Source organism: Streptomyces sp. NPDC127595, assembly GCF_042671685.1.
Lineage (GTDB): Bacteria > Actinomycetota > Actinomycetes > Streptomycetales > Streptomycetaceae > Streptomyces.
The window spans coordinates 227346-282864 of sequence record NZ_JBHXWK010000003.1 but is presented as its reverse complement, the minus strand read 5'-3'; the positions used below and the strand labels follow the sequence as shown (position 1 = coordinate 282864).

The 55519-nt window shown below is 70.3% G+C and carries 53 protein-coding genes (1 of these 53 running past the window's edge); 24 read left to right on the top strand and 29 right to left on the bottom strand.

Annotated features, from left to right (window positions below):
* Positions 1-513, top strand: the 3' portion of a protein-coding gene (locus ACFVKT_RS12290; RefSeq protein WP_385730422.1) for a pirin family protein. It extends 459 nt beyond the left edge of the window; only the last 513 of its 972 coding nucleotides appear in the window; its start codon lies off the left edge, out of view; its stop codon occupies positions 511-513.
* 446 nt (positions 514-959) lie between these two features.
* On the opposite strand, the gene ACFVKT_RS12285 is transcribed toward ACFVKT_RS12290, so the two are convergent.
* The 3 genes from ACFVKT_RS12285 to ACFVKT_RS12275 form a co-directional block, all read right to left on the bottom strand.
* Positions 960-1349 carry a hypothetical protein gene (locus ACFVKT_RS12285; RefSeq protein ID WP_385730420.1) on the bottom strand — a complete coding sequence of 130 codons (390 nt, stop codon included), beginning with the start codon at positions 1347-1349 and terminating at the stop codon, positions 960-962.
* Positions 1346-1660, bottom strand: coding sequence for a ribbon-helix-helix domain-containing protein (locus ACFVKT_RS12280; protein ID WP_385730417.1), 315 nt, complete (start codon positions 1658-1660; stop codon positions 1346-1348). The genes ACFVKT_RS12285 and ACFVKT_RS12280 overlap by 4 nt, the downstream gene beginning before the upstream one ends.
* Positions 1661-1763: 103 nt before the next feature.
* Positions 1764-2747 carry a hypothetical protein gene (locus tag ACFVKT_RS12275; protein ID WP_385730415.1) on the bottom strand — a complete coding sequence of 328 codons (984 nt, stop codon included), beginning with the start codon at positions 2745-2747 and terminating at the stop codon, positions 1764-1766.
* 442 nt (positions 2748-3189) lie between these two features.
* Between ACFVKT_RS12275 and ACFVKT_RS12270 the strand changes: the two genes are divergently transcribed.
* Positions 3190-4176 (top strand): AraC family transcriptional regulator, encoded by a 987-nt coding sequence (locus ACFVKT_RS12270; protein WP_385730413.1) that lies wholly within the window; start codon positions 3190-3192, stop codon positions 4174-4176.
* Positions 4177-4267: 91 nt separating this feature from the next.
* On the opposite strand, the gene ACFVKT_RS12265 is transcribed toward ACFVKT_RS12270, so the two are convergent.
* Entirely contained in the window at positions 4268-5929 is a 1662-nt protein-coding gene (locus tag ACFVKT_RS12265; protein ID WP_385730411.1) for a multicopper oxidase family protein, read from the bottom strand.
* Positions 5930-6292: 363 nt separating this feature from the next.
* On the opposite strand from ACFVKT_RS12265, the gene ACFVKT_RS12260 reads away from it, so the two are divergent.
* Complete coding sequence (locus ACFVKT_RS12260; RefSeq protein ID WP_385730409.1) at positions 6293-7405, top strand: AI-2E family transporter; 1113 nt, start codon at positions 6293-6295, stop codon at positions 7403-7405.
* Here the strand turns inward: ACFVKT_RS12260 and ACFVKT_RS12255 are convergent.
* On the bottom strand, positions 7309-9534 hold the full coding sequence (locus ACFVKT_RS12255) for a SpoIIE family protein phosphatase (RefSeq protein ID WP_385730407.1): 2226 nt from the start codon (positions 9532-9534) through the stop codon (positions 7309-7311). The genes ACFVKT_RS12260 and ACFVKT_RS12255 overlap by 97 nt on opposite strands.
* A 297-nt stretch (positions 9535-9831) precedes the next feature.
* Here ACFVKT_RS12255 and aspS point away from each other — a divergent pair, with 297 nt between their 5' ends.
* From aspS to ACFVKT_RS12240, 3 genes are all read left to right on the top strand, one after another.
* The gene (gene aspS, locus ACFVKT_RS12250; protein ID WP_385730405.1) at positions 9832-11595 is read left to right on the top strand and encodes an aspartate--tRNA ligase; all 1764 of its coding nucleotides are present in this window, start codon (positions 9832-9834) and stop codon (positions 11593-11595) included.
* A gap of 223 nt (positions 11596-11818) precedes the next feature.
* Complete coding sequence (locus tag ACFVKT_RS12245) at positions 11819-12334, top strand: hypothetical protein (RefSeq protein WP_385730403.1); 516 nt, start codon at positions 11819-11821, stop codon at positions 12332-12334.
* Positions 12335-12652: 318 nt separating this feature from the next.
* On the top strand, positions 12653-14125 hold the full coding sequence (locus ACFVKT_RS12240) for a DUF2079 domain-containing protein (protein ID WP_385730401.1): 1473 nt from the start codon (positions 12653-12655) through the stop codon (positions 14123-14125).
* A 105-nt stretch (positions 14126-14230) separates the two neighbouring features.
* Here the strand turns inward: ACFVKT_RS12240 and ACFVKT_RS12235 are convergent, their stop codons facing one another.
* Positions 14231-15028, bottom strand: a complete 798-nt coding sequence (locus tag ACFVKT_RS12235; protein ID WP_385730399.1) for a peptidylprolyl isomerase — start codon at positions 15026-15028, stop codon at positions 14231-14233.
* 39 nt (positions 15029-15067) lie between these two features.
* On the opposite strand from ACFVKT_RS12235, the gene ACFVKT_RS12230 reads away from it, so the two are divergent.
* On the top strand, positions 15068-16210 hold the full coding sequence (locus tag ACFVKT_RS12230; protein ID WP_385730397.1) for a glycosyltransferase: 1143 nt from the start codon (positions 15068-15070) through the stop codon (positions 16208-16210).
* Between the two features lie 919 nt (positions 16211-17129).
* Entirely contained in the window at positions 17130-17456 is a 327-nt protein-coding gene (locus ACFVKT_RS12225; protein ID WP_385730396.1) for a hypothetical protein, read from the top strand.
* 72 nt (positions 17457-17528) lie between these two features.
* Here the strand turns inward: ACFVKT_RS12225 and ACFVKT_RS12220 are convergent, their stop codons facing one another.
* The 4 genes from ACFVKT_RS12220 to ACFVKT_RS12205 form a co-directional block, all read right to left on the bottom strand.
* Positions 17529-20681 (bottom strand): FG-GAP repeat domain-containing protein, encoded by a 3153-nt coding sequence (locus ACFVKT_RS12220; RefSeq protein ID WP_385730393.1) that lies wholly within the window; start codon positions 20679-20681, stop codon positions 17529-17531.
* Positions 20682-20774: 93 nt separating this feature from the next.
* Positions 20775-21251, bottom strand: coding sequence for a hypothetical protein (locus ACFVKT_RS12215; protein WP_385730391.1), 477 nt, complete (start codon positions 21249-21251; stop codon positions 20775-20777).
* 117 nt (positions 21252-21368) lie between these two features.
* On the bottom strand, positions 21369-23093 hold the full coding sequence (gene metG / locus ACFVKT_RS12210; protein WP_385730388.1) for a methionine--tRNA ligase: 1725 nt from the start codon (positions 23091-23093) through the stop codon (positions 21369-21371).
* A gap of 176 nt (positions 23094-23269) precedes the next feature.
* Positions 23270-24991, bottom strand: coding sequence for a VWA domain-containing protein (locus ACFVKT_RS12205; RefSeq protein ID WP_385730386.1), 1722 nt, complete (start codon positions 24989-24991; stop codon positions 23270-23272).
* A 315-nt stretch (positions 24992-25306) separates the two neighbouring features.
* Here ACFVKT_RS12205 and ACFVKT_RS12200 point away from each other — a divergent pair, with 315 nt between their 5' ends.
* Positions 25307-27379: a PhoX family protein gene (locus tag ACFVKT_RS12200; protein ID WP_385730384.1), complete on the top strand. Its 2073-nt coding sequence runs from the start codon at positions 25307-25309 to the stop codon at positions 27377-27379.
* A gap of 63 nt (positions 27380-27442) precedes the next feature.
* Here the strand turns inward: ACFVKT_RS12200 and ACFVKT_RS12195 are convergent, their stop codons facing one another.
* From ACFVKT_RS12195 to ACFVKT_RS12180, 4 genes are all read right to left on the bottom strand, one after another.
* A complete protein-coding gene (locus ACFVKT_RS12195; RefSeq protein WP_385730382.1) occupies positions 27443-29380 on the bottom strand; it encodes an FUSC family protein in 1938 nt (645 codons plus the stop codon).
* A gap of 116 nt (positions 29381-29496) precedes the next feature.
* Positions 29497-30501, bottom strand: a complete 1005-nt coding sequence (locus tag ACFVKT_RS12190) for an endonuclease/exonuclease/phosphatase family protein (protein ID WP_385730379.1) — start codon at positions 30499-30501, stop codon at positions 29497-29499.
* A 109-nt stretch (positions 30502-30610) separates the two neighbouring features.
* Positions 30611-31051: a hypothetical protein gene (locus ACFVKT_RS12185; RefSeq protein WP_385730377.1), complete on the bottom strand. Its 441-nt coding sequence runs from the start codon at positions 31049-31051 to the stop codon at positions 30611-30613.
* A gap of 98 nt (positions 31052-31149) precedes the next feature.
* Positions 31150-32049, bottom strand: a complete 900-nt coding sequence (locus tag ACFVKT_RS12180; RefSeq protein WP_385730375.1) for a hypothetical protein — start codon at positions 32047-32049, stop codon at positions 31150-31152.
* 208 nt (positions 32050-32257) lie between these two features.
* Here ACFVKT_RS12180 and ACFVKT_RS12175 point away from each other — a divergent pair, with 208 nt between their 5' ends.
* Positions 32258-32848, top strand: a complete 591-nt coding sequence (locus ACFVKT_RS12175) for an SH3 domain-containing protein (protein WP_385730373.1) — start codon at positions 32258-32260, stop codon at positions 32846-32848.
* Positions 32849-32914: 66 nt separating this feature from the next.
* Here ACFVKT_RS12175 and ACFVKT_RS12170 read toward each other — a convergent pair whose 3' ends face one another.
* Complete coding sequence (locus tag ACFVKT_RS12170) at positions 32915-33379, bottom strand: hypothetical protein (RefSeq protein ID WP_385730371.1); 465 nt, start codon at positions 33377-33379, stop codon at positions 32915-32917.
* Positions 33380-33482: 103 nt separating this feature from the next.
* On the opposite strand from ACFVKT_RS12170, the gene ACFVKT_RS12165 reads away from it, so the two are divergent.
* From ACFVKT_RS12165 to ACFVKT_RS12155, 3 genes are all read left to right on the top strand, one after another.
* Complete coding sequence (locus tag ACFVKT_RS12165; RefSeq protein ID WP_385730369.1) at positions 33483-34121, top strand: NAD(P)-dependent oxidoreductase; 639 nt, start codon at positions 33483-33485, stop codon at positions 34119-34121.
* A 29-nt stretch (positions 34122-34150) separates the two neighbouring features.
* Positions 34151-35422, top strand: coding sequence for a PP2C family protein-serine/threonine phosphatase (locus ACFVKT_RS12160; RefSeq protein WP_385730367.1), 1272 nt, complete (start codon positions 34151-34153; stop codon positions 35420-35422).
* A gap of 83 nt (positions 35423-35505) precedes the next feature.
* Positions 35506-36735 (top strand): hypothetical protein, encoded by a 1230-nt coding sequence (locus tag ACFVKT_RS12155; protein WP_385730365.1) that lies wholly within the window; start codon positions 35506-35508, stop codon positions 36733-36735.
* Here ACFVKT_RS12155 and ACFVKT_RS12150 read toward each other — a convergent pair.
* Positions 36732-37976: an amidohydrolase gene (locus ACFVKT_RS12150; protein ID WP_385730363.1), complete on the bottom strand. Its 1245-nt coding sequence runs from the start codon at positions 37974-37976 to the stop codon at positions 36732-36734. The two genes, ACFVKT_RS12155 and ACFVKT_RS12150, sit on opposite strands and share 4 nt — an antisense overlap.
* Before the next feature lie 25 nt (positions 37977-38001).
* Positions 38002-38484: an ATP-binding protein gene (locus tag ACFVKT_RS12145; RefSeq protein WP_385730361.1), complete on the bottom strand. Its 483-nt coding sequence runs from the start codon at positions 38482-38484 to the stop codon at positions 38002-38004.
* An 87-nt stretch (positions 38485-38571) separates the two neighbouring features.
* Here ACFVKT_RS12145 and ACFVKT_RS12140 point away from each other — a divergent pair, with 87 nt between their 5' ends.
* Entirely contained in the window at positions 38572-39420 is an 849-nt protein-coding gene (locus ACFVKT_RS12140) for a Scr1 family TA system antitoxin-like transcriptional regulator (protein WP_385731055.1), read from the top strand.
* Positions 39380-39652, top strand: a complete 273-nt coding sequence (locus ACFVKT_RS12135) for a DUF397 domain-containing protein (RefSeq protein ID WP_385730359.1) — start codon at positions 39380-39382, stop codon at positions 39650-39652. The genes ACFVKT_RS12140 and ACFVKT_RS12135 overlap by 41 nt, the downstream gene beginning before the upstream one ends.
* On the opposite strand, the gene ACFVKT_RS12130 is transcribed toward ACFVKT_RS12135, so the two are convergent.
* Positions 39631-40428 (bottom strand): hypothetical protein, encoded by a 798-nt coding sequence (locus ACFVKT_RS12130; protein WP_385730357.1) that lies wholly within the window; start codon positions 40426-40428, stop codon positions 39631-39633. The two genes, ACFVKT_RS12135 and ACFVKT_RS12130, sit on opposite strands and share 22 nt — an antisense overlap.
* A 332-nt stretch (positions 40429-40760) precedes the next feature.
* On the opposite strand from ACFVKT_RS12130, the gene ACFVKT_RS12125 reads away from it, so the two are divergent.
* On the top strand, positions 40761-41378 hold the full coding sequence (locus ACFVKT_RS12125; protein ID WP_385730355.1) for a Uma2 family endonuclease: 618 nt from the start codon (positions 40761-40763) through the stop codon (positions 41376-41378).
* Here ACFVKT_RS12125 and ACFVKT_RS12120 read toward each other — a convergent pair.
* Positions 41375-41512 (bottom strand): hypothetical protein, encoded by a 138-nt coding sequence (locus tag ACFVKT_RS12120; RefSeq protein ID WP_385730353.1) that lies wholly within the window; start codon positions 41510-41512, stop codon positions 41375-41377. The genes ACFVKT_RS12125 and ACFVKT_RS12120 overlap by 4 nt on opposite strands.
* 153 nt (positions 41513-41665) lie before the next feature.
* On the opposite strand from ACFVKT_RS12120, the gene ACFVKT_RS12115 reads away from it, so the two are divergent.
* On the top strand, positions 41666-43009 hold the full coding sequence (locus tag ACFVKT_RS12115) for a helix-turn-helix domain-containing protein (RefSeq protein ID WP_385730352.1): 1344 nt from the start codon (positions 41666-41668) through the stop codon (positions 43007-43009).
* A gap of 116 nt (positions 43010-43125) precedes the next feature.
* Here the strand turns inward: ACFVKT_RS12115 and ACFVKT_RS12110 are convergent, their stop codons facing one another.
* Positions 43126-43785 carry an SDR family NAD(P)-dependent oxidoreductase gene (locus tag ACFVKT_RS12110; RefSeq protein ID WP_385730350.1) on the bottom strand — a complete coding sequence of 220 codons (660 nt, stop codon included), beginning with the start codon at positions 43783-43785 and terminating at the stop codon, positions 43126-43128.
* A gap of 332 nt (positions 43786-44117) precedes the next feature.
* Between ACFVKT_RS12110 and ACFVKT_RS12105 the strand changes: the two genes are divergently transcribed.
* Both ACFVKT_RS12105 and ACFVKT_RS12100 read left to right on the top strand, forming a co-directional pair.
* A complete protein-coding gene (locus ACFVKT_RS12105) occupies positions 44118-45143 on the top strand; it encodes a permease (RefSeq protein ID WP_385730348.1) in 1026 nt (341 codons plus the stop codon).
* Positions 45140-45889, top strand: coding sequence for a TIGR03943 family putative permease subunit (locus ACFVKT_RS12100; RefSeq protein WP_385731053.1), 750 nt, complete (start codon positions 45140-45142; stop codon positions 45887-45889). Before ACFVKT_RS12105 ends, ACFVKT_RS12100 begins: the two co-directional genes overlap by 4 nt.
* Positions 45890-46112: 223 nt before the next feature.
* On the opposite strand, the gene ACFVKT_RS12095 is transcribed toward ACFVKT_RS12100, so the two are convergent.
* From ACFVKT_RS12095 to ACFVKT_RS12075, 5 genes are all read right to left on the bottom strand, one after another.
* Positions 46113-46334: a hypothetical protein gene (locus ACFVKT_RS12095; RefSeq protein ID WP_081218430.1), complete on the bottom strand. Its 222-nt coding sequence runs from the start codon at positions 46332-46334 to the stop codon at positions 46113-46115.
* A 594-nt stretch (positions 46335-46928) separates the two neighbouring features.
* Positions 46929-47675 (bottom strand): hypothetical protein, encoded by a 747-nt coding sequence (locus tag ACFVKT_RS12090; protein ID WP_385730346.1) that lies wholly within the window; start codon positions 47673-47675, stop codon positions 46929-46931.
* On the bottom strand, positions 47672-48223 hold the full coding sequence (locus ACFVKT_RS12085) for a SigE family RNA polymerase sigma factor (protein WP_385730343.1): 552 nt from the start codon (positions 48221-48223) through the stop codon (positions 47672-47674). The genes ACFVKT_RS12090 and ACFVKT_RS12085 overlap by 4 nt, the downstream gene beginning before the upstream one ends.
* Before the next feature lie 93 nt (positions 48224-48316).
* Entirely contained in the window at positions 48317-48892 is a 576-nt protein-coding gene (locus tag ACFVKT_RS12080) for a hypothetical protein (RefSeq protein ID WP_385730341.1), read from the bottom strand.
* Between the two features lie 186 nt (positions 48893-49078).
* Positions 49079-49861, bottom strand: a complete 783-nt coding sequence (locus tag ACFVKT_RS12075; RefSeq protein ID WP_385730339.1) for a L,D-transpeptidase — start codon at positions 49859-49861, stop codon at positions 49079-49081.
* Between ACFVKT_RS12075 and ACFVKT_RS12070 the strand changes: the two genes are divergently transcribed.
* The 3 genes from ACFVKT_RS12070 to ACFVKT_RS12060 all read left to right on the top strand — a co-directional run bounded on the left by ACFVKT_RS12070 (position 49839) and on the right by ACFVKT_RS12060 (position 51437).
* Positions 49839-50054, top strand: coding sequence for a hypothetical protein (locus tag ACFVKT_RS12070; RefSeq protein ID WP_385730336.1), 216 nt, complete (start codon positions 49839-49841; stop codon positions 50052-50054). The two genes, ACFVKT_RS12075 and ACFVKT_RS12070, sit on opposite strands and share 23 nt — an antisense overlap.
* 95 nt (positions 50055-50149) lie before the next feature.
* Positions 50150-50725, top strand: a complete 576-nt coding sequence (locus ACFVKT_RS12065) for a SigE family RNA polymerase sigma factor (RefSeq protein ID WP_385730334.1) — start codon at positions 50150-50152, stop codon at positions 50723-50725.
* Complete coding sequence (locus ACFVKT_RS12060; RefSeq protein ID WP_385730332.1) at positions 50715-51437, top strand: L,D-transpeptidase; 723 nt, start codon at positions 50715-50717, stop codon at positions 51435-51437. The genes ACFVKT_RS12065 and ACFVKT_RS12060 overlap by 11 nt, the downstream gene beginning before the upstream one ends.
* Positions 51438-51498: 61 nt before the next feature.
* Here the strand turns inward: ACFVKT_RS12060 and ACFVKT_RS12055 are convergent, their stop codons facing one another.
* Entirely contained in the window at positions 51499-52338 is an 840-nt protein-coding gene (locus ACFVKT_RS12055) for a hypothetical protein (protein WP_385730330.1), read from the bottom strand.
* A 205-nt stretch (positions 52339-52543) separates the two neighbouring features.
* Positions 52544-52774, bottom strand: coding sequence for a hypothetical protein (locus ACFVKT_RS12050; protein WP_385730328.1), 231 nt, complete (start codon positions 52772-52774; stop codon positions 52544-52546).
* Between the two features lie 369 nt (positions 52775-53143).
* Here ACFVKT_RS12050 and ACFVKT_RS12045 point away from each other — a divergent pair, with 369 nt between their 5' ends.
* Together ACFVKT_RS12045 and ACFVKT_RS12040 are read left to right on the top strand one after the other, a co-directional pair.
* Positions 53144-53347 carry a cold-shock protein gene (locus tag ACFVKT_RS12045; protein ID WP_010986199.1) on the top strand — a complete coding sequence of 68 codons (204 nt, stop codon included), beginning with the start codon at positions 53144-53146 and terminating at the stop codon, positions 53345-53347.
* 186 nt (positions 53348-53533) lie between these two features.
* The gene (locus tag ACFVKT_RS12040; protein WP_385730324.1) at positions 53534-53818 is read left to right on the top strand and encodes an SCO5918 family protein; all 285 of its coding nucleotides are present in this window, start codon (positions 53534-53536) and stop codon (positions 53816-53818) included.
* A gap of 29 nt (positions 53819-53847) precedes the next feature.
* Here the strand turns inward: ACFVKT_RS12040 and ACFVKT_RS12035 are convergent, their stop codons facing one another.
* Positions 53848-54663: a hypothetical protein gene (locus ACFVKT_RS12035; RefSeq protein ID WP_385730322.1), complete on the bottom strand. Its 816-nt coding sequence runs from the start codon at positions 54661-54663 to the stop codon at positions 53848-53850.
* Positions 54664-54985: 322 nt separating this feature from the next.
* Positions 54986-55399 (bottom strand): ATP-binding protein, encoded by a 414-nt coding sequence (locus ACFVKT_RS12030; RefSeq protein WP_385730320.1) that lies wholly within the window; start codon positions 55397-55399, stop codon positions 54986-54988.
* Positions 55400-55519: the final 120 nt, after the last annotated feature.

The following is a 55519-nucleotide window of genomic DNA, read 5'->3' as shown; positions in this document are numbered from 1 at the left end:
ATGATGGCCCCGAGGTACCAGGACATCCGCGGCGGCCAGGTGCAGCTTCTGACCACCCCCGACGGCGGCGCGCTTCTCCGCGTCATCGCCGGTGAGCTCGACGGCCACGAGGGCCCGGGCATCACGCACACGCCGATCACCATGGTCCACGCGACCCTGGCGCCCGGCGCGGAACTGACGCTCCCGTGGCGCGAGGATTTCAACGGTCTCGCGTACGTCCTCGCGGGCCGCGGCAGCGTCGGTACGGACCGCCGCCCGGTCCACACCGGCCAGACCGCCGTCTTCGGCACCGGCACCTCGCTGACCGTCCGCGCGGACGAGCAGCAGGACTCCAACACCCCGGACATGGAGGTCGTGATCCTCGGCGGTCAGCCGATCCGCGAGCCCATGGCCCACTACGGACCCTTCGTGATGAACACCCGCGAGGAGCTCCAGCAGGCCTTCGAGGACTTCCAGAAGGGCCGCCTTGGCACCGTCCCGGCGGTGCACGGAATGAGCGAGAACGGGCTGTAACCCGCTCGGTCCGATACGGTACGACGAGGCCCGAAGCCGCAACTTCGATTTGCGACTTCGGGCCTGTCCCGTGCCCGAGGTTCTTCGCCCTCTCGCGTCCACGACCTGCCCCACGTGCTTGTGCCACAGCGCAGGGTGAAGAACTGGGGCCCTCGGTAGGATGCGTTCTCCCCGTGGTCAGCGGGGAGTTGGTGTGAAGCGCCCCATTTGTGGCGCCGCATGATCGTTTCATCGCTGACTGAACGCCGTCAACGTCAATACACGTCAGGCCGTCCAGGCGCAGGTTTCACGGCACCGACCAGGCCAGCCCCTCACGCCACGCCGTCACCAGCTACTTCGGCGCCGCTGACGATGTTCCCTTGCCCTGCCCCTCCGCGGCGGTCAGCGCCGCTCCGGCAGCCGACGGCACGTTCCGCTAAATGTTCTTCAGGGAGGCACTCGCCGCGTCAGTCCGTTCTCCCATTGACGGGAAGCACAGGCACTCCGAAGCCGCGGTACTCCTGCGGTTCGGTGGTGGCGATCTCCCACCCGGAGACGAGACTTGCCGCGACCGCGTGCAGGACGTGCCAGCCCTGCTCGGGGAAGAGCGCGGCCCCGATGCGACCCATGGTGTCAGCGACGATCCGGTCGATCACGGTGACTTCGACCGCCGGGAGCTGTGCCAGGTGTGCGGAGACGCCCGGCCGGTTCCGGGTGGCCTCGGCGAGGCAGAGTGCGGGGACGGACAGCGTGTAGAGCGGGTCCTCATGAGCTGCTACGACGAACCCCGAGAGTCTTCGATTCCCGCTGCCCAGCGCGAGCAGACCATGGTGGTCCAGGACGATCCCGTCGCTCATGCCGCCGCGTTACCGCCCGTACGGCGTGCGGCCGTGCGGGCCTTGCTTGCGGCCAGCATCCCGCGGGCATCGACGACTTCCTCTTCACTCAGCGTCTGCCCGCCGAGCAAGGTCTCCTCGATGTACGCGCGAGCCCGCTCGGCGTTGCGCCGTCGCTCCACGCGGCTGCGCATGGTCTCGTTGATCGCCGCCGAGAGCGAGGAAGCCTCTCCCGCTTCGACGAGACGCTGCAGCTCTTCGAGCACGTCAGGGTCCAGGGTTACGGAGATGGGCTTCTTGGCGGCCATGATGCGAGGGTATCGCATGGTCATGCGATGAACTCCTGTTGATGGGATGGGCAACCAGTTGGCGAGGCGCGGAGCACTGAGGTCGGAGCGCTGAGGCCGAGGGGCTGAGGCCGGAGGGCTCCACAGGTCACGTGCGACACGGTTCGCGCAGTGCGATGCGCAACTGGTCGACGCGATGGCGTACGACGTCTGCGGGAAGTACGGCATGTGAGGCTGTGGCGGCACTGGCACTGGCACTGGCACTGGCACTGGCACCTGCGCCCGCTTCCCGGCACGCGCGGCACAGGCCTCCGGGCAGGGCCTCCGGGCGGCCGGGTACGCGGCAGTTGGTGCACTCCATGAGGTTGCGAGGCACGCGCACGTCAGGCGTGGGCAGTTCGGGCGGCATCTTGTCGCGCAGCCGTCGCTGGACGAGGGCCCGGGGTGAGTGGACCTGTTCGGGGAGCCCGGCGGCGAGGCTCCGCAGCAGTTGGGCGGTGTCGGACCCGCGGGCCAGCCAGTCGGCGGCGAGACCTTCGAGGGCGGCGCAGTCGGCGGCGGAGAGCGCCAAACGCGGTTCCGTACGGCCGAGTTGGGCGAGAGCCGTATAGGCGGGGGACGGGCCGGCCTGCTTCGGCCGTACGTCGCCGGGGGCGCCCTTCGGTACGGGCTCGCGGGATGCCCCGGGCGCCACGGGATCCGGTTCGGCTCCAGATTCGGCTTCCGGTTCGGCACCTGGTACGTCACCGTCGAGGAGCCGGGCCCACCATTCGTTGTCACGTGCGGTACGGGACCAGTACGTGTGGAACACCCACCGGGTCCCGGTGTCGCTGACCTCGGCCCGGCGGCGTACCCGGCGCAGATGCCCTGCCGCGGAGAGGTTGTTGAGCGCGGTCCGGATGGCCTGCTGGCCGTAGAGGGGAAGGGCCTTCGCGAGGGTTTTGGCGTCCATCGCGGCGCCGTCGGGAAGCCGGTCCAGGAATCCGGCGACATACGCCTCGCGGGCGGGAAGATGCCCGAAGGTGACTGCGCGGACGGGCAGTTGGTCCGGTGCGGAGCGCTTGCCGTAGCCGGGGTTCGCCATGGGGTGTGCGGGCGCGGGCAGGGCAACGCTAAGGTCTTCATAAGCCATGAGATCGCTTTTCCTAGAGTGTCGATCTTGCGGTCAGACCCCGGTTCGGTGCTGCTAACACCTGCCGGGGTCGTTTGTTGCTGCGAACGGTAGACGGTCGCGACGGTGCGTCGCAAGCCGATCACGAAAAGTCATGTCTGCTGGTGTGCGGGGCAGTTGAGGCGCGGGGAGGGTGGGAGGGTGGGTTGAACCCACCACCCGTTCCTTGCAAAAGAAACTCGGGTCCTGGGCCCCGAAGCTCAAGCCCCGGCGACGTATGCGACGAAGGCCTCCCAGGCGTCCGAGGTGATCGTGAACCGAGGGCTCCAGGCGCCGAGCTTCGAGTCCCGGACGTGGCTGGCGCGGGGGCCGCACCACCATTCGAAGGCCTCCGCCGAGTACCCGCCAAGTATCCGCAGCGGACACCCCGATGGGCGCATCCTGGAGTCGACGAGGGGCGGTCATGGAGGCGAAGCAGGAACGGCCGGCTGGGTTCAGCAACTACAGCACGCGCGCGGTGGAGGAAGCCCACGCGGCGATCAACGCGCACTACTACGACTTCCGCCTGGACGTACTGGGAGAGACAGACGACTTCGTCACGGACCTGGCCGTCGTCGATCTGGGCGGATTGACCGTCGGAAAGATCAGCTTCGGTACTCCGATCAGGGCGCGGACGGGCGAGCTGGGCTACTACAACCTGGCGATGCCGCTCACCGGCTCCCACAGTGCGCGCCAAGGCAGGGGACCGACCTCGTATGCCACCGCCAGCCGGGCGGTGGTCTTCGACCCGGCGGGCGACATGCTCATCGACGACTGGTCGCCGGACTGCGCCATCATCACCGTGAAGGTGGACAAGGCCGCGCTGGTACGGCAGTTGGAGACACTGCTGGGCCGGCCGGTGCACCGCCGCCCGGTCATCGCGCCGGTCATCGACACCAGCTCCGGTCGGGGGCTCAGCTGGACGAACCTGGTGAACTGGAGCCTGCTGGACCGGGATCTGCCCAACGGCCTGCTGCAACAGCCGATGTTCGCCGGACGGATCGAACAGGCCCTGCTGGAAGGCCTGTTGCTGGCGAGCGATCACCAGTACCGCGCGGCCTTGGAGGCAACGCCCCCGGGCATGCGGCCCGCCGCGGTCAAGCGGGTGATGGACGCCGTGCGCGAGCGCCCGGCCGAGCCCTACGACGCCAGTCAGCTCGCCGCCATCGCCCAGGTCAGCCTGCGCACCCTCCAGGAGGCCTTTCGCAAGAACCTGGGCATGTCCCCGATGACGTACGTCAACGAGGTGCGGCTGCAACGGGCTCGGGAGCAGCTGAAGATCTCGGCGCCGGGTACGGTCACGGTCTCTGACGTGGCCTACCGGTGGGGGTTCGCGCACCTGGGCCGATTCTCGCACCGCTACCGGGCCCGCTTCGGGGAAACCCCGTCCCAGACACTCCACTCCGCCTGACCACAGGGCCGGCCGGACAGGGGCCCCTCGGAGTCCACCGCCGCCGGGTCGCCGCGAGACGACCCGGCGACCGGCAGGGCCGGCGTCAGCGTCAGGACACGATGCGGTACTTGGCCATCATGCAGTCGTCCTCGTGGTCGATGAGGTGGCAGTGCCAGACGTAGCCCTGGAGACGTTCACCGCTCTGTGAGGTGAACGTCGCGTCGGGGTCGAAGCCCAGTTCGTCGGCGGTCGGGAAGTGGATCAGGACGCGGGTGACGGTGTTGAGCGGGCAGAGCACGGTGTCCTTGAGGCCGGCCTCCCAGGGGGCCGGGGCCTGACTCTGGCCGGTCAGGTAGGCGTCGGCCGGCGGGGCCCAGCGGTTGCCCATGGAGGGGGCCGGGTTGGCCTTGAGATAGGCGTTGATGTCGAAGGACTGGCGGCTGAGGACGCGCATGTTCACCAGGTGGAGGTGGACGGGGTGGTCCTCCACGGTGGAGTTGACGATCTCCCAGACCTCGGTGCTGCCCTGCTTGGGCTGCTCCACCGGATCGTCGCCGTAACAGAGGTTGCTGAGCGCCATGCCCTCGCCCGTCAGCGTCAGGCCCACCACTCGCCGTGTCGGCACTGCCGTGGCCGGCGGCAGCGGCGCGGGCTGGGACGGACCGCCCCGCAGCCTGGTCGGCGCGGCCTTGGTGAAGCCCGTGCTGCTGGAGATCGTGAAGCGCATGACCCGGGGCAGGGTGTAGCCGCCGGTGATGGCGGCGATGGAGGGGTTCACCTGCTCGTCGTTGCGCAGCTCGACCGTGTCGCCGCCGGACAGGCCGGAGAAGTCGATCAGCAGATCCGCGCGTTCACCGGGACTGACCCGGATCGACGTGGTGCTGACACTGCTGTTGAGCAGGCCGCCGTCGTTCCCGATGACCCGGAAGGGCATGTTGTTGGACAGGTAGAGGTGGTACGCGCGCCAGTTGGACGCGTTCAGCAGCCGGAACCGGTAGAGCCCGCGCGCCACTTCCAGCGTCGGCATCACGACACCGTTCACCGTCATCGTGTCGCCGACCATGGGCTCCTGGAGCGTGCCCTCGGGGGTGCTGCGGGCGGTACGGGGATTGAGGGAGCCGTCCGCGTTGAAGCGGTGGTCGGCGACGATCAGGGGTATCTCGTAGTCGCCACTCGGCAGGCCCAGCGGGTTGCTCGAGGTGCCGGTGTCGAACTGGTCCCGGATCAGGTACATCCCGGCGAGCCCCGCGGGGACGTTCAGCCGGGTGAGCGCCATCGCGTGGTCGTGGTACCAAAGGGCGGTGGCCTCCTGCCCGTTGGTGAACTGGTAGGTCATCGACGCGCCGGTGCGGAAGGTGTTCTCGGTGTGCCCGTCGAACTCGGGCCGCACGACCGCGCCGTGCAGATGGACCGAGGTGCGGGGCCGCGTGCGGTCCTCCTCCGACGCTCCGTCCAGGGTGGTGTCGACCGAGTTGGCGAACAGGTGGCCGTTCAGGTTGTTGGTGAACGTCAGCTTGAGGGTCTCGCCCGACCGGGCCTCGATCGTCGGCCCCAGATACGGCTGCCCGCCGAAGGACCAGGTGGGCGCTGTGCCCAGGTCCCGGTGGAAGCGGTGGCTGGACCGGGCCATCGACAGGGTGCGGTCACCGCTCAGCGACGGGGGTATCCACAGGTCGTCCACGTAGGGCGTCAGATCCGGTGAGGGGTAGGTGACTTGGTCGCCCTGAGAGCTCAGCTCCCCGTCGGGGGCCATCGCCATGGCCCGGGTCACCGCCCCGACCGTTCCCAGGGCACCCAACACCATCCCTGCGCTCAGCAGTCGGCGACGTGAAATTCTGTGCTGCGACATGGAGTCCGTTTCCAAGTTCGTTGGTGGGGGGATCGGACGAACGGAGGAAGGCGTCGCAGGGGCTGCACTGAGCCACACCTGAGCCAAAGATCACTCCGGTCGTCCGCGGCCACATAGTTGCACACCGGTGTGCAAAGAATCTACCGCGGTTGGGTCACATGTTTCGTCGATGACGACGGGTCAGAAATCATCCCTAACGGGGCAGTTGGGGGTACGAAACCGCCGCGTCACCCGGCTGGACCGTTCCGGCAGGACGGCTCGCCTCTGCCGTGGTCGGGTGGGCGCGTGCAACTACTTCCCGAAGGTGCCCGGCGGGTGGCGGCCTGGTGTGCGGTGATCCTGCTGGCCGCCGGAGTCGGCTGGGTCGGGGTCGAGTTGTGCTCCCAGGTGCGGACGGCGGTCGTGCCGGTGCTCCTCGCGCTGCTGGGGACGGCGCTGCTCGGGCCGCTGTACCAGCGGCTGGTGAAGGCCCGGGTGAACCGGTCGGTGGCCGCCGCGCTCACCTGTGTCGCGGTGGTGGCGGTGGTCGGCGGGGCCGTCTACATCGTCGTCGCCGCGCTCATCGACTCCGGCGACGAGATCGTGTCCTCGCTCAAGGAGGCCGCCAAGTCGGTCTCCGCACACTTCGGCGCGGCGGGCACGTCGCTCGACGACCTCGCGACCAACGCCAAGGACCTGCTGTCCAAGTTCGGCGGTACGGCGGCCTCCGGGGTCATCAGCGGGATCAGCGTCGTCGGCGAGGTGATCGCCATGGCGGTGCTCGCCCTGCTGCTCGTCTTCTTCTTCCTCCGGGACTCCCACCGGGCTGTCGGAGCCCTGCGTTCACTCGCGCCGCACGGCACCGCCGATACCTTCGAAGCCATGGCCCGCCGTGCCTTCGAGGCCGTCGAGGGCTTTATGCGCGGGACGACGATCATCGCGTTCATCGACGCCGTGTGCATCACGGTCGGGCTGCTGGTCCTCGACGTTCCGGGCGCGGTGGGACTGGGCGCGCTGGTCTTCGTGGGCGCGTACATCCCCTATCTCGGTGCGTTCCTCTCCGGCGCGGTGGCCGTGCTGGTCGCGCTCGCGGACCGGGGGGTCGTCATCGCGCTGTGGGCGCTCGGGGTGGTGCTCGCCGTGCAGGTCCTGGAAGGGCATGTGCTGCAGCCGATGATCCAGAGCCGGACCGTGCAGATGCATCCGGCGGTGGTGATGCTGGCGATCACCGCGGGGGCGTCCGTCGCGGGCATCCTGGGCATGCTGCTCGCCGTACCGCTGACGGCGGACGCGTTCGGAGTGCTGTCGGAGCTGCGGACGCGCTACTCCTCGGAGCCGTCGGGGCCGTTGGGTCCGTCGGGGCCGTTGGGTCCGTCGGAGGCCTCGGGGCCGTCGGAGGACTCGGGCGCGGGCTCGTAGAACTCGAACCAGATGCTCTTCCCCTCTCCCCGCGGGTCCACGCCCCACAGGTCCGCGAGGAGTTCCACGAGGACCAGCCCGCGCCCGGAGGACGCCAGTTCGCCGGGGTGGCGCTTGTGCGGCAGGTCGTCGCTGGCGTCGGTGACCTCCACCCGCATCCGGCGTTTGCCGCCCTCGCCCATCACCTCGGCGAGGAGGAGGGCGTCGGAGTCGGTGTGCACGAGGACGTTCGTCATCATCTCGGAGACGAGGAGGACGGCGGAGTCGAGCTGGTCCTCGGACGTCCAGTCGTGGAGGAGTTCCCGCAACTGCTGGCGGGCGACCGCGACGCCCTCGGGCTCGGCCTGCGCCACCGTCAGCACGGTACGGCGCGTGAAGGGCCGTACGGCCGTGACCGTGTCACCACAGCCGCAGCCTGGTCCCATCCGGCACAGCAGCAGGACCGCTATGTCGTCCTCGCGTCTGTCCACCAGCGGACCGGGGGTGTGGTGCGAGGAGGGCCCGTGGACGGCCTGGACCAGGGCGTCGGCGAGGGACTCCATGTCGCCGTCGTGGGCTTCGAGGATCCGGCGGATGCGCCGCCAGCCGGTGTCAAGGTCGTGGCCGCCGGTCTCGATCAGCCCGTCGGTGCAGATCAGCATGGTCTCGCCGGGCTCCAGGACGAGCCGGGTCGTCGGATAGTCGGCGTCCGGGTCGATGCCGAGCGGCAGCCCGCCCGCCGTGGGGCGCGTCAGCACCGTCCCGTCCGCCATGCGTATCGCCGGGTCGGGGTGCCCGGCACGGGCGATGTCCAGCGTCCCGGTCTCCGGGTCGACCTCGACGTACAGGCAGGTCGCGAAGCGCATGTCACCGGCGTCGCCCTCGCTGTCGCTGTCGCCGCTGGACCCGTACGTCACCGAGTCCGTGACCCCGTACAGGAAGCGTGAGGCGCGCGAGAGCACCGCGTCCGGGCGGTGGCCCTCGGAGGCGTAGGCACGCAGCGCGATCCGGAGCTGGCCCATCAGGCCGGCCGCGCGGACGTCATGGCCCTGCACGTCGCCGATGACGAGGGCGAACCGGCCGGTCGGGAGCGGGATCATGTCGTACCAGTCGCCGCCGACCTGGAGCCCGCCGCCGGTGGGGACGTAGCGTGCGGCGACGGTCATGCCCGGCATCTGGGGGCCCAGCGTGGGCATCATCGAGCGCTGGAGGCCGTCGGTCAGCTCCCGTTCGGTCTCGGCGGCGCCGGCGCGGGAGAGGGCCTGGGCGAGCATGCGGGCCACGGTCGTCAGGACCGCGCGTTCGTCGGGAGTGAAGGTGACGGGGTAGGTGAAGGCCGCCATCCACGCGCCCATCGTGCGACCCGCGACGGTCAGCGGCAGGAACGCCCAGGACTGCCGGCCGAAGCGCTGGGCCAGCGGCCAGGAGACGGGATAGCGCTCCTTGTAGTTCTCCGGGGAGGAGAGGTAGACGGCGCGGCCGGTCCTGACGACCTCCGCGGCCGGATAGTCCGTGGTCAGGGACATGTGGGCGAAGGGGCCCTCGTCGCCCGGCTGCTGTCCGTGGTGCCCGATGACGGTGAGACGGTCGCCTTCCGCGCCGAAGACGGCGAGTCCGTCCGGGGAGAACCCGGGCATCGACAGGCCCGCCGCGACCCGCAGTACCTCCGCCGTGGACCGGGCCTCCGCCAGCGCGCGCCCGGCGTCCAGCAGGAACGCCTCGCGCGAGCGCCGCCAGTCACCCGTGACCGACGGGCGCGCGGTGGTGGCCTGCGAGGGGTCGGTGACCTCCTGGACGATGCCGATCAGATCGAACTCCCCGGTCTTGGGGTCGACGACCGGCCTGGTGCGGCTGCGTACGGTACGGATCACCCGGCCCTGCGGGTCCATGACCCGCAGCCGGACCTCGGCGAGGGTGTCCTCGACCATGGCGAGCCGGACGACTCCGTCGACTTCGTTCCAGTCGACCGGGTGGAAACGAGAGCGCACCCCCGCTTCCGTGAGCGTCATCGGCTCCGCGGGCAGCCCCATGAGCCGGGCGGCCTCGGCGTCGAACGTGACCTGCCCGGTGGCCGTGTCCCAGTGCCACAGACCGGTCGCGAGGGCGGCCAGGACGTCCCCCACGGCGGGCAGGGGCTCACCAGTTCGCATTGACCCACTGTAGGGAGAGGTGATCCGTAACTGCCACCTAGACCGTGCCGGGGCCCCGGTGAGCTGGGGTGGGGTTATGGGGAGGAGTGATCTTGGCCCGGCCGGTACCCTTGGGGAAGTTTCACGTGAAACAGGGCCTGGTTCGCTCCTGATTCGCTCCTGATTCGCTCCTGATGTGTTCCTGATTCGTTCCGATGAACAGGGCTTGATGGGCTTGACGGGCTTGATGGGCTTGATCCGTTCCGATCCGTTCACGTGAAGACAGACCCCGATTCGCGAAGACTGGATGAAACGACGATGCATCGGTACAGGTCCCACACCTGCGGCGAGCTCCGCGCCTCTGACGTCGACAGCGACGTCCGGCTGAGTGGCTGGCTGCACAATCGGCGCGACCTGGGCGGCATCCTCTTCATCGATCTGCGCGATCACTACGGCATCACGCAGCTCGTCGCCCGCCCTGGCACGCCCGCCTACGAGGCCCTCGACAAGATCTCCAAGGAGTCGACGGTCCGCGTCGACGGCAGGGTCGTCTCCCGCGGCGCGGAGAACGTGAACCCGGAGCTGCCGACCGGCGAGATCGAGGTCGAGGTGAGCGAGGTCGAGCTGCTCGGCGCGGCCGCCCCGCTCCCCTTCACGATCAACGCAGAGGACGGGGTCAACGAGGAGCGGCGCCTGGAGTACCGCTTCCTGGACCTGCGCCGCGAGCGCATGCACCGCAACATCCTGCTGCGTACGGCCGTGATCTCGGCGATCCGGCACAAGATGACGGCGCTGGGCTTCAACGAGATGGCGACCCCGATCCTGTCCGCGACCTCCCCCGAGGGCGCCCGCGACTTCGTGGTCCCCTCCCGCCTGAACCCGGGCAGGTTCTACGCCCTGCCGCAGGCACCGCAGCAGTTCAAGCAGCTGCTGATGATCTCCGGCTTCGACCGCTACTTCCAGATCGCGCCCTGTTTCCGCGACGAGGACGCGCGCGCGGACCGTTCGCCGGGCGAGTTCTACCAGCTCGACGTGGAGATGTCCTTCGTCGAACAGGAGGACGTCTTCCAGCCGATCGAGAAGCTCATGACGGAGCTCTTCGAGGAGTTCGGCGGCGGCCGCCATGTCACCTCCCCCTTCCCGCGCATCCCGTTCCGCGAGTCGATGCTGAAGTACGGCTCCGACAAGCCGGACCTGCGGGCCAAGCTGGAGCTCGTCGACATCACCGACGTCTTCGAGGGCTCGGAGTTCAAGGCGTTCGCGGGCAAGCACGTGCGCGCCCTGCCGGTGCCGGACGTCGCCGGGCAGTCGCGGAAGTTCTTCGACGGCCTCGGTGACTACGCGGTCGAGCAGGGGGCGAAGGGCCTGGCGTGGGTGCGGGTGACCGAGGACGGCTCGCTGACCGGCCCGATCGCCAAGTTCCTGACCGAGGAGAACGTCGCGGAGCTGACGAAGCGCCTGTCGCTCGCCGCCGGCCACGCGGTGTTCTTCGGCGCGGGTGAGTTCGACGAGGTCTCGAAGATCATGGGCGCGGTGCGGGTGGAAGCCGCGAAGCGCGCCGGTCACTTCGAGGAGGGCGTCTTCCGCTTCTGCTGGATCGTCGACTTCCCGATGTACGAGAAGGACGAGGAGACCGGCAAGCTCGACTTCTCGCACAACCCGTTCTCGATGCCGCAGGGCGGCCTGGAGGCCCTGGAGACCCAGGACCCGCTGGACATCCTGGGCTGGCAGTACGACATCGTCTGCAACGGCGTCGAGCTGTCCTCCGGCGCGATCCGGAACCACGAGCCCGACATCATGCTCAAGGCTTTCGAGATCGCGGGCTACGACCGTGAGACCGTCGAGGAGCAGTTCGCCGGCATGCTCCGCGCGTTCCGCTTCGGCGCCCCGCCGCACGGCGGCATCGCGCCCGGCGTCGACCGCATCGTCATGCTCCTCGCCGACGAGCCGAACATCCGCGAGACCATCGCGTTCCCGCTCAACGGCAACGCGCAGGACCTGATGATGGGCGCGCCGACGGAGCTGGAGGAGTCCCGCCTCCGCGAGCTGCACATCTCCGTACGGAAGCCGCAGCCGAAGTAGATCTTCGTCCGCAGTCGAAGTAGACCTCGTCCGCAGTCGAAGTAGATCTTCGTCTGTGGTCGAAGTGGATCTTCGTCCGTGGTCGAAGTAGACCTTCGCCCAGGCCCCCACGGGTTCGAATGGCTCGGAATCGACACCGGTTCCGAGCCATTCTCATGTGGTCCTCCGGGACTCCCGCCAATCACAGCGTTTTGACACGTTCTCAGTCATAACCTCCGCGGTCATGACTGAGAACCCCCAACACGCAGCAGCAGAACGGGAATTGACGCGCCGTCGGGTCATCGTCGCCGGCGGTTCGACGGTCGCGGCAGCGGGTCTGGCGGCCGGCCTGGGCGCGACCGCCTTCGCGGGCGACGGGCCCCTGGCGACGGAATCCGCAAGCCCGTCCGGCACACCGGAGGCCTGCTACGTCCTGACCACGGAGACCACCGAGGACATTTACTCGGGCTACGAGGACATGGGCAACGGCGGTGGCGGCAGCGCCCCGGCTACCGGTGCCCCGCCCACCGGCGTCCCGACCGGCCCGCCGACGACGAGCGGTCCCGGCGGTCCCGGCGGTCCCGGCGGTCCCGGCAGTCCCGGCGGTCCCGGCGGTCCCGGCAGTCCCGGCGGTCCCGGAGATCCCGGAGATCCGGGCGGTCCGGGCCACCAGAAACCGACCGTGACCAACAACGACCTCACGCACACCCCCCGGAGGACCCCCGCCATAGCTGGGGCCAGTCTGGACGGTAGGCGGTGATCGGCAGATCTGTCCCAGACCTGGCCGCCGTGACCAGGCCTTATCGACGTCGCGCCTGGGACAGATCTGCCACTCCCCAATGCGAACCGGGGCTGGAGGGGTCATGACGGCGACCATGCGGGCGGTGACTCGTGCCAATGCCTCCACTGGGGTTAGCCGAACTCGTGACCTGTGCCGGCTGAGCACCGGCCGGGCCGATGTTCGGCTATTCGGAGGAATCTGCGTACACGGGAGATGATTCAGAGTCGGGTTGCAGGAGAAACGCTGGCATCTTGAGGGGCCTTCGGACGCTGTAGTCGCTTCTGGAAAGGCCCGGTCATGCAGGCATCCCCCGCCGACAGCGCCACGCTCCCGCCCCAGCAGTCGCAGCTCGGCGAGCAGACGCGAGCAGGGGATTCCCCCAGGAGCCACGCCGGGATTCCGTGGTGGGCATGGGCCCTCGCGGGAGCGCTGTTCTTCGCGTACATGACGTTGTCCCTCCGTATCCACCAGCGGATGCTCTCCAACGCCTTCGACCTGGGAATCTTCGAACAGGTCATCCGGTCCTACGCGGAAGGGCACCTTCCTGTTTCTGAAGTGAAGGGGCCGGACTACCCCGTCCTGGGCGACCATTTCCACCCCGTTCTGGCCCTTGTCGCTCCGTTCTACCGGTTCTGGCCTTCGCCGCAGGTCCTGCTCGTGGTGCAGGCGGCGCTGATCGCCGTGAGCGTTCTGCCGCTGACTCTCTGGGCCCGTCGAGCACTGGGTTCCGGCGCCGCGGCGGTCATCGGCACCTGCTACGGCCTGTCCTGGGGCATCGCGAATGCCGCCGGCTTCGACTTCCATGAAGTGGCCTTCGCCGTTCCGCTGCTCGCCTGCTCACTGGCTGCTCTGGGGAGCGGCCGGCTGCGGACCGCGGCGCTCTGGGCCGTGCCCTTGGTGCTGGTGAAGGAGGACCTCGGCCTCACCGTGGCCGTGATCGGCTTCCTCATCGCCCGGCGGGGGGATCGCAGGCTGGGGATCGCCACCGCGGCGGCCGGTCTGGGCGGCACCGCTCTGGCGATGCTGGTGATCCTGCCGGCCTTCAACCCGCAGGGGTCCTACGCGTATCTGCACTGGCTGACGACAGGTTCGGAGGGTGGTGAAAGCGGGCTGCCGGATCTGCTCCACAAGGTCACGATCGGTCTCATCACCCCCGAGGCCAAGGTCACGACGCTGCTCTTCCTGCTGGCGCCCACGCTGTTCCTGGCCCTGCGGTCCCCACTGCTGTGGGTCGCGCTGCCGACTCTGGTCTGGCGCTTCGCCTCCGGGCTCTGGACCCACTGGGGCACCAGCTACCACTATTCGATCGTCCTGATGCCGATCGTCTTCGCCGCTTTCATCGATGCCCTGGTCCGGAGGGAGTCGAGCGCGGTGAGCCTGCGACGCTACCTCGTCGGCTCGGCCGCGATCACGGCCCTGATCCTTCCGCAGTACCCGCTGTGGCAGCTGGTGAAGCCGGAGACCTGGCGGACCGATCCGCGCATCGCCGTCGCCCACAAGATCATGGACCGCATCCCCGACGGCGCGACGGTCCAGGCGTCCAACCAACTCGTGCCCCAGCTCACCGACCGCACGAGCGTCAGCCTCTACGGCTGGGCCGACAGCCGCCCCGACCCGGAGTGGATCATGGTGGACACCGAGGTGCCGCTGAGTCGGCGATGGCCGCTGAATCCCGGCGAGGAGAAGATCTCCCTGGACCGTGCCCTCACGGAGGGGTACCGCACCGCGGCGGAACAGGACGGCTTCGTACTGCTCACCCGCTCGGGCTGACGCCCCCCGGGGCCCATGCGAGCCTCCCGCGGGGCCCATGCGACCCCGGCACCCATGCGACCCCGGGATCCATGCGCCCCCCCGGGGCCCATGCGAGCCCCACGCCTACCGCACGACCACCGACTCGATGACGACGGGCTTCTGCGGCCTGCCGTCGGTGGATCCGTCCGACGTCCCGGCCTCGCCGATCTTCCGCAATACGTCCATTCCGCCGACGACCTTCGCGAACGGAGTCCACTGGGACGACATGCCGAAGTCCGGATCGGCGTAACTGATGAAGAACTGGCTGCCATTCCTCCCCGGTACCACCTTGGCCATCGCGACGGTGCCCGCCGGATAGTCGGCCCCGTTCAGATTCTCGTCCGCGAAGAAGTACCCGGGGTCGGATTTGCCGTCGCCTTTGGCGTCCCCGCATTCCAGAACGTAGATCCCCTGGGTGGTGACGCGGTGACATTCGCTGCCGTCGAAGTACCCCTTGCGGGCCAGGAAGGAGAACGAGTTGGTCGTGCAGGGCGCATCGCCCGTCAGGACCTTCAGTGTGACGTCTCCTCGGTTGGTGACCAAGGTGGCTGTCATCGGACTGGCGGCCTTTTCGGCGTCGAAGACCGGGACGTCGGAGGGCTTTGCGCGCTTGGTGAGCGTGTAGGAACACGATGCCTGCGGCTTCGAATCGGAACCCCCCGTGGCCAGGGAGACCGACATCCAGGTCAGCGCCGAGCCGACCCCTGTGACCGCGAGAGCCACCGTCGCGGCCCGGACCGCACGGTTCTTGGGCCGTGCATTGGCCCGCAGTTTTCCTGACCATTTTCTGATGGGCATCAATTCCCCGATCGTGGTGGGTTGCGTTGGCCGGCACGACGCCGAGAGCGTATCCAGGTGTATTTGGATCAGTGCCGGCGACACACACCATTCCCCTTTCGGCCCGGCGCGCCTCAGCCATTCATGCCGGGGAGCTGGAATTGGATGAGGATTGTGAATCCAACGGTATGCCTGAACATGATCGTCAAAGACGAAGCGCCGGTGATTCGCCGCTGTCTCGAATCCGTTCGCCCTCTGATCGATACCTGGGTCATCGTGGACACCGGCTCCAGTGACGGCACCCAGGACGTCATCCGTGAGGTGCTCGGGGATCTGCCCGGCGCCCTGCACGAGCGGCCCTGGAAAGGCTTCGACGGGAGCCGTAGCGAGGCGATCGATCTCGCCCGCGACCGTGCGGACTACCTGCTGTTCATCGACGCCGACGACCTGATGGAGGTGGAGGAGGGGTTCCGTATGCCGGAGCTGACCCACGACGCCTACCGCGTCGCCCTCCACGACGGGCCGATCATCCACTGGCGCCCCGCCCTGGTCTCGACCCGGCTGCCCTGGCGCTATGTCGGTGTCCTGCACGAATACCTCGACTGCGGGAAGGACTACAGCCGCGGGACGTTCAAGGGCGCCAACATCCTCTCCGTGGGAGGCGGGGCACGCCTGAAGGAAGGCGTGCGGACGAAGTACCTGCGCGATGTGGAGATCCTCGAGGCGGGCCTGCTCAAGGAACCCGACAACGCCCGCTACGTCTTCTATCTCGCCCAGAGCTGGCGCGACGCCGGCGAGTCGGAGAAGGCACTCGCCGCCTACGACCGCCGGGCGGCCATGGGCGGGTGGGACGAGGAGGTCTTCTGCGCCCACCTCTACGCCGCGCGGCTCGCTGCACAGCTCGAAAGGCCGGCCGCAGAGGTGATGGACCGCTATCTCCGCGCCCACGAAAGCCGGCCCTCGCGCGCCGAAGCCCTCGGTGATCTGGCGCGCTTCTGCCGCGAGAACGGCCCGCGCTGGCCGCTGGCCCACCTCTTCGCGAAGGCCGCGGCGCGGATCCCGTATCCGAGCGACATCCTGTTCGTCGAGTTCGACTGGTACGACTGGCGCGCACTCGACGAGCTCGCGGTGGCGGCGTACTGGACCGGGAACTACGAGGAGTCCATGGCCTGCTGCGAGCGACTCCTCGACGGCGGGAAGCTGCCCGACGGACAGCGCGAGCGGGTGATCCGCAACCTCGACTTCGCCCGAAGCAAACCCGGCGAATGCGAACTGGTGAACGCCTGACATCGCCTGACCCCGACGGGATCAGGCACAGGCAGACGGACGGCCGCACGGCAACACCACTCACGGCGATTCGGCCCGGGTGACCCTAGGCGCAGGAGCCATGGGCCGTGTGAAGACTCGGCCGGTGCGCTGCCCCCAATTCGCTGTCGCGTACGCACCCATCTGTGGATTCCCGGTACGCCGATATGTTGATACCCCCGCGTACTTCTTAAGGCGTTGCTCCTGCGATCCGATGTTGCCGAGGGAGGCTCGAACGTGCTTCCGGTATGGAATCTCGAACGTGCTTCCGGTACATCACTCGATCCACATCGTGAGGGAGTAGTGCATGAGACCTGAACACCGGAACCGATCCCCATTCGGTCCGCTTCCCCTACGGAACGCCTGGCTGACCGGCGGCACCATCGCCTCGCTCGCACTCGTGCTCTCGAGCATCGCGAGCCCCGCGGGTGCCGTGGCGCGCAACGCCGATCCGGCCACCGAGACCGCCGTGACGAGCCCCTCGACCGGGGACCCCTGCAAGAAGCCGAGGCCGAAGCCACGGCCGAAGGGGATGACCGCCGGGCCCGTGGCCGACTCAGCCCACGACAAGTGCAAGGTCGGACCGACAGGGCCTACGGGGCCCACGGGTCCGACCGGCGCGACGGGTGCGACTGGGGCCACCGGTGCGACTGGCGCCACCGGTGCCACCGGTGCCACAGGCCCGACTGGGCCTGCCACAGGTGCCACAGGTGCCACGGGTCCCACCGGTGCCACGGGTCCGACCGGGCCCTCGAACGGTCCCACGGGTGCCACAGGTCCGACCGGTCCCACGGGTGCGACCGGTGCGACCGGCGCCACCGGCGCAACGGGCCCCTGCACCGACATTGACACCTACGAGCCCTCGGACTCCGAGGAGTTCAGCGCCCTTCTCCTCGACGGCGTGGCGTACGCCGGGCGCAGGGACAACCAGCCGGATCTGGGCGACTACGCGTGGACGGACCTCAGCGACAACGGAAACTACCCCGACAACGTCTGTGGCATCTCCATCTCGGCCCAGGGCAACGACTCCTCGATCAAGGTCGTGACCACGGAGGGCGACATCTGGGAGACGCTGGGCGACACGAACGGCAACAACTTCAGCTGGACCGATGAATGGGACCCGGTGGACGCACCGACGGCCGTGAACCGCGCCATCATCAAATCCAAGGGCGACCTGAGCACGATCGGTTCCCTGAACGGACTTCCGGCGAACAGGAAGGGTTCCTGACACCCTCCTGACCCCCGCATACCCACGGCGCCCCGGGGTCGCAAGTCCCCGGGGCGCCGACTGGTCATGCGGTCAGGACAGTGACTTGTAGCCGCCCCAGCCGGTGCCGATCTTCGTACGGGCCCCGAACGACCCCGCGCCGTTCCCGTAGTTGCGCCAGAGGTTCCCGGCGGTGTCACGCGAGACCAGGTCGGCCTTGCCGTCGCGGTTGAGGTCGCCGACTCCGACGACGACGTTGTAGGAGCCGCCCCAGTCGGCGAACAGCTTCACGCGGGCCGCGAAGGTGCCGTTGCCCTTGCCGTAGTACCGGTAGAGGGTGTTGGCCTTGTCCTGCGCGATCAGGTCGCCGATGCCGTCGCCGTTGAGGTCACCGACGCCGACGATCTTCTTGTACGTCTTCCAGTTGTCGTAGAGCTTCACGCGGGCGGACAGCTTGCCGGTGCTCGTGCCCTTGTAGAGGTACACGGCGCCGGTGGAGGTGTTGCGGGTGATCAGGTCCGGGCGACCGTCACCGCTGACGTCTCCGGGCGAGGTGAGGATGTCGTACTGGTTCCAGCCGCTGGTGGAGAGCGTCGTGTACGACGTCGACGGCTTGAGTGCGCTGCCGCAGCCGGGCTTGTAGAGGCGCAGGGCCCCGCTGCTCAGCCGCACCAGGACGTCGTTGCAGCGGTCGCCGCTCAGATCGCCGTACGGGATGGCCTTGATGGTGGTGGCCCAGCCCGTGCCGGTCGTCTTTTCGGAGAACTTGCCGCCCCCGGTGCCGAGTTGGTAGGTCAGGGCGCCCGAGGAGCTGAGGGTGAGGAGGTCGCCGTCACCGTCCGGGTAGCCCTCGATGCTGTCGAAGTCGTGGCGTACCGCCGCGCCGCCCTCAACGTAGGTCATGCCGGTGGCCACCGTGGCCGCCGTGGTGCTGCCCAGGCCGGTCGCCCTGAGGGTCCACTTGAACTCGCCGTTGGGGAAGTAGGTCCCGTCCGTTGTCTTCCCGTTCCAGGCGGCCTCCAGCCAGGCTGTGACGGCGCCGCCGGTGACCGTGCGGGTGGCTTTGCCGGTCTCGCCGCTCTGGACCGAGGTGAAGGTCAGGGACCACGAGGTGACGGGGCGGGAGAGCAGCCAACTTCCGTTCCAGGTCCGGGAATCGGTGTCCGGGGCCTTCGGCGAGAGGTAGTAGTCGCCCAGGCCTTCGAACACGGCCGGAGCGGACGGGGTCACCCCTGTCGTCGCGACGTGCGTCCGCTCGTACGTGTCGAACCACGCGACCAGGCCCGTGTACTCGTCCACCGTCCAGCGGAAGCGGCGGTCGACGGCCAGGCCGGAGTCCGGGAGCCCGGCGGCGATCAAGCGGGTGGCGCCGGTGGCCGCGTCGGTCAGGACGAGCTCGTCCGTGGTGTGGTCGTGGCGCACGGCGAATCCGTCGCCGAGCAGGACGTCACCGGGGGTGGTGGCGACCGACGTACCGGCCTTGGTGTCGTACACGCCCGCCGAGGTCGTCCCGCAGGCCCAGTAGACCCAGCGGCCCGCCGCCTGGAGCTCGGTCGGGACGCAGCCGGCGCCCGGGATCGTGACCGTGGAGAGGGTCTTCTCCGAGGTCAGGCTGTACGAGGTGATCTTGCCGGCGGTGGTGGTGGCGCTCCAGAGGGTGGAGCCGTTGAGGGCGGCGGCGCGCACCGTACGCTTCAGCAGCTGCCCCTCGTTGAAGTTGCCGATGTACTGCGTGGGCGCGGTGCCGCCGGAGTTGTAGACCGCGTAGTCGTCGGAGACGTCGACGATCGCGCCGCCCTGATGCGCGAACTCCAGCTCGACGACCCCGTTGCCGTCACCGATCTTGACCAGGGTGTCCCCGGCCGAGGTGCCGCTGACGTCGGTCGCCCTGAGATAGACGTCCTCGGGGTAGTAGCCCCGGTTGCCCCACACCACCGAGCAGCTGGTGCCGGCGTAGGGGCACTCGGCGGCGACCGAGGAGCCCGCCGTGGCGGCGGAGGCGGTCAGCGTGGTGGCGGCGTCCGTGGTCAGGGTCCGGAGCGATGTGGTGTCACTGGTGGTGGAGGAGGGGTTGTTCTCGGCCACGCGCAGGCTGCCACGGCTGAGTGCGAGGCCCGTTTTGGCGTTCTCCGTCGCCGGGATCTCGCGCACCTTCGTCAGCTCCAGGGAGCCGTCCGAGGCCTGGCTCGCGCGCTGTACCCACCAGTCGGTGGCGCTGGTGCCGCCCGTGACGAGGGCGTCGTCGCCGGTGGTGTGGATCGCGTACCTGTCCGCGTTGGCCAGCAGGGTCCGCGTGGAGCCGTCGGCGAGCGAGTGGGCGGTGATCGCGGTGCCGGTGCGCGTGTGCGTGGGCAGTAGCAGCCAGTCGCCGATCAGGACCGGCTCGCCGTCGAGAGTGCCGAGGGCCGGTTGGCCGATGATCGTGACCGGCGGGAGGTCGACGACCTGTTCCGCCCCGGCCGGGTCGGTACGGGACTTGAGGTGGAGGTCGCCGGTGACGGGTTCGTACCAGCCGAACCGGTCCTCGCTCTGTACGTAGAACGCGTTGGCATCGACGTCGGTGAAGGCCTGGGTGGCGACGGCCGTGCCGATGTCGATGTAGGACAGGGAATCGCTGTCCGGCGCCCGCAGCACACCGGCGGAGTCCGCGGCCACGATTTCCCAGGCCCCGATGCCGTACACGCCACCGAGGCCGGTGATGGTGCGCGAGCGCCGTACGCCGTCCACGGTGTCGATCAGGGTTCTCTCGGTGACGACCGTGTCACCGGCCAGCGCCCGGTATTCGTAGGAGGAGGTGAAGGTCGACGTCTTGTGCGTCGCCGGGTCCCAGAGGGTGACGGACTTGGTGCTCGCGGCCGTCGGCAGGGCGACCAGGTCGCCGTCCGAGCCGTACCAGGCCGTCGGGCACCCCGAGCCGAGAGACGCGCAGGGTGCCGAGGGCGTGTAGACGCCGCTCGCGTTCTCCACGGTGAGGGTGGCACCGGTGGCGTTGTCCGTCCACAGCAGTCCGGCGACCCCGGTCTGCCGGTGCAGGAAACCGGTCTCGCCCGCGCTGAGCGGCCGGTCGGCGCGTGGCGTGGTGGAGCTCGGGTCGACGAGCGTGATCTCCGTGGTGCCGGCGGCTTCCGTGGTGGCCGCGTCGGCGGAACCGCCGGCCTCGGAGTAGATGGTGACGGTCGCGACGACGACCGCGAGTGCGGAGACGGCGGCGGTCAGACCGCCCCGTCTCAGGGCGTGTCTGCCCACTTGGATGTCCCTCCCCGCGAGGGGCCCCTCCCTCGCACAAGTGAGCGGATGCTACCAGTGGGTTCGGGGGGCGGGCTGCCGCACGCGGAGCGCTCAGGTGTCGTACGAGCCGTCCCAGGGCTCGCTGAAGCCGAGGCGGTCCGGGTAGAGCTCGGCCCAGGTCTCGTCCTCGTCCTCCTTGATCACCAGGCCGAACAGGACGCCGTCGACGGTGACTTGGAAGGGGCGGATCGCGATGTCCATGTAGGAGCGCCGGGGGAGGCTTCGCAGGAGTTTCCCCAGGTGGGCCTCGGCGCGGGCGAGGACCGAGCCCTCGGCGTGCGGGGAGTGGTGCTGCTCGGCCCAGGTGCCCGCGCACCAGATCTCCGAGTCGCGGTACCGGCCCTCGGAGTCGAAGGTGTGAAGCACCGTGTAGAGGCGCTTGTGCTCTTCCCAGCCGTCGTCGGGACGGAACCCTTCGGGGAAGGCGTACGCGACCGACGCCAGGAACTGGCCGTCCGCGTACCGGCCGATGGCCTCGGTGCGGTGGTGCGGTTGGTAGGCGATCGGGATGACCGCGGGGACTGCCATGGCGAAACCATACGGGTGGTCGCGAACATGCCAGCGCCGGGGGCGGTTTCAGGCCTGGCGGATTTTGTGAAGAGGCCCGGCACCACCGGGTGCCGGGCCCGCCTCACCAGGTCGTGACTACTCCGGTGCGCCGCCGAAGCGCTCCTTGTACGACTCCAGGTCCTCGTCCGTGATCTTGGCGAAGAGCACCGGGGGAACGGTGAATGCCGTACCGGCGGGGACCGAGGTCAGCGCCTTTGCCTCCTCCGCCGTGACCCAGGTCGCGGTGTCGTCCGCGAGCGCGAAGGCCGCGCGCATGGCCCCGGCCGACGCCGGGATGAAGGGCTCCGAGACCACCGAGTAGAGGTGGATCAGGTTCATCGCCGTACGCAGGGTCAGGGCCGCGCCGTCCGGGTCGGTCTTGATCTCCAGCCAGGGGGCCTTCTCCTCCAGGTAGGAGTTGCCCGCCGACCACAGGGCACGCAGCGCGGCGGCCGCCTTGCGGAACTGCAGCGCCTCCATCTGGGTCTCGTACTCCGCGAGCAGGCCCGCGATCTCCTCGCCGAGCCGCGCCTCCGCGTCGCCGGCCGCCGAGCCCGCCGGGACCTCGTCGCCGAAGCGCTTGCGTGAGAAGGACAGGACACGGTTGACGAAGTTGCCCAGCGTGTCCGCGAGGTCCTTGTTGACCGTCGCCGTGAAGTGCTCCCAGGTGAAGGACGAGTCGTCCGACTCGGGGGCGTTGGCGATCAGGAAGTAGCGCCAGTAGTCGGCGGGGAGGATGTCCAGGGCGGCGTCGGTGAAGACACCGCGCTTCTGGGACGTGGAGAACTTTCCGCCGTAGTACGTCAGCCAGTTGAAGGACTTCAGGAAGTCGACCTTCTTCCACGGCTCGCGGACGCCCAGTTCGGTCGCCGGGAACATCACCGAGTGGAAGGGCACGTTGTCCTTGGCCATGAACTCCGTGTAGCGGACGGGGTTCTCGCCGGAGTCGGCGTCGTACCACCAGGACTTCCAGTCCCGGTTCTCCGGGTCGAGATCCGACCACTCCTTCGTCGCGCCGATGTACTCGATCGGGGCGTCGAACCAGACGTAGAAGACCTTGCCCTCGGCGGCCAGCTCCGGCCAGGTGTCGGCCGGGACCGGGACGCCCCAGTCCAGGTCACGGGTGATCGCGCGGTCGTGCAGGCCCTCGGTCAGCCACTTGCGGGCGATCGAGGAGGCGAGCTGCGGCCATTCGTCGCTGACCTCGTCGATCCACGCCTCGACCTCGTGCTGCAGCTTCGACTGGAGGAGGAAGAGGTGCTTGGTCTCCCGGACCTCCAGATCGGTGGAGCCGGAGATCGCGCTGCGCGGGTTGATCAGGTCGGTCGGGTCCAGGACGCGGGTGCAGTTCTCGCACTGGTCGCCCCGCGCCTTGTCGTAGCCGCAGTGCGGGCAGGTGCCCTCGACATAACGGTCCGGGAGGAAACGGCCGTCCGTCGGCGAGTACACCTGACGGATCTCGCGCTCCTCGATGAAGCCGTTCTCGTTCAGGCGGCGGGCGAAGTGCTGGGTGATCTCGCGGTTCTGCGGGCTGGAGCTGCGGCCGAAGTAGTCGAAGGCCAGCGCGAAGCCGTCGTACACCGCCTTTTGCGCGTCGTGCGCCTGCGCGCAGAACTCGTCGACCGGGATGCCCTGCTCCTTCGCGGCCAGCTCGGCCGGGGTGCCGTGCTCGTCCGTCGCGCAGATGTACAGGACGTCGTGGCCGCGCTGGCGGAGGTACCGGGAGTACACATCCGCCGGGAGCATGGACCCCACCATGTTGCCCAGGTGCTTGATTCCGTTGATATACGGAAGGGCGCTGGTGATGAGGTGTCGAGCCATCGCGGGCTGCTCCCAGGTCGGTACGTGGGGTGACGATCGTCGACTCACATCGTGTCGTCCGTCGTCTGCCGTTCGTCGTCTTACGAACCTTGAAATCTTAGCCGACATGGGTAGGCCGCCCGCTTCCCGTTTTACGGGGTGGGAAGCGGGCGGCCGTTGTTCGGTGATTGTGGGAGTTACGGGCGCCAGTTCGCCAGTACGCCCTCGTAGATCTCGGCGTCCGTCAGTTCGCGCGGGGTCGGGCCCGCGTGGAAGAAGGCCGTGTTGCCGGTGTTCAGTTTGCGGAGGTAGTCGAAGGCCTTGTTGTCCTGCTCTCCGAAGGCGACGAAGGAGAAGAAGACGCTGGGGTGGTTCTTCGCCGCGTCCGTGAGGGACTGGGTGGCGGGGGTCTTGGCGTCCGGGGCGCCGTCCGTCTGGAAGACGACGAGCGCGGGGGTCGTGGTGTCCGACTTCTGGTAGTGCGTGAGGACTTCTTCCACGGCCGCGTGGTAGCTCGTACGTCCCATGCGGCCGAGGCCGGCGTGGAGTTCGTCGACCTTGTTCTCGTGGTCGGTGAGAGTGAGCTCGCCGGTGCCGTCCAGCTCCGTGGAGAAGAAGACGACGTGGACCGTGGCCTCGGGGTCGAGGTGGGCGGCGAGGGCGAGGGTCTGCTCGCCGAGGGCCTGGGCGGAGCCGTCCTTGTAGTACGGGCGCATGCTCGCGGAGCGGTCCAGCACGAGGTAGACCTTCGCGCGGGTGGTGGTGAGGTTCTGCGTCTTGAGGGCGGTGGCCGCCTCGGTGTAGGCGGTGAGGAGGCTTGCGGGTACGGCTGCCTGGGCGGCGGCCGGGGTGAGGGCCTCAGCCTCGGGCTCCGGGGTCTCTCCGGCCTCGGGCCGGTGGGTGGGCACCCGGCCTTCGGCCGGGTCGGTTTTCCCGCCCGCACCACCCGTGACCGTCTCGTCGTCGGGTGCGGGTGGCCCCTGTGGGGGCTCGTCGCCGTCGGCGGCTTCCGGCTCGTCCGCCTTCGCGGCGACCGGAGTGGGGTCCTCGGCGGCGTTGTCCTCCTCGGCCACGACGACGGCCGGCTCGGCCGCCGCTGCCGCGGGCTGCTCCTCGATCTCGGGCTCGGCCTCAGGCTCGATCGCGGCCTCGGGCTCGATCGCGGCCTCGGGCTCGATCGCGGCCTCGGGCTCGATCGCGGCCTCGGGCTCCGGGGTCTCCTCGGCCTTCGGCTCGGAGACCTCCGGGACCTCGGCGACGGCGGGCTCGGGCTCAACGACCGGCTCGGGCTCGGGCTCGATCACCGGCTCACGCGTCTCCACCGCAGCCGCAACCTCGACGTCGGCCTCAGCCGCAACCTCGGCCTCCGGCTCAGCCGCAACCTCGACGTCAGCCTCAGGCGCAACCTCGGCCTCCGGCTCAGCCGCGACCTCGACGTCGGCCTCAGCCGCAACCTCGGCCTCCGGCTCAGCCGCGACCTCGACGTCGGCCTCAGGCGCAACCTCAGCCTCAGCCGCAACCTCGGCCTCCGGCTCAGCCGCAACCTCCGCCGCAGGCACCGGCGCCGGTTCCGCCTCGGCCGCAGGCACCGGAGTCGGTTCCGCCTCCGCCTCCGCCTCCGACTCCGGCTCCGGCGCCCGCTCCGCCGTCCTCGCCGCAGGAACCGTCACATTGTCGAACGCCGCCGACACCAGCTCGTCCACGACGGACGGTCGGGGCTCGGGGGCCGGAGTGGGGAGCTCCGTGGCCGATTCCGGCCGGAGTTCGGAGGATGGTGCTGGAATCTTCGGCTCGGCCTCCGGTGCGGAAACCTGTGCCGGAACCGTCGGAGTCGAAGCCTCCCGCGAGGTCTCCCCGTCGGTGTCACGACCCTTGCGTGAGCGGCCGAACGCATTCCGCAAGACGGTGAGAATGCCCATGTGCGCAACCCTTCGCGTGAGTTGGTGCCCGTCAATCCCTGGCCAGGACGGACACGTAAGGTTAGCGGTCACAGCTGGTGATCTTGGGCAGGGGCGGAGTACGAGGGCGGCATCCGTCAAGACCGCGTCCCCGGCGCGACCCGTGACCCGCCCCGGCAGCCCCCTCGGCCGGCCCCTCGCGGACGCTACCCGCGTAACCTCAACACCCCTCCGGATCCCACGGGTTCACCCCCCGTTCATCCCGGTGGCCTGTTTCCGCACATACGCACCACCTAGCGTCACGCTGAAACCAAGGGACAGCATGGGGAGAGCAAAGTGCGCAGACTTCTGCCATTGATCGGAACGCCCGACTCGCATCCCGGCGGCAGGTCGGCGATGACCTGTCTCTACCGCTGTGGCAACGCCTGTTTCCATGACATACCGAACCCGACCGAGAACGAGTACGTCGGTGACGTCATCGCCACCGCACTGAGCCGCCGTTCGATGATGCGGGCCGCGGCCGTCGTGACCGTCGCCACGGCGACGGGTGCCGCCGTCGTCGGCACCGGCGCCCCGCAGGCGAAGGCGGCCACCACGGAAACCGCCGCGACGACCTCCAGGAGCGGCAAGGCGGCCCGCGGCCTCCGCTTCACCCCCGTCGCGCCCAACCTCACCGACGCCGTGGTGATCCCCGACGGGTACGCCCAGAACGTCGTGATCCGCTGGGGCGAGCCCATCCTCCGCGGCGCCCCCGCCTTCGACCCGGACCGGCAGACCGCCGCGGCTCAGGCGGGCCAGTTCGGCTACAACAACGACTTCCTGGCGCTGCTGCCGCTCCCCGGTGAGCGAGGCCGCCAGATCCTCGTGGCGAACCACGAGTACACGGACGAGGTCCTGATGTTCAAGGCGTACGACGCCGCGAACCCGACCCGTGAGCAGGCCGAGATCGCCTGGGCGGCGCACGGCCTGTCCGTCGTGGTCGTGGAGGAGGACAAGCGGAGCGGCAAGCTGACCGCGGTCCCCCGTCACCACCTCAACCGCCGTGTCACCGTGACCACCGAGTTCAAGGTGACGGGTCCTGCCGCCGGTTCGGACTTCCTCAAGACCGCCGCCGACCCGACCGGCACGAAGGTCCTCGGCACGCTCAACAACTGCGCGGGCGGCGAGACCCCTTGGGGCACGACGCTGCACGGCGAGGAGAACTTCAACCAGTACTTCGCCAACAGCAGCCGTCCCACGGACGCCCGCTACGGCATCGGCACCGGCGCCACCGAGCGCAAGTGGGAGCGTTTCGACAAGCGCTTCGACGTCGCCCAGGAGCCGAACGAGGTCCACCGCCACGGCTGGGTGGTCGAGCTGGACCCGTACGACCCGACCTCCACGCCCCGCAAGCGCACCGCCCTCGGCCGCTTCAAGCACGAGGGCGCGACCGCCCGCCTCACGGACGACGGCCGCCCGGTCCTGTACTCCGGTGACGACGAGCGCTTCGACTACTTCTACAAGTTCGTCGGCAGCAAGAAGATGCGGAAGGGCAGCTCGCGCTCGGCCCGCGAGCACAACCTCACCCTGCTCGACGAGGGCACGCTGTACGTCGCCAAGCTCACCGGCGACTCCCCGGCGGCCGAGATCGACGGCACCGGAAAGCTGCCCGCCGACGGCGAGTTCGACGGCGGCGGCGTGTGGATCCCGCTCGCGACCGCCACCGCGAAGGGCGCCGTCTCGCACGTCGAGGGCATGACCGCCGAGGAGGTGTTCGTCTTCACGCGCCTGGCCGGTGACAAGGTCGGCGCGACCAAGATGGACCGCCCCGAGGACATCGAGCCCTCGCCCACCAGCGGCAAGGTGTACGTCGCGCTGACGAACAACACCAACCGCGGTGTCGGCAGCAACGCCAAGGCCGACGAGGCCAACCCGCGCAACGCCAACAAGCACGGGCACATCCTCGAACTCACCGAGTACCGCAACCGCCCTGAGAGCACGGCCTTCGGCTGGTCGCTGTTCCTAGTGGCGGGCGACCCGACCGACCCGGCCACCTACTTCGCGGGCTTCCCCAAGGAGCAGGTCAGCCCGATCTCCTGCCCGGACAACGTGGCCTTCGACCCGCACGGCAACCTGTGGATCTCCACCGACGGCAACCAACTCGGCTCGCACGACGGCCTGTTCGGTGTCGCGACCAAGGGTGACCGGCGCGGTGAGCTGAAGCAGTTCCTGACCGTCCCGCACGGCGCGGAGACCTGCGGCCCGCTCGTCCAGGACCGGCGGGTGCTCGTCTCCGTCCAGCACCCGGGCGAGATCACCGGCGCGACCGTCGAGAAGCCGGCGAGCGTCTGGCCCGACGGCCCCGGCAAGATCGTCCGCCCGGCCGTCGTCTCGGTGTGGCGCAAGGACGGCTGCGACATCGGCGTCTGACGCCGGCACCACCGCGGTTACGAGGATGGGATCGCCCCCATCCTCGTAACCGCCCGCCGACCGTCAGCGCGGTGAAGTGATCGCCCGTGCCGCCGCGACCTCCTGCCGCAGTGGTTCCAGGACGCTGCCCGACGGGCCTGTGAGGTCGGTGCGGACCTCGAAGAGCACGTCGGTATTGCGCAGGCCCTCGGACAACTCCCGCAGTTGCAGGGTGACTTGGCCGACCTCACCGGAGGAGGGCCGGGCGGCGCCGTGCCGGATCCGTACCCCGGCCGCCGTCGTCGCGTCGACGATCCGTTCCACGGCGACGACGAGCGGCAGCCAGCCGGCGGCGCGCCGGCCGCTGGGCGGCGGTTCGGTGAGGGCGCGCTGGAACTCCGTACGGATGACGGAGAGATCGCGGTAGAGGCCGCGGCGCATCCGGGCGCGGGTGGCGGAGTCGGCGTCGTCGCCGAACGCGTACTCCACATACCCGGCGGTGTCCGCGACAGCGTCCGCGAGCCGGTCGCCGACCCGGGCGTGCCAGCTCTCCGGCCACAGCAGATACCCGACGACGAGGGCGATCGCGCACCCGATGAGGGAGTCGACCAGGCGGGGCACGATCAGGGCGGTGCCCTGGTGGTTGAGGACGTCGGAGAGCAGCAGGATCACCGGGGTGACGGCGGCGGTCTGGTAGCCGTAGCCGCGCCGGCTGAACGCCGGGATGAGCGGCGCGAGAACGAACATCACGGGCACGTCCCACCAGCCGACCGGTACGACGGTGAGGACCCCGGCCGTGACGACGAGCCCGACGACCGTGCCCAGCGCGCGCAGCAGCGCCCGGGAGAAGACGGAGCCGAAGTCGGGCTTCATCACGAAGGTGATGGTGAGGGTGACCCAGTACGAGCGCGTCACCGGGACGGTCGAGACGAGGACCTGGGCGAGGCCGATGCACAGGGCCAGGCGCAGGCCGTAGCGCCAGGAGGCGCCGGACATCAAGACGTTGCGGGCGACGCGGACGGCGCGCACGGGCAGGGCGGCGGGCCTGCCGAGCGGGTCGTCGACGTTGCGTGCGTCGGGCGTCCGATGGGTCACCACCGCGGCCGCGTGCCGCAGGGCGTGGTCGACGGCGCGCGCGGTCTCGTTCTCGGGCACGGGGAGCTTGAGCGCTGTCGGGCCGCTGTAGCCGGTCGCCACAGCCTCGGCGAGGTGGCGCAGGGCGGCGGGCACTTCGGCCGGCAGCGGCTTCCCGTACTGGTGGGCCGCCGGAGCCGCCTCCACGACGGGGGTCACGGCGTTCAGCTGGGCCAGCAGACGCACCAGTTCGGGGCTGCGGCCGTGGTGGAAGGCGCGCCGGGCGAGGATGAGGTCGTAGGACTGGTTGAAGGACTGGGTGACGGCGAAGCGCACGTCGTCGTACTTCGCGGTCCCGCTCGCGGCGAGCAGATCCGCCACCGTCCGGTAGCTCGCGGCCACCGCGGCCCGTTCGGGCACCCCCGACCGCAGCGGCCAGGCGAGCAGCGCCAGGGTGAGCACGAGGAGCCCGCCGCTGCCCATCAGCAGCGGCGCCAGCCACCACTGGCCGGGCAGCGGAAGTCCCGCGCCGATCGCGCAGTTGAGGAGCAGCAGGAGGCCGGACACGGAGGCCACGGCGCCGATCGACGAGATCATCCCGGACAGGAGCGCGACGGCGGTGACCACGCCGACGGTGAGCCAGCCCTGTCCGAACACGAGGGAGCCGATGGTGACGCCGATCGCGCCGAAGAGCTGGGGGACGGCGATGTTGAGCATCCGCATGCGGTAGGCGTCGGCGGTGTCGCCGATGACTCCGAACAGGGCGCCCATGGAGGCGAGGGCCCCGTACGCCGGCTGCCCGGCCGCGAGGCCGATGGCGAGCGGCAGGGTCATCGCGATCGCGGCGCGCACGACGGCGGCCCAGGGGATGGGGGCCGGCTCCGGTTTGAGGTTCCTGACCAGCCAGTCGGGAGGCGCGAGACGGCTGATGGGGAGCTGGCGGAACATGCCCTCAGTATGGCCGCCCGCCCTGTCCCAGCCCTGTTGGCAGGGGGCGTGGCCGACGGCGAGTGGGCCGCTTCGGCGGGGTGGGCGTCGGTGTGAGTGTGGCGTTCGGGTTCGGCTCAGTCGTGTTGGTGGAGGGTGAGGTCGACGATGAGGGCGTGGTGGTCGGAGTCGGTGAGGGGGTGGAAGGTGGCTTTGCGGGCTGAGAAGTCTCCGGAGACCAGGACGTGGTCGATCTGGGCGCCGAGGGTGGGGGCGGTCCGGGCGGGCCAGCTCGGGGTGCGGGCCGCTCCGGCGAGGCGGGCGCCGTCGCGCAGGCCGGTGTCGAGGATGCGGCGGAACGCGGCGTGGTCCTGGGAGGCGTTGAAGTCCCCGGCCAGGATCGTGGGCTCCTCGCTCGCCGCCGCGTAGTCCCGCAGCGCGCCGAGCTCGCGCCGCCAGACGTCGACCTGGCCGGGCAGTGGGGGCATCGGGTGCGCGAGCTGCAGCCGTACGTCGTGGCCGTCCACGTCCGCCACCGCGCCGGGCATGCCCATGGTCGTCCCGCGGATGCCGGCGGCGGCCCTGAGCGGGAACCGGCTGAGGATCACGGACCCCGCGGATTCGGCGCCCTCGACGGCCCGCCGGTAGGGGAACGCCCCGCCGCTCCCGCCGAAGGCGTCCTGCAACGCCCGGGAGCAGGTGTACTCGCACTCCGCCACGAACACGACGGCGGGCTTCTCCCGCTCGACCGTGCTGATCAGCGCGTCGGTCGCCCACCCGAACTGCACGTTGGCGGTCATCACCCGGAGTTCCGCCAGTGGCCTCCCCGTGGGTGCGCCGATCTTCCCGTACGGCTCGATGTACCAGGCGAGACCGCCCAGCACGGCCACGCCCCACACCATCCCGGTCCGCCAGCGGGCGAGCAGCGCGAGCGCGAGTCCTAGCCCGGTGGGCGCGAGCAGCCACGGCAGAAACGCCAGCAACTGCGGTACGGGCGTGATCCCGTCACTGTCCCCGGCCCGAAACCCGAGGACCACACTCACCCCGGCCAGCAGCAGACCCGCGAGCCAGGCCCTCACGGGCCGCCGCCGCCCAACGGCCTCCTCCGGCCCGGTCCACCGGTCCGCCGCCGCAGTATCCAAGTCCGGGCCCCGGCCTTTCGCTCGTCCGCGGGGAGTCGAATTCTCTCCTGAGAACCCTAAGGACGAGGTGAGGCGGTGGCGGGTTGCCCTGGCGGCCGGTGCCGGGGGACTACGTCGTGGTCGAGGGCCGTCCCGCCGTCGCGAGCGCCCAGATCACGAAGACCGCGATGGCGATGGAGATGATCGACCAGAAGGGGGCGTAGGGAAGGAACATGAAGTACTCGACCATGGAGAGGGCGGCGAGGCCGATGCCGGCGCCGCGGGCCCAGTCCCTGCCCTGGAGGATGCCCCAGCCGGTGATGGCCACCAGGACGCCGATGACGAGGTGGATCCAGCCCCAGGTGGTGAGGTTGAACTCGTACACGTAGCTGCCCAGGCGCGTGTAGACGTCGTCGGCGGCGATGCCCGCGATCCCGTTGAGCACGCTCAGGATGCCGCTGACCATCATCAGGACACCGGCGAAGACGGTGCCGCCGGTGGCCCAGGCCGAGCCTCGGGCCGAGGCTGTGGGGTGCTTGGGATCGAAGGGCGGCGCGGCTTGCTGGGTCATGGGGGTCTCCTCTGGGCTGGCCTGGAGGTCAATGGCAGGTTCGCCCCGGGTGCGGGGGTACGCATCAGGGGTGGGCCGAACGAGTGAGGTCGGGGGTGTCAGGCCCGGACCTGTGTCGTAGCCTCCTCGGCCGGCGCCGGAGCCTGCGCCGCCCTCCGCCGGTGCCGGGCGTACGCGCCGGTGAGCAGGGCGGCGGTGGCCACGGTCACGCCGAGGGCGAGCAGCAGCCAGCAGGCGAGGCGGAGCGTGGACGTGAGCGCGTCGTACACCGCGCCCGCCGCTGTGTACGAGACGCCGGGCGGCAGGTCGGAGAGGGTGAGCCGGCGGCCGACGGCGATCGCGAGGCCGAGCAGCGCGGCGCCCAGCGCGGTGCCGAGCCCCGTGGCGAGCACCGCGCGGCGGCGGCACACCGCGACGAGGATCCCCGCGAGGGTGAGGACGACGGAGGCGGCCGGCAGCCAGAAGGCGGCGACTTCGAGCACGTGGAAACCCTTCCGGAGCTCGACCAGCTCCTCGGCCCCGAGCACCGTGACCTCGGTGTGCTCGACGGGGATACGGTCCGCGAACGGCATGTGGTCGTCGGTGAGTTGGCGCTTCACCCGCTCGGTGACGGTCGCGAGGTCGACGGTCACAGGACCCTCGCTGTCGTCGCGCAGCGCCCGCATCATCGCGTCGTGCGCGGCCTTGTTCGCCGCCTCCCACGCCGTGCGGTACGCCTCCGTCTGCGTGAACGAGCGCACCGCGTCCCGCACGAAGGAGTTCACCGGCCCCTGCATCCGCGGCCGTACATGGACCTCTCGCATGATCCCGTCGGTGACCCCGGCCGCGATCGCGTCCCGTACGTCCGCGTCGGCGGCCAGCGGCGCCATCGTCGCCTCGTAGCGGGCCGTGTCGCCGATCCCGTACAGCGCCCAGGCCGAGAGCGCGCCCAGCGGCGTGAGCAGACAGGCGAGGACGATCAGCGCGGCCGACAGGGCGCTGCGGGCACGGTGGGACACCCCTCCAGGCAAGGCCCCCACGACATCCCGCGCGAGCGTTCTGGCTGCAAATGGGCGCATATGACAAGCCGTACGGGGGCCAGGAACACCCGCGTACGGAGTTCACCGCGCACCCGCCCGCAGCCCAGTAACCGCACGGCCCGTGCGCTCTCCGGTGGAGCCCTCACCCGAACGGGTGTTACCTGGTTCTGGGGAAAAGGAGGCCGATATGCGCACCAACCCGGCCCTGCGGACCCTTGCTGTGGGCCTGTTCACCGGCGGTGTTCTCACCGTCGCCGTGGCGGGCACCTCGGCGGCGGCCACGCCGGCGACCACCAACTCCGGTGGCGGCGGCTCGGGCAGTCCCATATGGGGCACCGTCGTCTCCCGCGGTCCCATGAACGTACGACAGGACCCCACCACGCACTCGCCGGTGGTCGACAGACTCTCGCCGGGCAGTCAGGACCGCGTCCTGTGCGCCGTGCAGGGGCAGAGCGTCTTCGGCAACACGGACTGGTTCTGGCTCGTCGGGGCACAGGGCTGGGCCAGCGCCACCAACGTGGACATCGGCAGGCAAGGGGTGCCCAGCTGTCAGGACCCGTGCCCCGGCTGGAAGGACGGGGCCTGGGACGACGACAACTGGAAGAACGGCGACAACAGCTGGAACAACGACAGGAACAACGGCGACAGCGACCGGTGGAACAACGGTGACTCCGCCTCCAGTTCGTCCGGTTCCTGGAGTTTCAGCGCCTCCGGTTCATGGAGCTGGAGCATCTCCGGCTCCTCCGCGAGCTCCTGGGACTGGGGTCCCAGGGGGTAGGTGAGTGAGGGAGACACACGAGGCCCCGGCGCGGTAGCCGGGGCCTCGTGTGCCGTGTACCGGGGGTCATTTCACCCGGTGCCCCTCCGCGTCCTCGTGGGTGTAGTAGTGGTAGAAGAGCGCCGCGAAGACGCTGACCGCGACCGCCAGCGACATCATCACGGACCGCAGGACGGTCGCGCCGGTCTGGCTGTAGATGAAGCCGAACGCGATGCCCGCGAACGCCATCCACATCAGCGCGTGCAGTTCACGGCGCATCAGCGGCGCCATCATGCGGACACCGGTCCAGGCCGCGGCGAACGCGATCGCGCACACGAAGCCGAACAGCACGTTCCAGCCCGTGATCGCGCCGGTGTCGCGGTTGATGGCCGCCGCCCAGAAGCCGTAGACGAGACCGCCGACGACGGGCGTCGCCCATTTCAGGACCGTCGCGGCCCGCTCGCCGATGAGGTCGTCGATGATGCCGGGCTGATCAGGTCCGGTCGTACGCGGTGTCCCTGACGCCGGTGATGCGGGTGCTGCCTGAGCCATGGGAGCACTCCTCTCTCCTCGCCCCTGCCTCCAGGGCACACCTCGCTCCGGTGGCTGGCAAGTCGGGATGCGGGGCTCAGCGCACCGTGTTTCGCTGAGCTTCATGAAGCTCATACTCTTCGGCGCCACCGGGATGGTCGGCAGCCGTATCGCCACGGAGGCTTCGGCACGCGGACACCAGGTCACGGCCGTGAGCAGGTCCGGGCAGTCCCCGGTCCCCGGCGTGACCACGGCGGCGGCGGACATCTCGGACCGGGCGAAGGTCGCCGAGCTGGCGGCGGGCGCGGACGCGGTGGCCTCGGCGTGCGCGCCGCCCCGCGACGGTACGGATCCCCGGGCGCCCTTTCTCGCGTTGAACCAGTCGCTGGTGGAGGGTGTACGGGCGGCCGGCGTACGGCGGCTCATGGTCGTCGGGGGAGCGGGCAGCCTGGAGGTCGCGCCCGGTCAGGCACTGGCGGACCAGCCCGGCTTCCCCGAGGCATACCTCCCCGAGGCCCTCGCCCAGAGCGACGTCCTCACCTACCTCCGCACCCTCGACGACGGCCTCGACTGGACCTACGTGTCCCCCGCCCCCCAGATCGCCCCCGGCGAACGCACGGGCCGGTTCCGCGTCGGCGGCGACCAGCTGCTCGCCGACGACCTCCACGCGGCCCGGATCAGCGCCGAGGACTACGCGGTAGCCTTCGTCGACGAGCTGGAGAAGGACGCCCATCCGCGGGCCCGGATGTCGGTCGCGTACTGACGGGCACGAGAAAGAGGCGGTACGGCGAGGTGGGCAGCCGGCGGTCCGACATCGAGCAACTGCCCCCCGCGGGACGGCCGGACGCGGTCCAGCGGCAGAAGATCCTGCGGCTGCGCGGCCGAAGCGTCGGCTGGGTACCGCCGCTGCTCCTCCTCATCGGCATCACACTGGCCGACGCGAACACCTCCGGCGAGTTCCGGATCATCTCCTGGATCGTGCTCGTGCCGGGTATCGCGGCGGCGATCTGCGGGGTGTGGGGCACGGGCGCGTACGCGGTGCTCTCGCTGATCACCTACTTCACCGTCGACACGTCCTGGCCGCACCAGTACCAGACCGGCCTGCCCGACTTCATCCTCGTCGCCGTGGGCGGCATCCTCGCGACGCTGGCCTGCGCGGTCCGGGTCCGCGGCGAGCGGCGCATGCTGCACATGCAGGACGTCGCCGAGACCACCCGGCGCACCCTGCTGCGCCCGCTGGCACCGGGCTGGGGCGGCCTGGAACACGCGGCCGTGTACCTCGCAGCCGACAGCGAGGCCCGCGTCGGCGGCGACTTCTACGACATCCAGCCCGGCCTGTACGGCACCCGCGTGCTCCTCGGCGACGTCCAGGGCAAGGGACTCAAGGCGGTGGAGACGGCGGCCGCCCTCCTGGGCACCTTCCGCGAGTCCGCGTACCACGAGCGCCTCCTGCGCACCGTCTCCGAACGCCTGGAGATCCGCATGCTCCGGCACGCCCACTACTGCGCCGCGCTCGGCTACGACGAGGACGACCGCTTCGCGACGGCGATCCTGGTCGGCTTTCCCCAAGCCGCCTGGGAGGGCCCGACCCGGCGGGACAGCGCGCATCCGCCCGAGGCCCCGGTCTCCCCCGACCTCCCGGCTCGGCCCGCCTCCGTCGACACCGTCGAGGTCATCAACTTCGGCCATGAACCGCCGCTCGTCATCACCCCCGACGGGGTACGTTCGCTGCCGCCCGGGGACGGACTCCCGCTCGGGCTCAGCGAGTTGGCACATCACTCGGCGCCACTGATCGTCGTCCCGCTCACCTCCGGCGAGACCCTGCTCCTCGTCACGGACGGGGTGACCGAGGCCCGCGACTCCTCCGGGGCCTTCTTCCCGCTCCGCGACAGCGTGGCCCACGCCGTGGCCGAGGATCCGCGCATCGCCGATCCGCAGCGCCTCGCGGAGTTCGTCCGCGACGCCACCCTGCGGCACTGCGGCGGACGGCTGGCCGACGACACGACGATCTTCGCCGTACGACGTCGACAGCCACCTGTGAGTGAGGTACAAGCCGCGTCATAGCAGGGCGTTTGCACTCCTGTCTCCCCCCTTTGCAGGCGCAGCGGTTACGGTGCTGGCGTACGTGATCGATGGGGAGGGAACCTGTGCCCGGAACCGTGCTGCTCCTTGCGGCCTCGCCGGTGGGCAAGGGGTGTCTCGTGGACGCGGCGTCCGTGCTCCCCGTGCTCGCGGCGGTGTCCCCCGCCGTGCTGTCCGGCGCGGACACCGCGAACGTCGTGGAACTCGCCGACCCGCTGGAGCCGCAGGCCGTCCTCACCCGGCTGCGTGCCGCGGCGGCGGCCCCCGGCCCACTGACGATGTTCGTCACGGGCCAGCTCCAACTGGACCGCCGCCAGCGCCTCCCCCATCTCGCCCTGGCCCGCACCACCCCGGCGACGGTCCGCTACACCGCCTTCCCCTGGCACTGGATCGCCGAGGAACTCAGGCTGCGCCCGCCGGGCATGACCAGCATCGTGGCCGACCTGCACGCCGACCCGGAAACGTGGCAGCACCTCACCGCGCACCCGCTCACCGCGGGCCGCACCGCCGCGCTGTACGGCCGCGTCGCCCCGCCTCCCCCGCGCCGCACGGTGGCGACCCCGACGTACATGAAGGCCGTGGCAACCCTCCTCCGCAGCGGCCACCGCCCACCACTTCCGCAACTCCACCAGCACGCGTTGACGCGCATAGCGGGGGAGGGCGGGTACGGGGACATGGTCCTGTTCACCGACCGTCCGCCCGGGGGAGATCTTTCAGCCCGTCCGGCGTTTGAGGACGAGGCCGTCAAGGCCGACGCGGGGGTCTGGGGGCGGCAGCCCCCCGGTACGGGACGGGTAGGGGCGGAGGGGGCGAAAATCCCGGCTCCGGCACCAGCAGCCCCGACCCCCCATGCCCCCATCGCCCCGACCACCCATGCCCTCATCACAGCCGCAGTGCAGTCCGAGCGCCACGGCGACGCCGACGCACTCGCCGCGCAGCAGGAGCAGGAAGCCCTGCGGATGCACGGCCCCGCCTCCGAGCAGGTACTGCACTGGATGGAAGTCCGCGCGGACCTGGCGATGTTCGCAGGGGACCCGGTCCGCAGCTGCCGGACCTGGCTCGCCGTCGCGAACACCCGCCTCGGCGCAGGCCACCCCCCGGACGCCCCCGCCGTCGAGACGGCCACCGACCGGGCCCACCACCAGTGGAGCAGCATCGCCGACGCGGCGCCGGCCCGCGAACTCGGCGCCGCCCTGGCCCACTTGCGCCGCCGGGTCCCCGGCCGCCGCGAGGGCGCACTGAGCCACGTACAGAAACACCTGGAGGAGCTACAGGCGACGGAACTCGCCGGCTAGCCGGCGGGGGCGAGGTACGCGAGCGCCCCGGACACCAGCGTCCGGACGCCCGGTGCGACCACGGACAGGTCGGGCGCGAAGAGCGGGCTGTGGTTGCTGGGGACGGCGTCGAACCTCGTCATCAGGTCCTCGCCCGGCGCCTCGTCCCACACCGCGGCCGGGGTGCTCGTCACGAACCAGTAGGAGTACGGCAGTTTGCCCTCCGCGAGCTGCGAGAAGTCCTCGCTGCCCATCGCCGGGCCGGAGTCGAAGACGGTGGCCGCGCCGAACACCTCGCGGTGGACGGCGGCGACGCGGTGGTCGGTCTCCGGGTCGTTCACCGTCGCCGGGAAGCTGCTGCCCAGCGTCACCTCGGGCTCGCGCGGACAGCCCGCGGCGAGGCACTCGCCTTTGGCGATCCGGTGGATGGCGGCGATCATCCGGTCCCGGACCGCGTCCGACTGCGTACGGAGGTTCAGCGAGATGCGGGCGGTCGCCGGGATGATGTTCGAGGCCGTGCCCGCCTCGATACGGCCGACGGTCAGCACGGCCGACTCGCGCGGGGCGACCTCGCGGCTGACGACGGTCTGCAGCCGGGTCACGATGTACGCGGCGGTCACCACCGGGTCCACGGTCGTCTCGGGCCGCGAGCCGTGCCCGCCCCGCCCGTGGACCACGATGTCGATGTCGGTCATCGCCGACATGATCAGCCCCGGCACATGCGCGTACAGGCCCGCGGGCCCGGGAGTCACATGCTGGCCGAGCAGGACGTCGGGGCGCGGAAGGCGCTCGTAGAGCCCGTCCGCGAGCATCGCCGCGGCGCCCTTGGCGGACTCCTCGGCGGGCTGCCCGACCAGGAGCAGCGTCCCGGACCAGGCGTCACGTCCGGCGGCCAGCGCCGCCGCCGCACCGGCCAGCCAGGTCACATGCATGTCGTGCCCGCAGGCGTGCATCACACCGGGCGTCCCCGAGGCGTACGCCAGCCCGGTCTCCTCGGTCACCGGCAGCGCGTCCATGTCGGCGCGCAGCAGTACGGTCGGGCCCTCGCCGTTGCGCAGCAGCCCGGCGACTCCGGTGCCGCCGATGCCCTCGTACGTCTCGTACCCCGCCCCGGTCAGGCGCTCGGCCAGCTTCGCCGCCGTACGGTGCTCCTGGAAGGCCAGTTCCGGGTGGCGGTGCAGGTCCCGGTAGAAGTCCTCCAGGGCGGGGACCGGGAGGTCGGCGGTGATGTCCAACGCGGCGCGTGCGGCGGCAGAGGTCATGAACGCAGCGTAGACCGGCTCCCTCTCAGTCCGGTGGCGGCGTTCGACTCGCAGGAGCCGAGGACTCGCAGACTTCACCCAGAGCGGGATCCCGCTTCACCCGGCATTCGAACCACACCGTCTTCCCCGCCCGTCCCGGCAGCGGGTTCCACCCCCACCGGTCGGTGACCCCCTCCACGATCATCAGCCCCCGCCCGCCCTCCCCGATCTCATCCACAGCTGTGGACAACGGTGGCCGCGGACACGTGTCGGTCACCTCCACCCGTACGCCGTCCGCCCGCCACAGCATCAGCAGCGCCGCCCGCCGGTCCGGCACATGCCGTACGACGTTCGCGACCAGCTCGGTCAGCGCCAGCCCGGCGGCGTCGTTCAGCTCCGGCATCTCCCAGGCGATCAGGTACGCCCGCAGGATGCGCCGCAGGTGCCGCGCCGAGTGCTCACCGACGGTGAAGTTGACGCCGTACCTCGCGGCAATCGCCGCCTGTGGGGGGTCAGTTGCGTGATTCATGTCACCAGCGTGGAGTGGAGTGATTACGCTCGGCTACAGCATGAATTGAACGCCGCCCGGCGTTCGGACCTGGGGGTGACCGCCGCCGTGCCCAACATCCGCGAACTCGATCCCAGCGCTTCCCCGTTGGACTACTTCGGCTCCGAACTGCGCCGCCAGAGAGAGGCGGCGGGCATGAAACAGGGCGAGCTGGGCTCCTCGATCTTCTGCACGGGGTCCCTGATCGGGCAGATCGAGACCGCCCACATGGTCCCCACCAGGGATTTCGCCGAGCGCGTCGACGCGGCGCTGATGACGGACGGGGCGTTTTCGCGACTGATCGGGCTGGTGCTCAGGAGCCAACTTCCGACGTGGTTTCAGGCGTATGCGGAGATGGAGGCCAAGGCGGCGTACATCTCCTCGTTCCAAGCCCAGTTGGTGGACGGGCTCCTTCAGACAGAGGGGTACGCCCGAGCGGTGTTGGGCACCCGGAGCGAAGGGGACCTCGACGCGAAGGTGTCTGCCAGGCTGGAGCGGCAGAGGATCCTGGCGAGGCACGAACCACCGGTGGTGTGGGTGGTGTTGGACGAAGCGGTCCTGCACCGGCAGATCGGCAGCCGCGAGGTCATGCGGAACCAACTCACCCGCCTGTTGGAGCTTCCTCGCGACGGTTGGTCGCAGGTCCAGGTGCTGCCCTTTGAGCACGGCCAACACCCAGGGCTGATGGGCTCGTTCAATCTCCTGCGCTTCGAAGACGACCCGGACATCGTCTACACCGAGGACTTCGTGCAGGGGCACATGACCGCCAATCCGGCCACGCTCAAGGAGGGCTTCCTCCGTTACGATCACCTCAAAGCCGCCGCCCTCTCGGTCGAGGCCTCGGCGGAGCTGATCGCGCGCGTGATGGAGGAGCGTTATGGGCACCAGCCAGGACCTGACGGCCGCGCGGTGGCGTAAGTCGTCGTACAGCGGCGACACCGGCGGCCAGTGCATCGAGTGCGCCCCTCTCGCCACCGCCGAGTGGCGCAAGTCGAGCTACAGCGGAAGTAGCGGCGGCGAATGCCTCGAAGTCGCCGATCTCACCCCCCACATCGCCCTCCGCGACTCCAAGAACCCCGCCGCCGGGGTCTTCACGGTGAGCCCCGCCGCGTTCTCCGCGTTCGTCGGCTACGCGGCACTCTCCAGCTGACAGCCGTCCGCGTACCGGATGAGGACGCCGGTGGGATCGATCTCGCCGGCGGCGGGCTCGACGTAGCGCAGGAGGACCGGCCGCTCGGTGAGGACGGCCGCGCCCTCCAGGGGCCACCACCGGCCGACCCGGTACAGGACGTCCTGCTCGGCGTCGAGGGCCGGTGACGCGGACAGCCCCGCGGCGGACAGCATGGAACGCCAGTGGAGCAGGTCCTCGGCGTGCGACCAGGAGTCCCGCGCGCCGCCGAACTGTTCCCAGAGGTGGACCTCCTCGCGGCTCGGCGGGGGCGGCGGGGTGATGACGTCACCCCTGTCCACCTCGGGCCGCACGATGTGGGCCGGGACCGGACCGCGGAGGTTCGCCAACAGGTCCCGGTAGGCCAGTAGTCCGAAGCGCCTGAGGACGTCGTTCGGCTTCGGCTGCCATCTGAGGATGTTGTCCATCGCCTCGTTCAGTTCGTAGGCGCCGGACTCTCCTCGCTCCCAGGCCACGCCGAGCATGTCCCTCAGGGGCGAGCCGAGGGCCTCGACGAGCGCTTTCTGCGCGTCGACGAGGGCGTCGCCGAACGGCCCGGCCAGCATGTGCCGTGTGTGCCCGCCCGTCCCCGGGGGGAGTTGCTCGCGGAGCCGACGCTCGGCCAACTCGGCGAACTCGGGAGGCAGTTGTATCGGCGGCCCCGCGTCGGTGTCGCTGAACAAGGTCCCGTCCAGCCGGTGTTCAAGACCATGGCGCAGAACCCAGGAGGCCAGCGCGCCGCCCAACGGGGAGTCCATCCAGACGACGGTCTCCGGGGCGCTCAGCCCATGGGCCCGATACCGTGCCGCGACGGCGGCCTCGGCGCCCGCCCGGTTACACGGCTCGGTGGACACCCCCGCCCGAAACCAATTCTCACACTCCCCGGCAACACGCTCCTTGACGGCAGCGGTCATCAGTTCCTCATGCCCCATGTGCCCTCCCCGGTTGGTTCCCGTGTTCATTCCACGGCGGTGGTCTGCGACACCTCCGGTGGCGGAGTGGGCGCGCCACTACCATGGGTTTCGTCAGCAGATCGCGGGCACCCCGCACCGGACCGGACGCCAGCGGTTGCCTCGAAGGAGATCGCGTCATGACCCAGCAGACCATCTATCGGCACCTTCGCGAACTGCGTGACCACTTCACCCCGCCGCCCGGGTTCACGTACCCGGAGATCAGTGAGGGGACGTTCGTCATAATGATGAGCCCCCGCCCTCGCCACCAGGTCACGGCCAAGGACGTCGCTCGTCAGCTCGACCCCCAACTTCCCGAGGGCGTCCTCACCTACGAAGCCACCGACACCGACGATGCCAGCCTCGGCAAGCTTCGTATCCCCGACCTCATCGTCACCGCGCGCGAGGCGATGCTGACCGACGGCCCGGTGGACGCCCGTGAGATCCACCTCGCCATCGAGATCGTCTCCCCGTCGAACCCGGGCAATGACTACGACGCCAAGAGTCGTGACTACCCCGCCATGGGCATCGCCCACTACCTCATCCTCGACCCCCGGGACGGGACCTGGACCTACCAGTGGGACATCGACACGAGCGGGGGACGCCCCATGTACGGCAACCGCCTTCACAAGCAGCCGTACGGGACCCCGCTCGCCATCACCACCGACCTGGGCACCTGGAAGCTCGACACCAGCGGACTGCCCCTCTACAGCCGTAAGGACATGATGCTGGCTCCTGAGGAGGAGAACCCGAGCTAGCGCGTCACGGCCGCGACCGGTACGGGCTCGGCCGCCCGGGCGGGTCCCGCGTTCGCGGCCAGGAGCAGGGTGGCTACGGCGATGACAGCCGCGCCGAAGCCTCTTGAGTAGCGGGTGGTAATACGTCGGAGCATGGCGACCTCGCAACGACAGCGGCGTATTAAGCGGGCTTAATCTGGCGCTTAACGTAGGGGCTGAGAGTGTCAAAGAGCAAGGGAAGCAAGGGGAGTTGGAATAATAGTCAAGAGTTGACCGAATGTAACTCGGCTTACTGGCATGCTTAAGTCATGGCGGAGCGCGACGACCCGGAGATCATCGGGCGCAGGGTCCAACAGTTGCGTATGAAACGCGGGTTGACGCAGAAGCAACTGGCGGAGCCGGTGTACACGCCCGCTTATATCTCCACTCTGGAGGCCGGGCGGGTGCGGGCCTCCGAGCCGGCGCTCAGGCACATCGCCGAGCGCCTCGGGGTGGCGTACGAGGAACTGGCCACAGGACGCCCCGCCCATCTCGCCACCGGCCTGCGGCTACGGCTCACCGACGCGCAGCGCACCCTCGCCACCGGCGAGGCCGAGGTCGCGGCGGAGCAGTACGACGGGCTCCTCGCGGAGGCGAACGCGCACGGGCTGGTCGCCGAGCAGGCCGCCGCGCTGCTCGGGCTCGGCGAATGCGCCCTGGAGACCGGGGATCTGGAAACGGCCCGGAAGCGGTTCGAGGAGTCCGAGGGGCGGTTGGGTGACGCTCCGCTGCCGAACCGCGTACCGGCCATCCGTGGCCGTGCCGTGTCGCACTACCTCGCGGGTGAACTCCGCTACTCCTGCTACCTGTTCGAGTCCACCCTCGACGAACTGAACCGCACCGGGATGCACGACCCGGACGCCCTCCTGCTCCTCTACACCGGCATCATCGCGCCCTATATGGACATGGGCGCGCACGCCCGCGCCGCCCAGGCCGCGGAGCTCGCCCTCGCGCTGGCGCCACAGGTGGGTGATCCGGCGCTGGTGGCCCGTATGCACAGGTCGGTCGCCCGGACGATGATCGCCGAGGGCCGGATGGCGGAGGCGGACGCGTCCCTCGCCAAGGCCGCCGAGCTCTACCGGCACCTCCAGATCCGTACGGAGCTCGCCAACTGTCACTGGATGCGCGGGTACCTGTATGTCCAGAACGGTGAACTGAAGCGTGCCGAGGGTGAGTTGAGGGAGGCCCGCGCCATGCTCTCCGCCAAGCGCGCCGCCCTCTACACCAGCCAGGTGGCGGTGGAGCTCGCGGACGTACTGCACCGGCGCGGCAAGTCCGAGGAGGCCGCCGCGCTGCTTCACGAGGTGCTCGGTGATCTCAGTCCCGAGCGGGGCGCCGTCCACTCCGCCGGTGCGCACCGGCTGCTCGGGATCATCGCGGAGGACGCCCGGGACACGGAGTCCGCGGAGGAGCACTACGTCCGCGCCCTGAGCCTCCTGGAACGCGCCGGCGCCGCGGGCGACCTCGCCGACCTCTGCCGCCTCCTCGGCGACCTCCTCCGCCGCACCGGCCGGGTCGAGGCAGCCCTCGACGCCTACCGCACAGGCCTCGGCCACCGAACGGCCCCGGGCACCACCACCCTGGGCCCGGCCCCGGCCCAGCCTCCGCTGTAGGCGGTTTTCGCCCCCTCCGCCACTGCCCGTCCCTTGTTCCTGGGGCTGCCGCCCCCAGCCCCCCCGCAGTCGCGCTGAACGCGCACGTCCTAAAACGCCGGACGGGCTGATGCAGATCAGACGTAGAGGAGTTCGGCCTGCCACTGGTTCTGCGGCTGCTGATGCAGGTTCAGGTAGGCGGCGGCCAGCGTCTCGGGAGCGAATCGCGGATCGTCGCCACCGATGAAGCCACCGACCGTCACGGTGGTCACGTGCACGTCGGAGCCCTGCTGCTGCTTGTGGAGAGCCTGGACGTACGCCCGCAGCGACGCCTTGCCCACCGACAGAGACGCGTACTCGGGTGCGGGGTCCAGAGCCAGACCGCCACCGGTGAACAGCAGGCTTCCCCGGCCGTCACGCAGGAGCGGGAGGACCGTCCGGGCCGCGACGACGGCTCCGGTGACGTTGACCGCGAGGGTGTGCGCGAACTCCCGTCCATCCAGCGCGGTGGGTGTGTCAGCGCTCATCAGGGCCGCGTTGTACACGAGCACTTCCGGCGACCCGAGCTCGTCCGAGGCGCGCGTGAGCGCGGCCTCCAAGCCTTCGGGATCGGCCACATCCACCGGGTAGCCGCGCGCCGTGCGGCCCTCGGCGGTCAGCTCGGACGCGTACTTGTCCAGGCGCGCCGCGTCGCGCCCGAACAGCGCCACAGGGTGACCGTCCCCGGCGAAGGCCTCCGCAAGGGCCAGACCGAGGCCGGGGCCTACTCCGATGATCAGCGCGGATCCCTTAGTCATGATTGCTACTCCTTGTGCGAAGTGTTGCCCCGACGACGCGTTGTCCCGACGAAGCAGCCAACAGCCCGGAGGATGACCTTGTTCCGCGTCCATCGCGTCCATCGCTCCAGCCCGTCCGGCGTTCGAGGACGAGGCCGTCCAGGCCGAAGCGGGGGCGTGGGGGCGGCAGCCCCCAGGAACAAGGGACGGGCAGGGGCGGAGGGGGCGAGACAAACCCGCCCCAGCCCCCGCACAGCCCCCTCTTCGCCGACTACGGGCCCCCGCACAGCACTCCCCGTTAGCCTGCGGGGCGTACGAAAGGGCACATCCGAGGGCAGGCGGGAACGAGGCGCGTGGAGAACCAGCACTACCCGGCGCGTCGGCGCGGTGTGGCCGACGGCGTGCGGATAGCCGCCCGGACCCTTGTCCACCTGGTCCTCGGCGGCCTCGCGCTGATAGTGATCGGCACCGTCGCCTCGGTCCTCGGCCCGATGCTCGCCCTGGACATCGCCACCCCCGCGATGTCGGCATGGTGGACGGTCTTCACGGCCGTCGCCGTACAGGGCGTCCCCTTCCTCCTGCTCGGCACCCTCGTGTCGGCGGCGATCGGCGCCTTCGTCCCCGAGCGGGTCTTCAGCAAGCTGCTCCCCAGCAATCCGGCCCTGGCGGTGCCCGTGGCCGGCGCGGCCGGCGTCGTACTCCCGGGCTGCGAGTGCGCCTCGGTCCCCGTCGCGGGGAGCCTGATGCGCCGCGGGGTCACCCCGGCCGCCGCCCTCGCGTTCCTGCTCTCCGCCCCCGCGATCAACCCGGTGGTCATGGTCGCCACCTCGATCGCTTTCCCGGCCAATCCGATGATGGTCCTCGCCCGGCTGCTGGCCTCCCTCGCGACGGCCGTCGTGATGGGCTGGCTGTGGGTCCGCTTCGGAAGGGAGGAGTGGATCAGGCTGCCGAAGATGGCGCGTACGAGAACCACCGGCTCCCGCTGGGACGGCTTCCGCGCCGGGCTCCAGCACGACTTCCTGCACGCGGGCGGGTTCCTCGTGCTGGGCGCGGCGGCGGCCGCGACCTTCAACATCGTGGTCCCGAGGTCCGTCCTCGACCTCTTCACCGGCTCCCCGTGGCTGTCGGTACTTCTTCTCGCCGTACTGGCCGTCGTGCTCTGCGTGTGCAGCGAGGCCGACGCCTTCGTGGCCGCCTCCCTGACGGGCTTCTCGCCCACCGCACGGCTGGCCTTCATGGTCGTCGGCCCGATGGTGGACCTGAAACTGATCGCCCTCCAGGCGGGCACCTTCGGAAAGTCCTTCGCCGTGCGCTTCTCCTCCGTGACATGGGTGGTGGCTCTGGTGAGCAGTGTCCTGGTCGGGTGGTGGCTGCTGTGAGGCGCTACGGGCCCGCGCTGTTGCTGCTGCTCAGCGGCGCTGCGGTACTGAAGATCACCCTCTTCAGCGACCTGTACCTGCGATATGTGCAGGCGGGCCTGAAGGTGTACCTCATCGCGTCCGGGGTGGTGCTGCTGGCGCTGGGCGCGCTGAGCGCCGTACGCGCGACGCAGACGCAGACGCATGACCACGACGATGAGGACGAGGAACCCGAAGGGGACTACGACGACGGTCACCGTCACGACCACCACCGCACCCCCCGCATCGCCTGGCTGCTGGCCATCCCCGCCGCCGCCCTCCTCCTCTTCCCGCCCCCCGCCCTCGGCTCGTACAGCGCGGACCGCGAGGCCGAGCAGCGCGCGGCCCAGGGGATCGGGACGTTCCCCGCACTCCCCACCGGGGATCCCGTGGACCTGACCCTGGGCGAGTACACCTCCCGGGCGATCTACGACAGCGGCAAGTCACTGACGGGCCGCACGGTCCGGATGACCGGCTTCGTCACCCGGGGCGACAACGGGACCTGGTACCTGGCCCGGCTCCTCATCACGTGCTGCGCGGCCGACGCGAGCACGTACAAAATCCAGATCACCGGCGCCGACGCCCCCGTGAACGACACCTGGGTCACCGTCACCGGCACCTGGCACCCCAAGGGCAAGCTCGGCTCGGACGAGGCGTGGCCGCCCGTACTGGACTCGACGTCGGTGCAGAAGGTGAAGGAACCGGCGAACCCGTACGAGCGCCGTTAGAGCGTCATGACCGGGAACGCTCTGTCCGGCTCCGCGGTGTACGGGAGGGCCAAGCGGCTTCATCCGCAGTGTCGATGAATCCGTCGACCGTTTTCACACGAACGTAGTCGTCCACCTCCACCGCCGCTCACCGCGGGCTCCGCACGCTGCGGAGGCGGCTGTGGCGGGGTGAGGTGGACGGGGGTGGAGGTGGACGGGTGACGGACCAGTCACAATGTGCGGGTCAGAGCCGGTCCATCCGGGTGTAGGGGCTGAGGACGCGGACCTGGCGGGCGCCGAAGTCGACGAGCATCGCGATGCCCTCTTCGACACCGACGATCGTGCCCAGGCCGTACTGGTCGTGGGAGACGCGGTCTCCGAGGCTGAACTCCTTGGCCACGGGGACGACCGGGGCGGCGAAGGGGCTGGTGGGCAGGTGGCGCCGGGGCGCGGATGGCTTCGTCATCGTAGAACCAGTATGGGCCCTATTTCGGCCCGCGGTAGAGCTTGAAGGTCTCGATCCCGGCTCTGGGCGGAGTCGATCTCGGCTCTGGATCGCTTCCCGCGCTCAACCGTTCGGGTAGGGCCCCCGTGGTCCCGCAGGTCGGCGCGACTGTTCACGGGGGCGCTCCGGCACAGGTGAGGCCGAGGTCGCGGTGCGCCCGATCGGGCCGGTCCGGTGGAGACGGGGCCGAGGTCACGGGGCAGCGCGTGTGCGGCCTTGTGCGCGGTACGTCACTCCGGTTTCCGCCACGGCTGGTCGGTCGGCCCCGGGACCGGTACGGCCGCCTCCCAGGCCCCCGGTGCCAGCCGGTTCCGTACGTCCGCGTTGACGCGGAGGGCCAGGTCGGAGCTGCCGGAGGGGAGCTGGGCCGGGCCGGCCGGATGTTCGCCCTCGGCGGGGTGCTGCGCGAAGAGAGCGACGGTGACGGCGAGCCGGTCGTCGTACGTCGTCTGCCAGAGGGTGCGGGTTCCGGCGCCGCCGGTGTGCGCGGCAACCGAGCCGATGGGTCCCGCGGTCCCGCTGTACAGGCGGCGCGGGAGCTGTGCAGGGTGATCCTCATGCGGAGAACTCCTGGCTCGCGATAACTGCGCCTGCCGAGTCGTACACCGTGACTCTCTCGGTGACACCGGTCAGCGAGTCGGAGGGCGGCTGCGACTCCGGCATCTTCACCTCCGCGTACCAGACGCCCCAGCCGGGCTCGCCCGCCAGCGTGAGCGCCGTGCCGTCGATGACGCCCGCGACGGTCCTCACCTCGACGCGGGCCGGTTCGCCCGGTCCGTAGAAGATGCCGGAGAGGAAGGAGACGCCCTCGTGCGCCGACTCCTGGACGCTGACTCCGGGACTGCTCAGGTCGAGGTTGCCGTCGCTCACACTGCGGAACTGGGTGGGCTGGTCCGGCTCCGACCAGTGCTTGCCGTCCTCCGTGAGCCAGATCTCGGTGCCGGGCGAGACCTCGACCCGCTCGCCGGGGGTCACGATCCGCACCTTTTCGGCGTGCGCCATGGAAAGGGAAGGCGAGGGCGTCGGACCGGCGCTCGCGGCCGGCGGCGTGACCCGCTCGCTCTCACCCTGCCCTGAGGACAGGTCCGCGCGGAGCACCACCACGGCCAGCGGCAGCAGCAGCACCCCGCAGGCGGCACCCAGCACCGCGGCCGTACGGCGCCGCCTGCGCCGCCGGCCCGCGCGCTCGATGGCGGCGAGCGGCACGGCGGAGGGCGTGACGTCGAGCGCGGCCTCGGCGAAGGCCTCGCGCAGCCCCTCGGGCTCCGGGGCAGGACTCTGCGGACGGGAGGGGCGGTTCATGGGCGGGCTCCGGAAACGGGGTGTCGGCCGGCGAACAGGGGGTGGACGCGCAGGGACTCCAGGCCGCGCCGGGCATGGGTCTTGACCGTGCCGACCGAGCAGCCGAGCAGCTGGGCGATCTCGCCCTCGCCCAGGTCCTCCCAGTAGCGCAGCACCAGCACGGCCCGCTGCCGCGCCGAAAGGGAGTCCAACGCCTGACCGAGGGCAGCCCGCTCCTCGACGGCCTCCGCGTGCCCCGGCTCGCGCTGGTGCATCCGCTCGGGCAGGAACGGCGTCAGCAGATGGACGACCCGTCTTCTGCGCACCCGGCTGAGGTTGTTGTTGACCAGCGAGCGGCGTACGTAGAAGTCGACGTCGTCGCGCGGGATGCGCCGCCAGCGGGCGTACACCTTGGCCAGCGTGGTCTGGACGAGATCCTCGGCCTCGTGGAAGTCGCCGGTGAGCATGTGCGCGGTGCGCACGAGGCGGGGCCACGCAGCGGCGGCGTACGCGGCGAACTCCCCCTCAGAGGAGGGGACTTCGGGGGCGTCGGTGGAGTTGTGCTGCACGGCCGGCGGTGTCCCTCGGAATCGGGTTCGTGGGGGGAAGGGGTGGCGCGGGGGAGTCGGGACCTGAACAACCCGACTCCCCCGCCCGCAGGCTCAGTTCAGCTCGAGCTGGGAGTAGACCCGGCCTCGCGTGTCGTGGACGGTGACGGAGTGGAAGGCGTCGAAGCCGCCCTCATCGCTCATCGGCACGTCGGCGATGGCGTACCAGACGCCCCAGCCGGGCTTGCCCGTCAGCTCCAGCAGCTTGCCCTGCACGGTCCCGACCGAGGTCTCGACGGCGACCCGCGAGGCGGTGCCCCTGCCGCCGTAGTACAGGCCGGAGAGGACGTAGTGCCCCTGAATGCCCTCCGCCTGGACCGAGACGCCCGGCCGGCTGAGGTCGATGTTCCCGTCGACCACGCTGCGGAACTGCGGCTCGGGGTCGTCGGGTGTGGTCCAGTACTTGCCCTCCTCGGTGAGCCAGAGCTCGAAGCCGGGTTCGCCGCCCGCGACATGCTCGCCGGGGGCGACGATCTGTGCCGAAGGCGCGTGCCTGCCGATGTCGTACGCCGCCGTCCCCGGTGCGGCGGCGTACGACACCGTGGGCACGCCGGCCAGCGCGGCAGCGACCGCCGCGACGGCGACGTACTTCTGTATCCGTGGCATGGACAGCCGTGTCATGCGTGTCATGGACGGACAACTCCTCGTGTTGCGCGGACCCTTGAGGATCCGGATGAGTGCGATGAGTACTGCAGCGGGATGAGTACTGCAGTGAGATGAGTACCTCTGTGAGATGGAGGGCGCCTCTCCACTCCTTAGAACTCCCGGGGGCCACAGCCGGGATGACACAGCCGCCGGAATTCTTCGGCCGGTGTGTCACGCCAGCGCGCTGCCCGCCCGCCACTGCTCCCAGCTCGCGTTCCAGTCGCCGTAGCCGTTGCCGACGTCGACGGTGTCCTTCGAGCCGACGACCTTGATGACGTCGCCGGGGATGACCTCGTCGTAGAACCGCTTCGCCGTGCCGTCCGTCGCGAGGCCGACGCAGCCGTGCGTGACGTTCTGCCGGCCCGCGTAGGTGTTGGCCTTCGGGTTCTCGTGGAGGTAGGTGCCCGAGGTGGTGAGGTGGACGGCGTAGGAGTAGTAACCCGCGTACGCGTCGCCGTAGTTGACGGTGCGCGAGTCCATGAAGACCTCGCGCTGCTTGTCGGAGACGACCATCGTGCCGTTCCAGGTGTCCATGCCCGGGGCGCCCGCGGTGACGGGAACGGTCCGGGTCCGGCCGTCCTTGACCACCGTCATCGTGTGGCTGCGGACGTCGACCGTGGCGACGAGCGAACGGCCGACGGTGAAGTGCCGGGTGATCCCGGAGCCCGCCCGGACGGTGACCTCCGTGCCCGGGGTCCAGTACTCGCGCGGACGGAAGTCGACGCGCTGCCCGGCCGGCAGATTGCGGTCCTTGACCCAGCTCCAGGAACCCTCGACACCGGCGGAGACCTTCAACTGCCGCTCGGTGTCGGCCCGTTCGGCGGCGGGTATCGCGCGGTCGAAGGTGACGGATATCGGCATACCGACACCCACGGTCTGTCCGTCGGCGATGTTGATCTGCGCGCCGTCCAGCGCCTTGAGAGGCGTCTGCGTGGGCGAGGGCTTCGCCGTCACACTCGGCTTCGCCTCCGCGGGCCGGGCGTTCGGCGCAGGCGGTGTCCCCCCGGCCACCGCCTGCGCCGAACAGCCCGCGAGCGCGAGTACGCACAAGGCCGCCGCGCCCACCGCGCGGGCCGCCCGGCCGCTCCGCACTCCCCCGCTCCGCGCGGTCGTCCTGGTCCCCGTGGTCATCCAGATCCCCCTGTGATGTGTTTCGATGTGCGACGTACGGGACCTGTACGCACGGCACCGACCGCCGGGTTGCACAGGACTGGGGAATTTCCGGAAACTCCGGCGGGGGGCATGACAGAGGACGAGTTCGACACGTTCTACGCCACCGCGTTCCCCCGGCTGACCGGCCAGCTCTTCGCCTTCACCGGGGATCACGGCGAGGCGCAGGACGTCGTCCAGGAGGCGTTCGTCCGCGCCTGGGACCAGCGGCGGGAGTTCCTCCTCGAAGGGGCGCCGGAGGCGTGGATACGGACCGTGGCGATGCGGCTCGCGGTGAGCCGCTGGCGCCGCGCGCGCCGCTGGCTGGAGCTGGTGCGCAGGAATCCGCCGCCGCAGCACGTCCCCGGGCCCGGCCCGGAACACGCCACCCTGGTCGCCGCCTTGCGCACGCTTCCCGAGCCGCAGCGGATGGCCCTGGTCCTGCACCATCTGTGCGACCTGAGTGTCGAGCAGGTAGCCTCCGAAACCGGCGCCCCGGTGGGGACGGTCAAGGCCCGGCTGTCCCGTGGCCGGGCGGCGCTGGCGCGGGAACTCACGACGGACTCGGCGGGCGGCGCGGGGACGGCTGGTCCCTCCGGTCCCCCCAGTTCCTCCGGTTCCTCCGGTTCAGTCGGCGATGGGGAGCGGGAGGACGACCGTGTCCGATGAACTCACCTCCGGACTCACCGCTGAACTGCGCGAGTTGGCCGCAGCCGGTGAGACGCCTCCGTCGCTGTCCGGCGCGGAGATCCGCGGCAGGGCGGTACGCCGCCGACGCAACCGCCGTACGGCCGGGACCGTCGCCGGCGCCTCGGCCGCGGCTGCGCTCGCCCTGGTCGTGGCCCTGAACCTCGGCGTCGGCGGCGGCACGGACCGCAACCCGTCCCCGGCGGGGAGCCCCACCGGCACGCCCAGCATCCCCGCGACGGCCGACGCCACGGTCGACCTGTCCCGGCGGCTGATCTCGGTCGCGGGCCGCGAACTGCCGGTCTCCTCCGGCGCCACGGAGAAGCCCACACCGACGGGCCGGATGACGGTCACCACCAAGGTGAGCTCGACGGTGATGCCCAGCGACGACATCGTCGGCCCCGGCTACGACCTCAAGGTCTCCTGGTTCATCCAACTCCGCGCCTCCGACGGCAAGGCGAACTACATCGCCGCCCTCTCCTACGACGAGAAGGCCCCCGGCGCCTACGACCGCACGTCCGGCTGGATCGGCCTGCGCACGAGCGACGCGGAGTGGCTGTACGGGCACCTGGCGGTGGGCTCGGTGGTCGACATCGAGGGCACGGCGCCTGCCGCGACCCCCGAGATGTCGACAACACCGTCCGCGGCCACGCCCCCCGGGGCCACGGGAACACCGACGCCTACCCGGTCATGACCACCACCGCCCCGCTTCCGGAGGCGGAACGGGCCATGCCGATGGTGAACTCCCGCTTTGGTCAGCCCTGTTGGGCGGAGGGCCGGACGGAGGGCTGGACGGAGGGGCGGGCGGAGGGACGGGGTGCCGGGGACTTTTTCGCGAGGACGTCCTGGAGGCGCTGGGTGCCCAGTTCGACCGCCTGGTTCGTGAAGTCCTCCTCGGCGCCGCCGAGTCCGCCGTTGGTGAGGGAGACGGCCCGGTCGCCGACCCGTACGGCGGCGAAGTCCAGCGTCAGCGTCGGGGTCTCGCCGTACTGATCGTCCTCACCGCTCATGGTCATCCGCAGACCCTCGCGGGCGTCGCCCACACCAGGGAGCTTCGCCGGGACGACCGTCACCGTCTGCCGTCCGCCCCGGACATCGGTGGACGTGAACTCCGCGCACTTCACCGGCAGTGTCCGCAGCCAGGCCATCTTCGCGTCCACTTCCGCCGGTCCGCCGTACGCGGCCACCTGGTAGCGCAACTGCGCCGCGGTGTCGCTCTCGTCGAGGCCGACGACCGCGCCGGCGCCCTTCGGCTTCCCCAGCAGATCCTCGGCGTACAGGCCGTCCAGCAGCCGCTGACAGTCCGCGACGTCCGTCCGGCCCTTGAGGAGACCGTCGCGCCAGGTCGCCCCGCCCTGCGTCGCGGACCAGCGCTCGCCCAGCTCGGTGGGGCCGAGCAGGGCGTCGTGGGCCTGCGTGACGGTGAGCGAGGGGGTGGCGGACGCGGCGGGGGACGACGGGGCGGCGGGAGACGACGTGACCCTCTCCTCGGTCGCCTCCTCGCCGGGCTGCTCGAAAACCGAGCAGGCGGACGCCGACACCAGGACGCCCGCCGTCAGCGCGGAGGCGAGAAGACGTGACGGACGACGGTTCATGGCGGGGCCTCCTGAGAACGCGGCAGTTCCCCCACGCCACCACCGGACCTCCGGCCCCACCAGCGCACCGGTCCGTCCGGGTGAGTCCCGCGGCGCGGGGGTGGTGAGCGGGCGGCTACTCGGACGCGCCGGGCCGGTCAGCGTCCGGCCGCGCGAACGTGGCAGGGGCGCGCGAGGAGGCGGGCATTCGGACCCGCCGGGCCGGTCAGGGAGCCGACACCCGGACCCGTCGGCTCCCGCACTTCCTGCACACCGCGTCGGTCAGCGGGGACCTGACGGAGGCGCCGGCCTCGTCGACGTACTCCTGAGTGGTCTGGCCCGTCGTGTCGAGCGGGTCGGTGAAGAACAGCAGGCGGAACGTCGCCTCCCAGCGGTGCCCGCAGTTCCCGCAGGCGAACGCGAAGGTCTCCGGGACCGCGCCGGGCTCGGTCGTCATGCCCCCAGGGCACCCCGCGCGGCGGGGCCGGGCAAGTCGGGACGGAGCCCACCGACGCCGCACGGCAGGTGATCACTGCCTCCGGCGGGGGTGAATATCTGTCCTGGCGGACAGAGAAATTGGAGCGCAGTGCGGGGAGTTTCTTTATCCCCCCGAGAGGGGTGAGATAGTGCGCCCCCTTCGCGCTCGTCCCGTGCTAGTGTCGATATCAGTTGCAGTTGTGGTTCCCAAAGTCTTGGAGCTTGCTTTCCGGTCCGTACCGGGAAGTCGGCTTCTGAATATCCGGTGCTTATCCGGAGGGGGCAACATCGCGCAGACGCGGACCCACACAGTGTGGGTCCTCGAGCTTTGCCCCGAAGGAGATTTGACATGGCTACTGGCACCGTGAAGTGGTTCAACGCGGAAAAGGGCTTCGGCTTCATCGAGCAGGACGGCGGCGGCGCTGACGTCTTCGCCCACTACTCGAACATCGCCACCCAGGGCTTCCGTGAGCTCCAGGAAGGCCAGAAGGTGACCTTCGACGTCACCCAGGGCCAGAAGGGCCCCCAGGCGGAGAACATCGTCCCCGCCTAGTCCGGGACCCCCGCTGAAGCCTGACTCCTGAGTCGGCCGACGCTTACAGGTGGCCGGGACCTGCACCCTGAGGTGCGGGTCCCGGCCACCTGCTTTTGTTTTATTCCCGCATTAAATTTCCGGCGAATTTCCCGTGACGCCGTGCCTGCTTTCCGGTGTTCGGAAACTTCCCCCGCGGAGGCACCCATGCGTTGTGTGATCGCCCGTTTCCCCTTCGACCTCATCAAGGGCGAGGTCGAGCACTCGATGGCGGACGTCCAGCCCGAAGCCGTCACCGGCGCGTCGGTGGTCATCGGTCCGCGTACCTACCCCGTCAAGCAGGTCGGCGAGGTCATCACCCGGCAGGACCGCCGCGACTTCACCGAGTTCGAGGTGGCCCGCGCGCTCACCCGCCTCGGGTTCGTCTGCCGCCCGGCCGCCGCGCCGACGCAGCCCCCCGCGCTCACCGACTGGTCGGCCGAACCGGCGTAGTTCCGCGCCCAAGGATCAGCTCCACGGCATCAGCTCCACGGCGCGCTCGGGACGCCTGCGCGGGCCCTGGTTGTAGCGAAGTCGACCGTCGCCTTCTTGCCGGGGGCAACCTCGGCTGTCACGCGGCGCAGGTCGCCGGCCGTGTCGAGCGAGTAGGTCTGGGGGAGCGCCGAGGCCTTGGGGTGGATGGCTTCGCCGCCCGGGGCGCGCGGCGCCAATCGCCGGGAGTCGGCGGGGAGCCGGGTGTTCGCCCGGCCGTCCGTGGCCACGGACAGCGCCAGACGCAGTGCCTGGTCCAGCGGAGCGGCGCCGTAGGGGCGGCGGGACCACTGGCCGGACCCCAGCGTGCCGGCCCGACGCGCCGCCTGGACGGCGGTGGTCACCGGGCCCGGGGCGGCCGGTCTCGCCTTGGTGGCAAGGGTGTCGTCCGGGGCCGACGCCGGGGATCCGGCCACGGCGACGCCCTCCAGATCCCAGGCGAGCAGGCCTCGCATGATGTGGCCGTCGTCCGTCACCTCGTACACCCCGACCGCCCGATGCAGGCGATGGTCGGCCACGGCGCGCACCGTCACCGTCCCGTCCCCCGCGGAGGGGAGCCGCACGGTGACCTCCGAGGGGCTGGCGGCGGATGTCCGGAACCGGGTCAGCGCCATCGCCGTACGCCGGTCCTCGTCCGCGGAAGCGGCTCGTGAGCCGGAGCCGCCACTGTCGTCTCCGCTTCCTGTTCCTGCGATGAGCACCGCGGTCAACGCGGCACCCGCGACCGCAGTCGCCGCCACGGCCGGCACCCAGACTTTCCGCGTACGGGATGCGTGGAGGACCCGGGAGATACGAGAGAAGCGCATGGTTCGTCTCTACAGGCGCGCGGGGTGATGACCGGCCGACGCCGGACGGCGGGCCGCTCCGCGTCACCCTCCCGGGCGCACACCGTCGACCGGGGCGGTGAGCTATCGCTCGTGGGCCGGTGGGGCGCCGCTCCGGGTCGGTGGTCGGTAGGGAGTCGCTCCGGGTCGGTGGGGTGCGGCCTTGGGCCGGCCACCATCGCTCCGGGCCGGTAGGGCGTCGCTCCGGGGTTGTGGGGTGCCGCTCTGGGCCTGCGACCGTGGCTACCGGCCGGTAGTACGTCGCTTCGAGCCGGTGGGCCGTGGCTCACACCGCGAGGACCGCTCACACCGCGAGGACCGCTCGGACCGTCTTGCCGCCGAAGCCGGTGCTGACGACCTCCAGGCGGTTGGCGAGCTGCTGGACCATCGCGAGGCCGCGGCCGCTCTCCGAGTCGGTGTCCAGCGGGCCGACACTGGGCCGGCCGGGGCTGTCGTCGTGCACCTCCACCGTCACTTCACCGTGCGCCACCTGGAGGCGCAGCCGACAGCCGGTACGGCCGTGCCGGACGGCGTTGGCGACGAGTTCGGAAGCTATCAGCGTGGCGTCGTCGACCTGGTCGGCGGTCGGCGCGTCCATCCGCGGCCGGGTGAGGAACGCCGAGGTGAGTCTGCGGGCCCTCCCCGCCGACACTGCTGTGCGCGGCAGTGTGTACTCGACGCGGGCGGTCTGCCGGACGGCGCGCTCATGCGCACGCATGACACCTCACTCCCCTCCAGGACGGTCGGCACTCCCGGCGGTCGGACCCCCCGCCGGCCGGGACCCGCGCGATACGGTGCGCGGCCGGTCCTGCCTACGGGTCATGCCCACGCTGAGTGA

Excerpts from the sequence above, each read along its gene's own strand:
- ACFVKT_RS12285 (WP_385730420.1), bottom strand. The coding sequence starts at position 1,349 with ATGAGCGACGGGATCGTCCTGGACCACCATGGTCTGCTCGCGCTGGGC.
- ACFVKT_RS12280 (WP_385730417.1), bottom strand. The coding sequence starts at position 1,660 with ATGACCATGCGATACCCTCGCATCATGGCCGCCAAGAAGCCCATCTCC.
- ACFVKT_RS12275 (WP_385730415.1), bottom strand. The coding sequence starts at position 2,747 with ATGGCTTATGAAGACCTTAGCGTTGCCCTGCCCGCGCCCGCACACCCC.
- ACFVKT_RS12270 (WP_385730413.1), top strand. The coding sequence starts at position 3,190 with ATGGAGGCGAAGCAGGAACGGCCGGCTGGGTTCAGCAACTACAGCACG.
- ACFVKT_RS12255 (WP_385730407.1), bottom strand. The coding sequence starts at position 9,534 with ATGCGAACTGGTGAGCCCCTGCCCGCCGTGGGGGACGTCCTGGCCGCC.
- aspS (WP_385730405.1), top strand. The coding sequence starts at position 9,832 with ATGCATCGGTACAGGTCCCACACCTGCGGCGAGCTCCGCGCCTCTGAC.
- ACFVKT_RS12245 (WP_385730403.1), top strand. The coding sequence starts at position 11,819 with ATGACTGAGAACCCCCAACACGCAGCAGCAGAACGGGAATTGACGCGC.
- ACFVKT_RS12240 (WP_385730401.1), top strand. The coding sequence starts at position 12,653 with ATGCAGGCATCCCCCGCCGACAGCGCCACGCTCCCGCCCCAGCAGTCG.
- ACFVKT_RS12230 (WP_385730397.1), top strand. The coding sequence starts at position 15,068 with ATGCCGGGGAGCTGGAATTGGATGAGGATTGTGAATCCAACGGTATGC.
- ACFVKT_RS12215 (WP_385730391.1), bottom strand. The coding sequence starts at position 21,251 with ATGGCAGTCCCCGCGGTCATCCCGATCGCCTACCAACCGCACCACCGC.
- metG (WP_385730388.1), bottom strand. The coding sequence starts at position 23,093 with ATGGCTCGACACCTCATCACCAGCGCCCTTCCGTATATCAACGGAATC.
- ACFVKT_RS12205 (WP_385730386.1), bottom strand. The coding sequence starts at position 24,991 with ATGGGCATTCTCACCGTCTTGCGGAATGCGTTCGGCCGCTCACGCAAG.
- ACFVKT_RS12195 (WP_385730382.1), bottom strand. The coding sequence starts at position 29,380 with ATGTTCCGCCAGCTCCCCATCAGCCGTCTCGCGCCTCCCGACTGGCTG.
- ACFVKT_RS12185 (WP_385730377.1), bottom strand. The coding sequence starts at position 31,051 with ATGACCCAGCAAGCCGCGCCGCCCTTCGATCCCAAGCACCCCACAGCC.
- ACFVKT_RS12175 (WP_385730373.1), top strand. The coding sequence starts at position 32,258 with ATGCGCACCAACCCGGCCCTGCGGACCCTTGCTGTGGGCCTGTTCACC.
- ACFVKT_RS12170 (WP_385730371.1), bottom strand. The coding sequence starts at position 33,379 with ATGGCTCAGGCAGCACCCGCATCACCGGCGTCAGGGACACCGCGTACG.
- ACFVKT_RS12165 (WP_385730369.1), top strand. The coding sequence starts at position 33,483 with ATGAAGCTCATACTCTTCGGCGCCACCGGGATGGTCGGCAGCCGTATC.
- ACFVKT_RS12150 (WP_385730363.1), bottom strand. The coding sequence starts at position 37,976 with ATGACCTCTGCCGCCGCACGCGCCGCGTTGGACATCACCGCCGACCTC.
- ACFVKT_RS12145 (WP_385730361.1), bottom strand. The coding sequence starts at position 38,484 with ATGAATCACGCAACTGACCCCCCACAGGCGGCGATTGCCGCGAGGTAC.
- ACFVKT_RS12135 (WP_385730359.1), top strand. The coding sequence starts at position 39,380 with ATGGGCACCAGCCAGGACCTGACGGCCGCGCGGTGGCGTAAGTCGTCG.
- ACFVKT_RS12130 (WP_385730357.1), bottom strand. The coding sequence starts at position 40,428 with ATGGACTCCCCGTTGGGCGGCGCGCTGGCCTCCTGGGTTCTGCGCCAT.
- ACFVKT_RS12125 (WP_385730355.1), top strand. The coding sequence starts at position 40,761 with ATGACCCAGCAGACCATCTATCGGCACCTTCGCGAACTGCGTGACCAC.
- ACFVKT_RS12120 (WP_385730353.1), bottom strand. The coding sequence starts at position 41,512 with ATGCTCCGACGTATTACCACCCGCTACTCAAGAGGCTTCGGCGCGGCT.
- ACFVKT_RS12115 (WP_385730352.1), top strand. The coding sequence starts at position 41,666 with ATGGCGGAGCGCGACGACCCGGAGATCATCGGGCGCAGGGTCCAACAG.
- ACFVKT_RS12110 (WP_385730350.1), bottom strand. The coding sequence starts at position 43,785 with ATGACTAAGGGATCCGCGCTGATCATCGGAGTAGGCCCCGGCCTCGGT.
- ACFVKT_RS12095 (WP_081218430.1), bottom strand. The coding sequence starts at position 46,334 with ATGACGAAGCCATCCGCGCCCCGGCGCCACCTGCCCACCAGCCCCTTC.
- ACFVKT_RS12090 (WP_385730346.1), bottom strand. The coding sequence starts at position 47,675 with ATGAACCGCCCCTCCCGTCCGCAGAGTCCTGCCCCGGAGCCCGAGGGG.
- ACFVKT_RS12080 (WP_385730341.1), bottom strand. The coding sequence starts at position 48,892 with ATGACACGCATGACACGGCTGTCCATGCCACGGATACAGAAGTACGTC.
- ACFVKT_RS12065 (WP_385730334.1), top strand. The coding sequence starts at position 50,150 with ATGACAGAGGACGAGTTCGACACGTTCTACGCCACCGCGTTCCCCCGG.
- ACFVKT_RS12055 (WP_385730330.1), bottom strand. The coding sequence starts at position 52,338 with ATGAACCGTCGTCCGTCACGTCTTCTCGCCTCCGCGCTGACGGCGGGC.
- ACFVKT_RS12050 (WP_385730328.1), bottom strand. The coding sequence starts at position 52,774 with ATGACGACCGAGCCCGGCGCGGTCCCGGAGACCTTCGCGTTCGCCTGC.
- ACFVKT_RS12045 (WP_010986199.1), top strand. The coding sequence starts at position 53,144 with ATGGCTACTGGCACCGTGAAGTGGTTCAACGCGGAAAAGGGCTTCGGC.
- ACFVKT_RS12040 (WP_385730324.1), top strand. The coding sequence starts at position 53,534 with ATGCGTTGTGTGATCGCCCGTTTCCCCTTCGACCTCATCAAGGGCGAG.
- ACFVKT_RS12035 (WP_385730322.1), bottom strand. The coding sequence starts at position 54,663 with ATGCGCTTCTCTCGTATCTCCCGGGTCCTCCACGCATCCCGTACGCGG.
- ACFVKT_RS12030 (WP_385730320.1), bottom strand. The coding sequence starts at position 55,399 with ATGCGTGCGCATGAGCGCGCCGTCCGGCAGACCGCCCGCGTCGAGTAC.